The sequence below is a fragment of the Pseudoalteromonas sp. NC201 genome, from assembly GCF_002850255.1.
Classification (GTDB): Bacteria; Pseudomonadota; Gammaproteobacteria; order Enterobacterales; family Alteromonadaceae; genus Pseudoalteromonas.
Map to the genome: position 1 here is coordinate 689,215 of NZ_CP022522.1, position 57,671 is coordinate 746,885.

General features: G+C 44.2%; 52 protein-coding genes and 1 pseudogene (2 of these 53 only partly in view). 33 read left to right on the forward strand and 20 right to left on the reverse strand.

The features are described 5' to 3' along the window. Both panP and PNC201_RS02955 read left to right on the forward strand, forming a co-directional pair. Positions 1–958: the 3' portion of a pyridoxal-dependent aspartate 1-decarboxylase PanP gene (gene panP / locus PNC201_RS02950; RefSeq protein ID WP_102056122.1), read on the forward strand. The gene continues 671 nt to the left of window position 1, outside the view; 958 of the gene's 1,629 nt are visible here — the last part of the coding sequence; its start codon lies off the left edge, out of view; its stop codon occupies positions 956–958. Between the two features lie 210 nt (positions 959–1,168). Further along, positions 1,169–2,212 carry a sensor domain-containing diguanylate cyclase gene (locus PNC201_RS02955; RefSeq protein WP_102056123.1) on the forward strand — a complete coding sequence of 348 codons (1,044 nt, stop codon included), beginning with the start codon at positions 1,169–1,171 and terminating at the stop codon, positions 2,210–2,212. Positions 2,213–2,269: 57 nt separating this feature from the next. Here the strand turns inward: PNC201_RS02955 and PNC201_RS02960 are convergent, their stop codons facing one another. Further along, positions 2,270–2,971 (reverse strand): transglutaminase-like domain-containing protein, encoded by a 702-nt coding sequence (locus PNC201_RS02960; protein WP_102056124.1) that lies wholly within the window; start codon positions 2,969–2,971, stop codon positions 2,270–2,272. 237 nt (positions 2,972–3,208) lie between these two features. Between PNC201_RS02960 and PNC201_RS02965 the strand changes: the two genes are divergently transcribed. Next, positions 3,209–3,607 (forward strand): hypothetical protein, encoded by a 399-nt coding sequence (locus tag PNC201_RS02965; RefSeq protein ID WP_102056125.1) that lies wholly within the window; start codon positions 3,209–3,211, stop codon positions 3,605–3,607. Here the strand turns inward: PNC201_RS02965 and PNC201_RS02970 are convergent. Both PNC201_RS02970 and PNC201_RS02975 read right to left on the reverse strand, forming a co-directional pair. Further along, on the reverse strand, positions 3,604–4,293 hold the full coding sequence (locus PNC201_RS02970; RefSeq protein ID WP_102056126.1) for a helix-turn-helix transcriptional regulator: 690 nt from the start codon (positions 4,291–4,293) through the stop codon (positions 3,604–3,606). The two genes, PNC201_RS02965 and PNC201_RS02970, sit on opposite strands and share 4 nt — an antisense overlap. Before the next feature lie 35 nt (positions 4,294–4,328). Next, positions 4,329–5,252, reverse strand: a complete 924-nt coding sequence (locus PNC201_RS02975) for a manganese-dependent inorganic pyrophosphatase (RefSeq protein ID WP_010605724.1) — start codon at positions 5,250–5,252, stop codon at positions 4,329–4,331. A gap of 207 nt (positions 5,253–5,459) precedes the next feature. Here PNC201_RS02975 and PNC201_RS02980 point away from each other — a divergent pair, with 207 nt between their 5' ends. Both PNC201_RS02980 and mutM read left to right on the forward strand, forming a co-directional pair. Further along, positions 5,460–5,945: a hypothetical protein gene (locus PNC201_RS02980; RefSeq protein WP_102056127.1), complete on the forward strand. Its 486-nt coding sequence runs from the start codon at positions 5,460–5,462 to the stop codon at positions 5,943–5,945. Positions 5,946–5,969: 24 nt separating this feature from the next. Further along, on the forward strand, positions 5,970–6,779 hold the full coding sequence (mutM, locus tag PNC201_RS02985) for a bifunctional DNA-formamidopyrimidine glycosylase/DNA-(apurinic or apyrimidinic site) lyase (RefSeq protein ID WP_010605722.1): 810 nt from the start codon (positions 5,970–5,972) through the stop codon (positions 6,777–6,779). A 13-nt stretch (positions 6,780–6,792) separates the two neighbouring features. Here mutM and PNC201_RS02990 read toward each other — a convergent pair whose 3' ends face one another. Further along, entirely contained in the window at positions 6,793–8,412 is a 1,620-nt protein-coding gene (locus PNC201_RS02990; RefSeq protein ID WP_102056128.1) for a DUF342 domain-containing protein, read from the reverse strand. Between the two features lie 164 nt (positions 8,413–8,576). Continuing rightward, on the reverse strand, positions 8,577–9,470 hold the full coding sequence (locus PNC201_RS02995) for a LysR family transcriptional regulator (RefSeq protein ID WP_010605720.1): 894 nt from the start codon (positions 9,468–9,470) through the stop codon (positions 8,577–8,579). A 110-nt stretch (positions 9,471–9,580) separates the two neighbouring features. Between PNC201_RS02995 and PNC201_RS03000 the strand changes: the two genes are divergently transcribed. The 3 genes from PNC201_RS03000 (at position 9,581) to PNC201_RS03010 (ending at position 15,602) form a co-directional block, all read left to right on the forward strand. Further along, complete coding sequence (locus tag PNC201_RS03000) at positions 9,581–11,149, forward strand: NADH-quinone oxidoreductase subunit L (RefSeq protein ID WP_102056129.1); 1,569 nt, start codon at positions 9,581–9,583, stop codon at positions 11,147–11,149. Continuing rightward, positions 11,149–13,581, forward strand: coding sequence for a YbcC family protein (locus PNC201_RS03005; RefSeq protein WP_102056130.1), 2,433 nt, complete (start codon positions 11,149–11,151; stop codon positions 13,579–13,581). The genes PNC201_RS03000 and PNC201_RS03005 overlap by 1 nt, the downstream gene beginning before the upstream one ends. A 137-nt stretch (positions 13,582–13,718) precedes the next feature. After that, a complete protein-coding gene (locus PNC201_RS03010; protein WP_102056131.1) occupies positions 13,719–15,602 on the forward strand; it encodes a hypothetical protein in 1,884 nt (627 codons plus the stop codon). Between the two features lie 471 nt (positions 15,603–16,073). Here PNC201_RS03010 and PNC201_RS03015 read toward each other — a convergent pair whose 3' ends face one another. Continuing rightward, positions 16,074–17,387, reverse strand: coding sequence for an ATP-binding protein (locus PNC201_RS03015; RefSeq protein ID WP_102056132.1), 1,314 nt, complete (start codon positions 17,385–17,387; stop codon positions 16,074–16,076). A gap of 247 nt (positions 17,388–17,634) precedes the next feature. Here PNC201_RS03015 and PNC201_RS03020 point away from each other — a divergent pair. Beyond that, a pseudogene (locus tag PNC201_RS03020) lies at positions 17,635–18,096 on the forward strand (DUF3427 domain-containing protein); the annotation flags it as partial. Positions 18,097–18,114: 18 nt separating this feature from the next. Here the strand turns inward: PNC201_RS03020 and PNC201_RS03025 are convergent. Further along, on the reverse strand, positions 18,115–18,726 hold the full coding sequence (locus tag PNC201_RS03025) for a DUF6933 domain-containing protein (protein ID WP_102056133.1): 612 nt from the start codon (positions 18,724–18,726) through the stop codon (positions 18,115–18,117). A gap of 63 nt (positions 18,727–18,789) precedes the next feature. After that, the gene (locus PNC201_RS03030) at positions 18,790–19,650 is read right to left on the reverse strand and encodes a YicC/YloC family endoribonuclease (RefSeq protein ID WP_010605679.1); all 861 of its coding nucleotides are present in this window, start codon (positions 19,648–19,650) and stop codon (positions 18,790–18,792) included. 153 nt (positions 19,651–19,803) lie between these two features. Here PNC201_RS03030 and rph point away from each other — a divergent pair, with 153 nt between their 5' ends. Both rph and pyrE read left to right on the forward strand, forming a co-directional pair. Continuing rightward, a complete protein-coding gene (gene rph, locus PNC201_RS03035; RefSeq protein WP_010377321.1) occupies positions 19,804–20,517 on the forward strand; it encodes a ribonuclease PH in 714 nt (237 codons plus the stop codon). Positions 20,518–20,538: 21 nt separating this feature from the next. Further along, the gene (gene pyrE / locus PNC201_RS03040) at positions 20,539–21,183 is read left to right on the forward strand and encodes an orotate phosphoribosyltransferase (protein WP_102056134.1); all 645 of its coding nucleotides are present in this window, start codon (positions 20,539–20,541) and stop codon (positions 21,181–21,183) included. A 91-nt stretch (positions 21,184–21,274) separates the two neighbouring features. Here the strand turns inward: pyrE and PNC201_RS03045 are convergent, their stop codons facing one another. The 7 genes from PNC201_RS03045 to trhP form a co-directional block, all read right to left on the reverse strand. Continuing rightward, positions 21,275–21,988, reverse strand: a complete 714-nt coding sequence (locus PNC201_RS03045; protein WP_102056135.1) for a response regulator transcription factor — start codon at positions 21,986–21,988, stop codon at positions 21,275–21,277. Between the two features lie 126 nt (positions 21,989–22,114). Beyond that, a complete protein-coding gene (locus tag PNC201_RS03050; protein WP_102056136.1) occupies positions 22,115–23,275 on the reverse strand; it encodes a M23 family metallopeptidase in 1,161 nt (386 codons plus the stop codon). A 347-nt stretch (positions 23,276–23,622) separates the two neighbouring features. Further along, positions 23,623–24,561: a GGDEF domain-containing protein gene (locus PNC201_RS03055; protein WP_102056137.1), complete on the reverse strand. Its 939-nt coding sequence runs from the start codon at positions 24,559–24,561 to the stop codon at positions 23,623–23,625. Between the two features lie 2 nt (positions 24,562–24,563). After that, a complete protein-coding gene (locus tag PNC201_RS03060) occupies positions 24,564–24,968 on the reverse strand; it encodes a response regulator (protein WP_010605674.1) in 405 nt (134 codons plus the stop codon). 2 nt (positions 24,969–24,970) lie between these two features. After that, positions 24,971–27,658 (reverse strand): PAS domain-containing sensor histidine kinase, encoded by a 2,688-nt coding sequence (locus PNC201_RS03065; RefSeq protein ID WP_102056138.1) that lies wholly within the window; start codon positions 27,656–27,658, stop codon positions 24,971–24,973. A gap of 479 nt (positions 27,659–28,137) precedes the next feature. Beyond that, on the reverse strand, positions 28,138–28,383 hold the full coding sequence (locus PNC201_RS03070; protein ID WP_010377334.1) for a YfhL family 4Fe-4S dicluster ferredoxin: 246 nt from the start codon (positions 28,381–28,383) through the stop codon (positions 28,138–28,140). A gap of 2 nt (positions 28,384–28,385) precedes the next feature. Beyond that, positions 28,386–29,744 (reverse strand): prephenate-dependent tRNA uridine(34) hydroxylase TrhP, encoded by a 1,359-nt coding sequence (gene trhP, locus PNC201_RS03075; protein WP_102056139.1) that lies wholly within the window; start codon positions 29,742–29,744, stop codon positions 28,386–28,388. A 308-nt stretch (positions 29,745–30,052) separates the two neighbouring features. Between trhP and ndk the strand changes: the two genes are divergently transcribed. The 10 genes from ndk (at position 30,053) to PNC201_RS03125 (ending at position 40,847) form a co-directional block, all read left to right on the forward strand. Beyond that, positions 30,053–30,484, forward strand: a complete 432-nt coding sequence (gene ndk, locus PNC201_RS03080; RefSeq protein ID WP_010377338.1) for a nucleoside-diphosphate kinase — start codon at positions 30,053–30,055, stop codon at positions 30,482–30,484. Between the two features lie 195 nt (positions 30,485–30,679). Then, entirely contained in the window at positions 30,680–31,816 is a 1,137-nt protein-coding gene (locus PNC201_RS03085; RefSeq protein WP_102056140.1) for a bifunctional tRNA (adenosine(37)-C2)-methyltransferase TrmG/ribosomal RNA large subunit methyltransferase RlmN, read from the forward strand. Between the two features lie 144 nt (positions 31,817–31,960). Then, entirely contained in the window at positions 31,961–33,454 is a 1,494-nt protein-coding gene (gene pilW, locus PNC201_RS03090; protein WP_102056141.1) for a type IV pilus biogenesis/stability protein PilW, read from the forward strand. A gap of 8 nt (positions 33,455–33,462) precedes the next feature. Next, positions 33,463–34,314 carry a RodZ domain-containing protein gene (locus PNC201_RS03095; protein WP_233525205.1) on the forward strand — a complete coding sequence of 284 codons (852 nt, stop codon included), beginning with the start codon at positions 33,463–33,465 and terminating at the stop codon, positions 34,312–34,314. 5 nt (positions 34,315–34,319) lie between these two features. After that, positions 34,320–35,438, forward strand: a complete 1,119-nt coding sequence (gene ispG / locus PNC201_RS03100) for a flavodoxin-dependent (E)-4-hydroxy-3-methylbut-2-enyl-diphosphate synthase (RefSeq protein ID WP_102056143.1) — start codon at positions 34,320–34,322, stop codon at positions 35,436–35,438. A 178-nt stretch (positions 35,439–35,616) separates the two neighbouring features. Further along, the gene (gene hisS / locus PNC201_RS03105; protein ID WP_010605667.1) at positions 35,617–36,894 is read left to right on the forward strand and encodes a histidine--tRNA ligase; all 1,278 of its coding nucleotides are present in this window, start codon (positions 35,617–35,619) and stop codon (positions 36,892–36,894) included. Between the two features lie 9 nt (positions 36,895–36,903). Next, positions 36,904–37,521 (forward strand): YfgM family protein, encoded by a 618-nt coding sequence (locus PNC201_RS03110; protein WP_010605666.1) that lies wholly within the window; start codon positions 36,904–36,906, stop codon positions 37,519–37,521. Between the two features lie 9 nt (positions 37,522–37,530). Beyond that, positions 37,531–38,712: an outer membrane protein assembly factor BamB gene (gene bamB, locus PNC201_RS03115; protein WP_102056144.1), complete on the forward strand. Its 1,182-nt coding sequence runs from the start codon at positions 37,531–37,533 to the stop codon at positions 38,710–38,712. Between the two features lie 74 nt (positions 38,713–38,786). Continuing rightward, positions 38,787–40,256 (forward strand): ribosome biogenesis GTPase Der, encoded by a 1,470-nt coding sequence (gene der, locus PNC201_RS03120; protein WP_010605664.1) that lies wholly within the window; start codon positions 38,787–38,789, stop codon positions 40,254–40,256. Between the two features lie 204 nt (positions 40,257–40,460). Beyond that, the gene (locus tag PNC201_RS03125) at positions 40,461–40,847 is read left to right on the forward strand and encodes a VOC family protein (protein WP_010377356.1); all 387 of its coding nucleotides are present in this window, start codon (positions 40,461–40,463) and stop codon (positions 40,845–40,847) included. A gap of 43 nt (positions 40,848–40,890) precedes the next feature. Here the strand turns inward: PNC201_RS03125 and PNC201_RS03130 are convergent, their stop codons facing one another. The 4 genes from PNC201_RS03130 to PNC201_RS03145 all read right to left on the reverse strand — a co-directional run bounded on the left by PNC201_RS03130 (position 40,891) and on the right by PNC201_RS03145 (position 42,835). Further along, the gene (locus PNC201_RS03130) at positions 40,891–41,247 is read right to left on the reverse strand and encodes a DUF2750 domain-containing protein (RefSeq protein WP_010605663.1); all 357 of its coding nucleotides are present in this window, start codon (positions 41,245–41,247) and stop codon (positions 40,891–40,893) included. Between the two features lie 11 nt (positions 41,248–41,258). Further along, positions 41,259–41,837 (reverse strand): glutathione S-transferase family protein, encoded by a 579-nt coding sequence (locus PNC201_RS03135; RefSeq protein WP_019647242.1) that lies wholly within the window; start codon positions 41,835–41,837, stop codon positions 41,259–41,261. 100 nt (positions 41,838–41,937) lie between these two features. Next, positions 41,938–42,219, reverse strand: a complete 282-nt coding sequence (locus tag PNC201_RS03140; protein ID WP_010377362.1) for a peptidylprolyl isomerase — start codon at positions 42,217–42,219, stop codon at positions 41,938–41,940. A gap of 64 nt (positions 42,220–42,283) precedes the next feature. Then, positions 42,284–42,835 carry a glutathione peroxidase gene (locus tag PNC201_RS03145; RefSeq protein WP_199539679.1) on the reverse strand — a complete coding sequence of 184 codons (552 nt, stop codon included), beginning with the start codon at positions 42,833–42,835 and terminating at the stop codon, positions 42,284–42,286. A 67-nt stretch (positions 42,836–42,902) separates the two neighbouring features. On the opposite strand from PNC201_RS03145, the gene PNC201_RS03150 reads away from it, so the two are divergent. The 3 genes from PNC201_RS03150 to PNC201_RS03160 all read left to right on the forward strand — a co-directional run bounded on the left by PNC201_RS03150 (position 42,903) and on the right by PNC201_RS03160 (position 46,799). Further along, on the forward strand, positions 42,903–43,391 hold the full coding sequence (locus PNC201_RS03150; protein ID WP_102056146.1) for a GNAT family N-acetyltransferase: 489 nt from the start codon (positions 42,903–42,905) through the stop codon (positions 43,389–43,391). Between the two features lie 150 nt (positions 43,392–43,541). After that, complete coding sequence (locus PNC201_RS03155) at positions 43,542–45,509, forward strand: sensor histidine kinase (protein WP_010377369.1); 1,968 nt, start codon at positions 43,542–43,544, stop codon at positions 45,507–45,509. Positions 45,510–45,665: 156 nt separating this feature from the next. Continuing rightward, positions 45,666–46,799 carry a response regulator gene (locus PNC201_RS03160; protein ID WP_010605658.1) on the forward strand — a complete coding sequence of 378 codons (1,134 nt, stop codon included), beginning with the start codon at positions 45,666–45,668 and terminating at the stop codon, positions 46,797–46,799. Between the two features lie 49 nt (positions 46,800–46,848). Here the strand turns inward: PNC201_RS03160 and queG are convergent, their stop codons facing one another. Beyond that, positions 46,849–47,982 (reverse strand): tRNA epoxyqueuosine(34) reductase QueG, encoded by a 1,134-nt coding sequence (queG, locus tag PNC201_RS03165; protein ID WP_102056147.1) that lies wholly within the window; start codon positions 47,980–47,982, stop codon positions 46,849–46,851. A gap of 11 nt (positions 47,983–47,993) precedes the next feature. On the opposite strand from queG, the gene PNC201_RS03170 reads away from it, so the two are divergent. From PNC201_RS03170 to hflC, 9 genes are all read left to right on the forward strand, one after another. Beyond that, on the forward strand, positions 47,994–49,478 hold the full coding sequence (locus PNC201_RS03170) for an NAD(P)H-hydrate dehydratase (protein ID WP_102056148.1): 1,485 nt from the start codon (positions 47,994–47,996) through the stop codon (positions 49,476–49,478). Beyond that, the gene (gene tsaE / locus PNC201_RS03175) at positions 49,475–49,948 is read left to right on the forward strand and encodes a tRNA (adenosine(37)-N6)-threonylcarbamoyltransferase complex ATPase subunit type 1 TsaE (RefSeq protein WP_069020897.1); all 474 of its coding nucleotides are present in this window, start codon (positions 49,475–49,477) and stop codon (positions 49,946–49,948) included. Before PNC201_RS03170 ends, tsaE begins: the two co-directional genes overlap by 4 nt. Next, positions 49,941–51,284, forward strand: a complete 1,344-nt coding sequence (locus PNC201_RS03180; protein ID WP_102056149.1) for an N-acetylmuramoyl-L-alanine amidase — start codon at positions 49,941–49,943, stop codon at positions 51,282–51,284. Before tsaE ends, PNC201_RS03180 begins: the two co-directional genes overlap by 8 nt. Before the next feature lie 3 nt (positions 51,285–51,287). Beyond that, positions 51,288–53,153 (forward strand): DNA mismatch repair endonuclease MutL, encoded by a 1,866-nt coding sequence (gene mutL / locus PNC201_RS03185; RefSeq protein ID WP_233525241.1) that lies wholly within the window; start codon positions 51,288–51,290, stop codon positions 53,151–53,153. 106 nt (positions 53,154–53,259) lie between these two features. Continuing rightward, positions 53,260–54,150 (forward strand): tRNA (adenosine(37)-N6)-dimethylallyltransferase MiaA, encoded by an 891-nt coding sequence (gene miaA / locus PNC201_RS03190; RefSeq protein ID WP_233525242.1) that lies wholly within the window; start codon positions 53,260–53,262, stop codon positions 54,148–54,150. Positions 54,151–54,226: 76 nt separating this feature from the next. Beyond that, positions 54,227–54,490 (forward strand): RNA chaperone Hfq, encoded by a 264-nt coding sequence (gene hfq, locus PNC201_RS03195; RefSeq protein ID WP_010377383.1) that lies wholly within the window; start codon positions 54,227–54,229, stop codon positions 54,488–54,490. Positions 54,491–54,514: 24 nt separating this feature from the next. Further along, complete coding sequence (gene hflX / locus PNC201_RS03200) at positions 54,515–55,804, forward strand: ribosome rescue GTPase HflX (RefSeq protein WP_102056152.1); 1,290 nt, start codon at positions 54,515–54,517, stop codon at positions 55,802–55,804. Positions 55,805–55,896: 92 nt separating this feature from the next. Beyond that, positions 55,897–57,072, forward strand: coding sequence for an FtsH protease activity modulator HflK (gene hflK / locus PNC201_RS03205; RefSeq protein ID WP_102056153.1), 1,176 nt, complete (start codon positions 55,897–55,899; stop codon positions 57,070–57,072). Between the two features lie 5 nt (positions 57,073–57,077). After that, positions 57,078–57,671, forward strand: partial view of a protease modulator HflC gene (gene hflC, locus PNC201_RS03210; RefSeq protein WP_010377388.1) — the 5' portion only. The gene runs 285 nt beyond the window's last position; 594 of the gene's 879 nt are visible here — the first part of the coding sequence; the start codon lies at positions 57,078–57,080; its stop codon lies off the right edge, out of view.

Sequence of the window (57,671 nt, forward strand, 5' to 3'; positions counted from 1 at the left end):
TTCGTTGGGTAAGGCCGCAGATGTGCTAGGTATTGGCCGCGATAACTTCATTTCAATCAAAACGGCTGGCAACAATAAGGTTGATGTTGACGCCATGCGAGCCAAAGCTAATGAGCTTGAAGCGCAAGGGATAAAAGTACTGGCTTTGGTTGGTGTTGCTGGGACGACCGAAACGGGTAATATTGACCCTCTAGAAGAGATGGCTGATTTAGCTGAAGAACTCAATTGCCACTTTCATGTCGACGCCGCTTGGGGTGGGGCAACACTACTATCGAATAACAATCGCTACCTTCTGAAAGGGGTGGAGCGAGCAGATTCAATAACCATAGATGCGCACAAGCAAATGTACGTGCCTATGGGAGCGGGTATGGTGTTATTTAAAGACCCAGCGGCATCTGATGCAATTGAACATCACGCCGAATACATATTACGGAAAGGCTCTAAAGATCTGGGAAGTCATACTTTAGAGGGGAGTCGTCCTGGTATGGCGATGTTAGTGCACGCATGTCTGCGTGTCATTGGTCGTCAAGGCTATGAGATGCTTATTGATAAAGGGATTGAAAAGGCGCGGTATTTTGCTGAACTAATTAAACAAACCCCTGATTTTGAGCTGATCTCTGAACCTGAGCTATGTTTGCTGACTTACCGCTATGTGCCTGAGCAAATAAAAGCGGCAATCGCACAAGCGGATGAGCAAGAAAAGATAGAGATTTATGCTGCACTTAACCGTTTTACTGCGAGTATGCAAAAGCGTCAGCGTGAAGCGGGCCGCTCTTTTGTTTCTCGAACACGTTTAACACCAGAGCAATATGACCGCCAACCCACGGTGGTATTTCGAGTGGTTTTGGCCAACCCTCTGACATCAGAGTCTTTGCTTAAAGAAATCATGGATGAGCAACGCCAATTGGCAATGTCAGATCCGGTATTTAAAAAATACCTCGCAAAATATATTAAATAATCAACGAATAAAGTGGCCTCGCGCCACTTTAATAATCTCAGGCTTATTACCTTTTAGCATTACCTCCTTTACGGATTACTCTACTTATATTCTTATTTCTTACATAATCGTGTGAAAATATTCCAAAACATAGGTTAATTCTAGTATTTAAGACTATGCTTAAAAATTATGGCGCGTTATGCTAGCAGAAAAGAATAAAATCTTCGTATTATGTTGAAGAACTTTAGCAATGTCACTCAGAGGCTTAGGCGGCTCAGCTCGCAAGAGCTTGATGTATCGGGAACATTTCAAAGCTTCCTGATTGATTTACTAGATGAAGGTAAGCTTATCTTAGACGTCACTCGGGTTTCCGTTTGGTTGTTTGATGATCTTGACAAACCTTCTGAGCTTATCAATGTTGCTAATACAGATTGGCAGGGTGACGAGTTACCGGTGCAATTGCCAGCCTTAACATATGAAAACTTCCCCGCTTATTTTTCAGCAATCAACAGTGGTCAATCGATAGATGCGAATGACGCTGCCGCCGATCCCAGAACGTCTGAATTTCAAGAGTGTTATTTAACCCCAAACCACATAGTGACCATGTTAGATACGGTGATCTTTAAAAATGGTATTCCTCACGGAGTGGTGTGCTGTGAAGGGAATAATGGCGTACGTACGTGGCACAAAGATGAAATTGCTTTTGCGGAGATGATTGCGGACTGCTGCAGTCGCCGATTACTGGTTAAAGAGTTATGGCAGTTACAGCTGCAACTTACTGACATGGCGTTTAAAGATCCACTCACTGGATTGAGTAATCGACGTTTTTTAATGGATAACGCGAAACGTGAGATCAGTCGTCATGCACGCTTTGATCATCCATTTAGTATGATGATGCTAGACATAGATCACTTTAAAAAAATCAACGATAATCACGGCCATGAAACCGGTGATTTAGTGTTAAAAAGCTTTGCTGAGATCTGCGTAAATACCTTGAGGTTAGAAGATTGTATGTGTCGTTTAGGGGGGGAAGAGTTTATTGTGCTGTTACCTAACACGCCGGTAAATTCAGCGATGGTGATCGCCGAGCGCCTGCGACAAGAAATAGAGCAATCGGTTATCTCTACGCCATCAGGGGAGATCACCATTACATCAAGCTTTGGGGTCGCAGCAGTCAATACCAATTTGCCTTTTGGTCATTCATTAAAAGCCGTTGATCACGCGGTATATCAAGCCAAAGCTGCAGGCCGCAACTGCGTGATCCCCGCGCAATAGAGGTGGCGTTGAATACACTAACCACAATCGCAGCCAATTTGCTATTGCACGCTCAAGTTAGTTGAAGCGTCCGGCTCTGACGCGCTTTACCCTTTGGTTTATCCAGTGTCTAAAGCAGTGTGCATAGAGCCATTGCTTGATGCCAGTTAGATTTTTGTGTTGCTGATACAGCGCATCTGGACTTGTATAAAGCCCTAAATCGCGTGTGATACTTTGTTTTTGAATATATGCACCATTTAACGAAAAGCGATTATCGGGTTGCTGTAAACAGGGAGTAGAAATACCAAACCCAGTAAAGTTTTTTGCCATCGGGAACTGTTGCTGAACCTGCTTAAGGTAGCCGTCATCTATTATGTAACCTTCAAGCTCTACCCAGCGCTCCTCTAGATAAACTTCAACCCAACTATGGATAATACTTTTTGGAGCAAACCACGCCAGTAGGGTAGGAATTAACCCTTGTTTAAGACTGTTGGCTATCTCAAACCCATGAACTCGGGTGGGAATATCACAAGCCCTTAGCAATGCGACCAGTAATGTTCCTTTGGTATTACATTGTCCATAGCCTTGCTTAAGCACTTGGCTTGCAGTTAGTGTATCTGTCTCACTATAACCAAACTCTATGTCGTCTTTGATGAAGTTATAGATTTGCTCCGCTGCCGTGATTTCATCAAGTTGCCGCCAACCTTTTGCTTCTATTAAGCTTTGGATCTCTGAATGTTGATAATCAACTAAAGGGGTAGTTACTAAAAATTGCTTCATGGTTATGCTCCTATTTTGGTAGCAGTGTGATGCAACTTAGGTAACTAAGCTTGAATAAACTGGCTAAGTTCATGGTTAGTTAATGGGTGTACAATTAAGTTTTTTTATTTTGTATTTAGGGAAGGAGCCTATGAGAAAAACAACAAAGATTGTTGATAAGGTATGTACTGACAAAGTACTGAAGCAGCGACCAAGTAACCGCGATGACATATCTTACGGTTATGGAGGATCGCTTGCATGAAATGGAAAGTCTTATTTTATTTCTTACTACTGACGTTTATTACCTCAATCTATGATGCATTTACACTGCCGGACCATTTAGCAATAGAATCAAGCATGTTTACTGGGATTGTGTTATTGGTCGCAGATCTCTTAAATGTATTTGGTGCTTTTTGCGTTGCTTATGGCAAGCGTCCTGTTACAGATGTGTGGTTTTGGGGCGCATCATTAGCACTATTTGTTACCGCCAATGTTTACATTCAGATCCAGGCATTTATTCAGTTTCGTATTGGCTATACGGTCGATGAGATGATTGTTCATTCGATTATTTTTCTCGTCGTATTAACCATATCGTCGCTACCTATGGTCAAGCTGATTGATGAAGCTTATAAGCGAGGTAATAAACAAACGGCTTAGTTTATAGCGCTTTGTGTTTTTAATGCCTCAGTCGGTGTAATGCCAAACTGCCGTTTAAATGTTCGGCTCAAATGAGCGCTATCTGCAAACCCCGCGAGCATGGCTGCTTGTGTAAGGTTGTTGCCTTGTTGTATGGCGACAACTGAACAGATCAGCCTGCGCCACAGCACATAAGGTCGCCATGCTATCCCCACTTGCTCCGTAAACAGATGTAAAAAGCGACTTGGTGAGAGATAAAGTGACTCGGCAATCGTATTTGCGCTGAAGTGACTGGGTTTAAGGCAAGTTTGTGCGTTAAAACAAGCATCTAATTGCGCCAATACACGGTCAATTCGTGGATCTAAATCCGTCGTTGGTAGCTCGGTAAGTCCTACTGTGCGTATTAACTCGGCAAGCTTGGCATTGCTCTTTGGTGCGGTATTTATCTCGATTGCTGCGCAGCTGTTGCTCTGGAGTTGCCCGCCATACACGCTTTTTGGCTCGACTAATATCACCCAGCCTGAGGTCATTTTTAAGCTATGTTCTACGCCACTAGCAATTACGCTTGGGCCAAATAGCGTTTTGTCACCGATTTGCGCGATACAGTCGCTCACGGGCAGGTTGATTTGAATAAGGTGATGTGAATGGCGCGCGGCATTCAAGTTTTTGACAAATGAGGCGAATATACCCGGAGTGAGGTGCAGCATAAAAACAGCCGAGACTTTCGTCTCGGCGAGCAGTATTAACCAGCGAATGCGTCTTGCAATGGTGGTACAACTTGCTTTTTACGGCTCAGTACGCCGTCCAACCATACTTTGCTTGCTTCAGGCTCAACGTCGTATGCTTTTGCGATGATCGCTTCATCATCAGAAGCGATCAGCATTTGTGAGCCTTCTTTCATGATATCAGTAAGTAGCAGCATTACACTGTGGCGATTACCTTCTTCTTTTAATTTTGCGATATCGGCATGTAGCTCATCTTTGATCTTGTCAAATACAGCAAGATCAACCACTTCAAGCTGGCCAATACCAACAAGGTTGCCATTCATATTAAAGTCTTTGAAATCACGCATGACCAGGTCACGAATTGGTGTGCCTTCAACTGCTGATTTCACCTTGAACATTTCCATGCCAAGCTCTTTAGCATCATCAACACCCGCGATTTTTGCAAGTGCTTCAACACATTTGATATCCGCAGTGGTACAAGTTGGTGATTTGAAGATGACTGTGTCGCTTAGGATTGCACACATCATGATGCCAGCAATATTTGCTGGGATTTCTACATCGTAGAAGTCGTACATCATTTTAATAATCGTGTTACTACAGCCAACAGGGCGGATCCAACACTCAAGTGGTGTTGAAGTTGTAAGGTCGCCTAGTTTGTGGTGATCAACTACGCCAACCACAGTTGCTTTATCGATGTCGTCTGGTGCTTGCGTTTTTTCAGTGTGGTCAACGATATACACATCTTCGCCAGCATAGCTCATCTTAAGCTCTGGTGCTTCAAAACCAAAACGGTCAAGAATAAACTGAGTCTCCGGTGAGACTTCACCCAAACGCGTTGGGATTGCTTCTTCACCAATTTGGTTTTTTAAATAAGCAAGTGCGATTGCACCGCAGATTGAATCTGAATCAGGGATCTTATGACCCACTACATACATTGCCATTGACGGAACTCCTTAAAATTTTGCCCACATTCTAGCAAAATAACTTGTCATTTAAATAGTGTAAATGCGCAATTTGGCGTAGATAGGGGACGGTAACGACAGATTGTTGAATTAGGCGAAATAGCCTCGGTGAGCAAGGGCTAATTGAGCATGTATAAATGTAAATTAGTATTATACACTAACCGCTCAAACGCTTAGGAGATAGGTATGATTCAAATGAGCCGTAAGGGCTGGAATAACGTGGTGATCTTTTCCATGTTACTGATGATCTTTTTTCTCAACGGTCTCCACTATAAATTGAATCCCAGCGACGATAAAGCAAAGATTCAAGCTGTGCTACCAGAGCAAAGCTTTGTCTTAACCGTGGCATTTCCTGGCTATAAAATTGAACGCATTGGTACAAGCTGGCGTATAGAGTTACCGCAAGGCTCAAACCAGGCCTTTAGCGAAGATGCCTTAGGTGCGCTTGTCGCCAAGTGGCAAAGTTTACAGCTATTGGTTGTTGAGGCGCCAAAGCAGTTGGAGCCCGCGTTGAGCGCTGCGCAGTTTTGGCTAGCAACTCAAGAGCTTCCGCTTAGCTACCAGCTGTATCCTAGCGATAATGGCTTTGTATTATTTGATAAACAACAACAGCGTTGGTTTGAGCTTGATAGTGTGCAAGCCAAAGCATTATTTCTACCGATAGAATTGTAATACCACACAGTAATAGAGTGAATTATGCCTGAGTTACCAGAAGTCGAAGTGAGCCGTTTAGGCATTCAACCATATTTAGAGCAACATATTATCCAAAGCGTAAAAGTGCACAATGGTAAGCTGAGATGGCCTGTACCAGAGGAAGTACAATTGCTCGAAGGTGAGAGGGTGCTTGCGGTTAAGCGACGGGCAAAATATTTGCTTATCGAATCCAAGCATGGCACTGCGATTTTGCACTTGGGGATGTCAGGAAACTTACGTGTTGTCGATAGCAAAGAGCCACTAAAAAAGCATGATCATGTGGAGATCATTCTGGCCTCAGGTAAGTCGCTCAGATTGAACGACCCGCGTCGCTTTGGTGCCTTCTTATGGCAAGGTACAGGCGAAGATCATAGCGTTTTTGAAAAGCTGGGTCCTGAGCCGTTGACCGAGCTTTTTACTGCAGAGTACTTATTTGAAAAAAGCAGAGGCAAAAAACAGCCGATTAAACAATTTGTTATGGATAATCATGTGGTGGTTGGTGTGGGTAATATTTATGCCAATGAATCTTTGTTTAAAGCAGGGATCCATCCCAAAAAAGAAGCAGGCAAAATTTCACTTAAACGCTACCAATTACTGACACCGATCATCAAGGAAACCTTAAGTGCAGCTATCAAACAAGGGGGAACGACACTTAAAGACTTTGCTCAAAGTGATGGTAAGCCGGGTTACTTTGCTCAAGAGTTACTGGTGTATGGTCGCAAAGGTGAGCCTTGCGTAAGCTGCGAAACGCCATTAAAAGAAATACGTCTAGGGCAACGCAGCACAGTGTATTGCGCTAAATGTCAGCGCTAGAGCAAAGTGCAGGCTAGGAGCCTGCGGTTTTAAAGTCTATCTTGACTTGGTTTTCTTGTAGCATTGCTGAGCAAGGGGGATAACTGCGGGTTGTTTTATACACGCGATCAAAGATATGGATTTCAACCCCAGAATGAAGCGCTTTGTTTGCTGCAAGTTTCGTGTTGTCGAGCAAATCGTGTAAGTCGTGATCAAGCTGGCTGAGCTTTTGCTCAAGGTGCTCGGCTTGCTGGCAGTAGTGCATCTGTGTTGCGCCAATTTTAGTTTTGAGTTGTTGCTTTTTAGCTGCGTCTTTTACTAACTCTGCTTTTTCAATCGCTTGCTGTAGTTGATCTAAAGAATCATTGGTGGCGGCGACTTCTTTGAACAGGGTGTCGGTTTCTTGGGTGATTTTAAGACCTTTGCGTGCAAGATAAATCATCATCTTAGCGCCAGATTCACTGCCAATCTCTCCCGCTACCACCATTTGCGCATCTATGATTGAACCACCTATTAACTTGCCACTTGGATGATCGCCAGTGCCAACTTGTATCAGCTTTTGCGCTTTAATATCGCAGTGGTTACTTTGCTTATTGATAATAATGTTATCGCCTTCAAGGTAAGTATATTGTCCATGGGCAATCTCAATATTGCCTTTGGCGATAAGCTTGCAGGTTAAGCCTTGTTCATTATTTTGATGGTCGACATGGCCGATCACGCCACCTCGTACCTCAATATGACCACCTGCAATAAGTTCTCCAGATTCCACCGTGCCGAGCACTGTGATATCGCCTTGTGCAGTCACGTGCATACCCGGCTCCACATTATGGGTAACTACAACGCTGCCATTAAAGTCGACATGACCACTTTTTACTGTGACATCGGCAATCGTAAATACATCATCCACGCGCATACCGTTGGCGATATCAGAGGGGCAACCTGCAATGGTTGCGATAAGCTCTAGTGGGTTGTTGGGGTTGATCTCGGTGCCTTCACCCGCCATAAGCTGGAATGATTCGCCGGGCTTTGCTTCAATACTTTCACCACTAACCGTAAAGCCTTCTTTACCTGGTGTTGCGGGCTTTTGAGTGACCAGTAAATCGCCCGGTGCAACGCTTGCAAGCTTGCCAAAATCACGCATGTCAACGGTGCCATCTTCACGCATTCTAGGCTGCTTGAGTCTTTCTTTTAAAGTTTGTACGTGCGGCAGTAATTTTGCTGACTGGCCGTCTTGTGGTGGTCGGCCTTGGGCGATTAATCCAGATGCTTCTTCGCCAGGTGGAAGTTCAAACTGTTTGCGCAGGATATTTTCTAGGTAAGCTTGCTTATAACCACGGCTGACGCCCGCTTTAACAATGGCTTTTTTTGCCTCTTCTAATGATACGGCTTTACCACCACGAGCCGTTTTAAGTTGCCCAAAGGCCTGCATTTTATCGTCACTTAAGGTGACTTCAAATTCGGCATCATGTTGTTTAGCAACGACGATTTGGCTCTCTGGAAAGTCGCTCTGGAAAAAGGCATTAATCGAGTCGTGATCAATTTCACAGTCGGCAAATTGTGATTTTTCAAGGGCTTCAATCACAAACGCAGCACTTGGCGGTGAAGCAGACTTCACATCCATTAAGATATTGCCATTGTGCGCAAGCTTGAACACGATAACTGCCTCGTCGAATTTTTATCCTATAGTTTCAGCTTGCTAAATAAACATCAATTGGTCAAGTGCTTAGGCCAATTTTCTTACGTTAATATGGGTTAAGTTAAAAAACAGAAATAAATCGTGATTTTCTAATACTTTCAGGTGAATAAAAATCAGCGTGCTTAAAAATGTGCGGGCTTATCACGCGCTTCTTGCAGCAGGATTTTAATTGCTTCAGGAACAACCTTTTTCTGTGTTGAAATCGCATAAAAATACTCATAAATATTAGGCAGTTCCTGATACTGCTGTAGCACCCCTTGGGCTATTTCGTCTTTTACTACAACGGCTGGTAAAACAGCTACCGCGCCACTATCTCGTGCCAGTAGTCGCATCATCGCCATATCGTCGACCTCTGCCAAAATGTTGGGGAAATACTGATACTGAGCGCACAGCGCATTAAATGCGGTGCGTAAATCTGAGTTGGCAGGTGGCAAGATCCAGCGTGTTTTTTCAAAGCCTTGCGGAAATGGCGTGCTTGGCTTGAGGGCAGGCGGACCAATGATCGCCAGCGGTTGCTTGGCAACTAGTTGGCACTGCCAATAGGGATCTGAAGTATCTAGGTTTATTGTGCGGTTGGTGAGTACTAAATCCAGCTCATAATTGGTTAAGCCGTTGAGTAGCTCTGAAATACTGCCTGACTTTAATTTAAATTGCACATCGCTGCGCCGCATCAAAGGGCTAATAAAAGCTTCTACAAAGTTACGTGACAGAGTGGTCAACACCCCAATAGTTACGTGGGTGGTTGACTGCACGCCTTTGCTTAGCAAGGCTTCGAGCTCTTGCCCCGTGGTAAAAATATCATCGGCATAGCTCAACACCTTTTTACCCTGATCGGTAAGCATTAGGTTACGGCCTACGCGCTCAAATAGTGATACTCCGACATTGTGTTCCAACTGTTTGATTTGCGCAGAGAGCGCAGATTGCGAAACATGTAATTCTTTAGCGGCTTGAGTCAGGTTTCCGAGCTTAGCAACCTGCCAGAAGTAGTAAAGGTGGTGATAATTAAGTCGGCTCATCTATATATAAGTAAAACAGAACGAATAGTTAAATTATATCTATTTTTATTAAATTAAAAAGGTTGGAATAATGACCTGATTCAAGACTTAGGTGAGAACCATAGAAAGTGATGATTAATATCTTAGTGGTGCTGTTGCTATTACACTTTTTGATTGCTGCGTCTTTCATGAGCAAAGCGTCTCGTAGTAACGCTGGGTTATTTCGTATCGCGAACGGTTTTGCTATTGGTGTGGCAATTTGTATCGCTTTTGGCTGGGGGAGTTGGGCAACACAAGGTGATATTGCCAGTAGCCTGTTTGAAATAAACTTTTTACGGCTTAGCGTGGTGTCATTGATTGGCTTTATGAGCTTTATTTTACTGCGTTACTCTATTCACTATTTACATGGTGAAAAACACCGAGGCCGCTATTTTCGCTATCTACTCACGACATTACTGAGCGTGACTATTGTGGTGCTCAGTAATCACTTAATCCTATTTTGGTTGGCTTGGGTTGGCATTAGTTTGAGCCTACACCGTCTACTGCTGTTTTATCCTAACCGCCCGAGAGCGGCATTGGCCGCACACAAAAAGTTTATTTTGGCGCGCTTGGCAGAAAGTGCATTGCTGGGGGCTTTCATTTGTATCTACCTCAGCACTGGCATGCTCCGGCTTAATGACATCACCGACTATTACTTAACTCACTCAACGACACTGACTGCGCTAGAGCAATCTGCAGCTGGCTTACTTGCAATTGTGGCGCTGATAAAGTGCGCGCAACTGCCAGTGCATGGCTGGTTGATGCAAGTGGTTGAATCACCCACGCCGGTAAGTGCGCTGCTGCATGCAGGGATCATTAATTTGGGCGGTTTTTTGGTGATGGTGTTTGGCCCTTTGATTTTACGCGTAGAAGCTGCGAAATGGCTGATCTTGATCGTGGCAGGAATAACGACATTATTGGCCGCGCTTATCATGACAACGCGGATCAGTTTAAAAGTGCGCTTGGCTTGGTCAACCTGTGCACAAATGGGGTTGATGCTAGTGGAGTGTGCTTTGGGGCTATATGAATTAGCGCTACTACACTTATTGGCGCATTCAGCCTACAAAGCCCACGCATTTTTAAACTCAAGCCAGTGGATCCATGAAGATTTGACTCGTCGCTTGAGCGACCAGCTTGAACCGCCCTTGTGGCAATGGCTCATTGCACTTGCCGTGGCAACTGGCCTCACTACAGCAGCTGCAGTCGTTATTGAATATCAAGGTCCTATCAGTATTTGGGGATTAATGGTTGGCGCATTAACGGTGTGGTTAGCGCTGCGTTTTGAGGCGCAAGCCCCTAGCAGCTATTTTAGAATTATCACCGCAGCTGTTGTGTTGTTGGCAGCCTATAGTGCGCAAAAGTGGCTATTGCATTTGGTGGTCGCGCTACCAAATGATCTCAGGGCGCAAGCACTCGATGGAGCTGATATTTGGTTGCTCAGCTTAGTAGTGGTACTTATCGTAGTAAATTATCTGCTCTATTACCGCGCACATTTGGTAACAGTGCAAAAACTCTCTCGAGTGTTGTATGCCGGCCTGTACTTAGACGAGTGGATGACGCGATTAACCATATTACTTTGGCCCGTCCATTTGCCAAGTATTAAAAAGCAGAAACACCTAGCCATTCATCGCTATGCAGCGGGGCACGAGGAGCAGAAGTAATGATAGAGACACAAGACAACAAACAGACTCAGCTATCTAAGCCGCAACAGCAACAACTCCTGAGTGCTGAAACACGCATTGCGCCAACTTGGCCACTCGATCAATTGATCGCAGTGAATCCATTTTGGGGAATGCGCGATCTGCCCTTTGATGCGGTGGTCAATAAAATGAGTGCGTTGGCACAGGTTAGAATGCTGATGCCCGTGGCATTTTATCTTGAAAAATGGCAGCAAGAGGCGATTTCAGAGCAAGCATTGCAGCAATCTGCGGCACATTATGCGGTGGATCGCAGCACCAATGCGCTACTTAATTGGCTCAAAAAAAGTCACTGCGGCGAGTTGCCACATTGGCATACATTAGCGGACTTACTTGACCGTTATCGCTCAGAGCATAAGATGCCATGGCAAGAGGAAATCAGCCACCAAATTAGCCAATTTTGCGCCGCGCATTATCAGCAGGTGCAGCCTATTCTCAAACAAACCCAAGGTGAGGATAAACTCTGTTTGTATCGCCACTGGCATGAAACCGTATCGCGAGACTTGGGGATAAGCATCGTCATGGGGGAGTCGGGCTTAGTGGATTACTTTAAGGCTTTGCCAACGTCTCCTGAGTCTTTAATTGCACTCGCTGTCGACACCTTAGAGATTGGTTTTAATGAGCTGAGTGATTATGCACACATGCTACTGTTAGATATTAATGGTTGGGCATCTTGGGCGGCTTATGAACGCTGGCAAGCAGATCTTGCCCAGCATCCGGCTTCCGATATGCGTGCGCTACTGGCAATTCGAATGGCGTGGGAGCTGGTGATTTGGCGTTATGTGAGTGAGCGCCATCCAACGACCTTTACCCGTATTCAATACCATTGGAACAAGCAAAAGCAGCAACTTGCTGAGATTGTGATTGAACATAAAAAGGCATTGTTGCCGCGCCTGGTATTTCAGCGGGCACTCGAGCTCAGTTATCAAGTCACTTTAGTGGGGCAGCTAAAGACTCAGCAGGTAAAATCTGAGGGAGCTCGTGAGCAAGCTACACCAACCTTACAAGCGGCTTTTTGTATTGATGTACGCTCAGAGGTGATCCGCCGTGCGTTAGAAACTCAAAACGCAGGCATTCAAACCATAGGCTATGCTGGTTTCTTTGGCCTACCGATTGATTATCATGCGACTAACTGTCGTTTTAGTCGGCCACAGTTACCCGGATTATTAAAAGCACCAATCACCGCGATACAAACGCCAGCACCCCAGCATCTTGCCACAAAACGCCAGCAAGCTGGCCGTTGGCATAGCTGGTCTCACTCTGCGGCTGCTTCATTTTCGATGGTGGAGTCGATGGGGATGAGTTACTTTTATCAGCTATTTAGCAAAGTGTTTTCACTGCAAAAAACTCATCATCCCGTCGATAGTCATATTGATTCAAGAAAGTGGCAATTAAAACAGGGCGAACACGAAGTTACTGTTTTGGAGCAAGCTAAACTCGCAGCTGGCATATTAAAAGGGATGGGACTGACTGAATTTGCTGATACAGTCCTATTGGTTGGCCACGGAGCACATACCACCAATAATTTACATGAAGCCGGACTGCAATGTGGTGCATGTGGCGGCCAATCGGGAGAAGTGAATGTTAAAGTACTCGCGCAACTTCTTAATGACCAAGCGGTACGCGCAGAATTAATCGCGCTAGGCATCGCTATTCCGTCGCGAACCCGTTTTGTTGCAGCGCTACATAATACCACCACTGAAACAATTACCCCCTATGGCGAAATAGATACAGAGATGACCCGCTGGTTAAAGCAGGCATCGCGTCTGGCTAGAGTAGAGCGCGCTCATACGCTTGCGATAACTGGTAAAGAGTTATCCGAGCAGCAATTAGAGCAGCGATTTATAGCCCGTACTAAAGATTGGTCTCAAGTCAGGCCGGAATGGGGCCTTGCCAACAATGCAGCATTTGTGGTCGCGCCGAGACAAGTTACGCAGGGGATTGACCTGCAAGGTCGAGTCTTTTTGCATGAATACAGCGCGGAGCAAGACCAAGACTTTAGTCAGTTAACAGCTATTTTAACCGCCCCTATGCTCGTCACTAACTGGATCAATATGCAATATAACGCTTCGGTAACCGATATCCACAAATACGGCAGTGGTAACAAGGTGTTGCATAATGTAGTGGGGGGGAGAATAGGAGTGTTTGAAGGCAATGGCGGAGATTTGCGAATAGGCCTGCCAATGCAATCCGTTCATAACGGTGAAAAATGGATGCATACCCCACAACGTTTGAGCGTAATTGTACAAGCACCAACCGAAGCACTAGAGCAAATCATGGCAGCACACCCAGTTGTAAAACAATTGGTAGAAAACGAGTGGCTTTATCTTCTGTCTATTTCGCCTAATTGTAACGAAGTTAGACGATTTGATAATAGGAAGTGGGAACTTCTTTGAATTCAAACGAAACTCGTTGCAACTTAACAAGTTATTGTGCAGAGTATTGCAGAAATTAAAAGGTGTGGCTGGACGCTGCGTAAACTAGACGACCTCCTAGCCACCGACATTGGACTGTTTATACAAGGAGGCTGCTAGTGGCTTTTGATTATGGCTCTATTGATTTAGGGCTTAAAAACCCATTTAAAACGGAAGGTAAAATCACTGCTATTCGTGGTGCAATACAAACTATTGCTGGAATTGCATTACTGGTGATTGCCGCCAGCTCAGTTAAGAGCGATGCGGGTATGGGTTGGATCATCATGCTATTTGGCATGTTGATTTTAGGTCTTGGGATCACGTCTCTTGCAAAAGGAGTATATGCAACGCTGCGTTTTTTTGTGGGTCGTAACCATCCCACCTCTTTAGCTTATAACTTCAGTAAATCAGAAACTTCAACTGCCAAGCAAGAAAAGGCTGATGTAGCTTATGCGGCGAAAACGCTAGAAGAAATGTTGATTGGCCGAAAGAATAGCACTTTTGTAGAGCCTAAGGGATTCTTATCGCGTTTACTTCACAGCATTGCACCTAAATTACTCTTTCTCCCTTATCCTATCAGAAATATGAGCCAACGCTTATTTGGTGCATGGGTGAGTACATTAACCGCACTTGTGCTTTATGGCGTGGTGGCGTTTGTATCGCTGTCGGGCTTTGCCGGTGATGCTGGGGAGCTGACTTTTCCAATCTATAGTACCTTACTGATGATATATATTTTGTCATGCTGGTATAGCGCGGCTAAACCGATTTCACGCAAAGCGGAACATGCTATTGAATCTTTGGGGAGTGCGACCCTCACTAAAGTGATTTCGCTCTCTTTTGTGCTACCAATCTTGATAGGTCTAACTTTGTCTTACATCATGGATGAAGGAAAGTTAAGTAAAGCCGATATTGAGCTCTTTTTTGCGCCGTTACCTAGTCTTCATACTTGGGCTTATCTCACGGGCGTTATCGTGCTTGCACTTGGCTGTAGCGCCATTATTGCTGTTATGCTTAAAGCGCGTTTAGACAAAGTAAACCCAGTGGTTGAAGTGTCTGAGTTAAGAGAAAACTGGCAAGAATCAGTACATCCAAATGAGATATTTATTAACCTCGACAACTTGGTGATGGCTAATCGCCGCTATAAAGAAGTACCAAACCGAGTTTATCGTGAGCTAGATCCCAGCTTGCAAGAACAAGTTGATGGTAAAGGTGGCTTTAAAGGCGAAATGATCCAAGAAGTACAACCTAAAGTTCTGCCCCTAGATTTAGGTAAATCGTTTGAACGCTTTAGGTTTTTATCCTTGCTTGGTGGTAACTTACTGCTGCTAGTAACCCTTGGATTAAGCGTCTTTTTTGCTTATGCCGTAGTAGATATTTACCACTATGTAACGAGCGCCAATATCAGTAATTTTTCTAGTGCCTTCAGCGAAGAAAACATCGCGTCGTTCAGCGCCGTTGTGATGGTAGCCGTGCATTTACTGCTAAGTGGCTTATTGATTAAATCGTTTGCGTCAATGCTAATCAATGCTGCACACGTATTCTACGCCGAGATGCAGTTTGAATCTCTGCTGGTTTATTTTAAGTGTGAAGGGACATTTACTGAGTCTAAAATATCAACAGGAACTGGCATTCACGATTCCACACGCTCTGAAAATACGCTAGTACGCAGCAGTATTACCCCTTGGGTAGTGGTGTCGAGAATAGTTTCAACGACCTTCGCTGCCACGGGCATGAAAAACCTAGAGCATCCAAGACATATATTAGAAATGCATAAAGACGATGCACAGCTAAGCGACATCCGTAAAGATGTGATTAGCTTCTTAAAAGACCGAGAATCCATCGCCGCAATTACCAGCGAGCGTGATTTAGGCAATGCCTCACAAGTGTACCAACTCAATCAGCAAACGAGAGCGGTGGATCAAAACCACCACCTGCGTGCAAGTAGTGATGAAGCAGGCGCCTATCTGCGCCGAGAAGAAGCACTCGAAAATAAAGAAGAGTAAAATGAAAATGCCACCCTCGGGTGGCAATCTAAACATTTAAAAACTCAAAAACTTACTGAAAAGAAACCGCTCAAAAATGCCTATTTTCCCACCAAACTGCCCACTAATTGTCTATGGCTTTTACTAAATCTTAGTGGTGCTCCTTGGCTATGACTACGGAAAAACAGTGCCGTTTTTATGCTGCTGTTAGGACTTAAAAATAGAGGTTTTGAAGGGCTTTATCGAGCGGGATTTCCGTCAACATAATTTGGCCATTTTTTGCTGGTTCTACGTGATAGTGATAAGTCAGCAGAAACTCACCTAACCTGAAGTGGACATTATGGTGTCCATTTCAATAGAAATAAGCTCAATATGGATACTATGGTATCCAATAGAGGTAAGACTGAGTGTCCGAATATCAGGTATCAAGGTCTACAGATTGTTACCTTTGAAGTAACTTTATGTAGACCTCGGGGGCTAAGCAACGCGCTTTTACCATCTCTGAGGTAAATACTGCGTGAAATACAAAGGCATTACGATTTTGGTTTGTTCTAACGCTGATGAGCCTTGTGTACCAGTTAACTTAAAAGTTTTACTTGGTGCACATTTTTCAACATAAGATGCCAACGATTTTGCCCTTGTACGGTTACCACTTTTGACTTCAACAGGGATGATATCGCCTTCATCGGTTGCCAAAATAAATTCGATTTCGGCGCGGGCGTCATTCCATGAATAACTTGGGTCAACGCCGATGGCTGTGAGCTCTTGCTGCACGAAGTTTTCAGCCACGTAACCTTTGTATTCATAGCTTTGTTGCTTAATCTCTTTATAACTGCTGCCTAGCATATGATTAAGCAGCCCCACATCAAATAGAAACAATTTAACCATATTTTCTTTTTTATAGGCCGCTAGTGGCGATTTTGGCAATCCTTCAACAGGGTAGTTTGGCAAAGCTAAACGGCAGCAATGAAGCCAATGGATCGCGGTTTCAAAATCGCTATAACGAGATTTACGCTCATGCACATGTTTAAATTTAAAGCGTTTAACGGAATCATCGCTGACAAGTGATAGCTGCGCTGGAATGCTATTAAACACAGATTCAATCAGTGTAGCATCGACCTTGCCTGCGTACTTACCAAAATCGCGGCGATAACCTTCAACTAAATCGGCATGAATTTTTGTGACTTTTTCAACACGCTCTAGAATGCTTGAATCCTTATACTGATACCAAGCAGAAACGGCTTCCGGCATACCACCGGTAAAAAAGTAATCTGTTAGTTTATCCATCAATTTAGTGTGCACCGCAGGTGTGCTTGCTTGACTGTCAAACGCTTTGATCAGCGCTTGCTCGTTTGATGCATAAATAAATTCTTGGAAGGTCAGTGGTCGTAAATTGTATTGTTCTACCTTGCCCACAGGGAAGGTGTTGAGCAAACCAATATTTGAACCGCTGGCAGCGACAAAATAGGAGGGGGCTTTCTCGGCAAAGTACTTAAGTGAGGTAACGGCACGCTCACATTCGCCAATTTCATCTAATATCAGCAGATCGGTTTCTGGGTTGAACACCTGATTGGTCAAAAGCTCAATGTTCATTATTAGCTCGTCAGGTGAGAGTGAGCCATCGAACGCTTCTTTGTAGGCGGGATTTTCAAGAAAGTCGATACGAAGGATGTTGGCAAAGGTGTTACCAAACAACTCTTGCAGCAGATAGGTTTTACCTGTTTGTCTTGCGCCATCGATTAATAATGGCTTGCGTACAGATTGGTTTTTCCATGCCATTAAGGCGTTAAGTAAGTTACGCTGCACTGTTATTTCCCGCCAATTAAGATTGTTAACGACCTACACTATAACTCAAACCACACTTTTATGCGCATAAAAGTGTGGTTTTTTACATTTTTACGCGCATAAAAGTGTGGTGGTGTTCGTTCTAATTGAAAAAGACTTTCTCTTTTTGGCAAGGGGGCAGTATGGGCAAAGTCTTAATTCATGCCACTTAGTCACACACCAACCCTGCCCACACGGTATTTATCACTTGGGGCATTATGTAAATTCTGGGGCTCGTTATGCCAGAGAGCAAATATTGGTTGGCTTTGGTGTGTCTACTTTTGAAAAGCAGGCTAATTCTCGAGAAGGTGTTTTTAGCATTCGAGAGCAAAATATTGAGCTGCTATTCGTTACGTTGAATAAAAACGAAAAGCAGTTTTCGCCCACTACTATGTATCACGACTACGCGATAAATGAACAGCTTTTCCATTGGCAAAGCCAAAACTCAGCAAGGCCTGATTATGGTAGAGGTCTAGACTATATCACTCACAAAGCAAAGGGTAAGCGACTTTTTCTGTTTGTTAGAGAGCAAGCAAAAGACGAATTTGGCAAAACCATAGGATTTGTTAACTTTGGCGAAGTTGACTATGTATCGCACACTGGTAGGCAGCCCATGAACATCACTTGGCAGTTGCGAAATACCATGCCGAAGTTTATGTGGAAACACGCGGCTAAGTTAGCAATGGCTTAGCAGGTTGATATTGGAGCGTTAGCTTAATAAAGCGAGCATTTCCTTAATTGGCCAAATACAGTCTTTTTGTCCTTTAATCATGCAAGGGCGTTCAGCTAACCAGGCGGCAGTTCTATAAGGCGAACAATCCATGATGTTAATTTGGTCGAACCAAAGTTGATGTTCTATATCGCCTTTCATTTGATTCATCGTCCCTTGCACACTACGGTTATTAGCTTTGGCGATTGTTAGCGGGCCGAGTAATGAAGCTGCTTTTTGTAATTGCTGGTTACTTGCACCCACTTTTAGCAAGGTATTCATAAAGCTATCAGCAAATAGAAAATCTAACTTTGCAAAATCTGGTTTGGTGAGGCCAATAATAAATACCGGAAAGCGGGTTTGATTATGCATCAGGAGCATACAGTTTCTGCGTTGTATTGTGAGCAAATTAGCATGCCAATCTGACAAAGGGTGAGTGTCTGGCGTGCTTAAATCAGTCAGTTTTGCATCGGAACAAGCGGGTATAACTCCTTCATTGACAGGGAGCTTTGCAATGAGTTTTTGTGTACAGAACAGGTTAATCATGCGGTTGCCTTTTTGTTCTAATAACAGTTGAAGTTTAGCGAAACTATGAAGGTTAATATACTCCATAAAATGAACCCAATAAAAAACCGCCGAGAGGCGGTTTTTCAAAGCTGATAGAATATCGGCGTGTTATTCAATATTCTGGATCTGCTCGCGCATTTGCTCAATTAGAACTTTAAGTTCAACGGCGGCGTTGGTGATCTCGCTGTTGATTGACTTTGAGGCTAGGGTGTTAGATTCGCGGTTGAATTCTTGCATCATAAAGTCTAAACGACGGCCACAAGCGCCTCCTTTTTTGAGGATTTTGTGGGTTTCTTTGACGTGTGACTTGAGGCGGTCGAGCTCTTCTGCAACATCTTGCTTTTGTGCAAGGTAAATCAGTTCTTGCTCTAGGCGACCTTCGTCGATGTCGGTTTTTAGTTCTTCTAATTTTTGTGAAAGTTTTTCACGTTGCCACTTAGTGACTTCAGGCATGTAGCCTTCAACGATGGCAACTTGCTCTAGAATACCTTCAAGACGAGTGGTGAGCATGGTTTCTAGGTTTTCGCCTTCACTTGCTCGTGCAGCTTTAAAGTCTTCTATTAGCTCATCAAAGCCACCTAACAGTTCGCTGTTTACGGTGTCTAAATCGACTTCTTCGGCTTCCATTACGCCAGGCCAGCGTAGAATATCTACAGGATTGATATCACCGCCGCTTTGTGATTGTAGCCACTTGGCGCTTTCAACAAGTTGCTTTGCAAGCGATTCGTTGACGGTTAGTTGGCCAACGTGCGCAGGATTTGCGGTGAACTTTAGGAATACTTCAACTTTGCCGCGTTGTAAGTGTTTACGCAGGCGTTCACGTATTACTGGCTCTAAGCCTCTAAATTGTTCTGGTGCGCGGATAAAGGTTTCGAGGTAGCGTTGATTCACTGAACGAATTTCCCAAACCCCAGTGCCCCAGTCACCTTTCACTTCTTTGCGGGCGTAGGCGGTCATACTATGGATCATATAAAGTCCCTAAATTAGCTTGGTTTAACCGAGGCATTATAGCCGAATTTCCGCACAGCCCTAAAGTGAATTTTATTTTTAGTCGGATCGCGTGGCATAGTCTCTATGATCCCTTTATAATGTACGGCAAATTTTGATGATGGGGGAACGTGGATGCGTCCAAGCGAAAGAACTGCAAATCAGATCAGGCCGGTTACATTTACTCGTAACTATACAATGCACGCTGAAGGCTCAGTAATGGTAGAGTTTGGTAACACTAAAGTGTTATGTACGGCTTCTGTAGAAGCGGGTGTGCCACGCTTTATGAAAGGTCAAGGCAAGGGCTGGATCACCGCAGAATACGGTATGCTTCCGCGCTCTACACATACGCGTAACAACCGTGAAGCGGCACGTGGCAAACAAGGCGGCCGTACCATGGAAATTCAACGCTTAATCGCGCGCGCTCTCCGTGCCGCAGTTGATTTAAAAGCGTTAGGTGAGAATACCATTACTATCGACTGTGATGTTATTCAAGCGGACGGTGGTACACGCACGGCGTCAATTAGCGGTGCTTGTGTGGCATTGGTCGATGCATTAACACACATGCGTGCCAAAGGCATGATCAATGTAAACCCGTTAAAGTTTATGATCGCGGCAATCTCGGTTGGGGTTTATAAAGGTCAGCCAATTACCGATCTTGAGTATCTTGAAGATTCAGAAGCAGAGACAGACATGAACGTGATCATGACTGAAACTGGCAAACTGATTGAAGTACAAGGTACAGCTGAAGGCGAACCGTTCTCGTTCGACGAGCTAGATGAGTTACTTGGTCTTGCGAAACACTCAATTCGTGAAATCATTGATCTACAAAAGCAAGCGTTAGCGTAATCAACACTCAGTAGGAAAAACATGAAACCGTATCAAAAAGAGTTTATTGAATTTGCCTTAGAAAAGCAGGTGCTTAAGTTTGGTGAGTTTACGTTAAAGTCTGGTCGTACTAGCCCTTATTTTTTCAATGCAGGCTTGTTTAACACAGGTCGTGATCTGGCGCGTTTAGGTCGTTTCTATGCTTCGGCATTGGAAGATGCTGGCATTGAGTTTGATGTGTTGTTTGGCCCAGCGTACAAGGGTATTCCTATTGCGACAACGACAGCCGTTGCACTTGCCGATCATCACAACAAAGATGTGCCTTATTGCTTTAATCGTAAAGAAAAGAAAGAGCATGGTGAAGGCGGTAGCTTAGTTGGTTCGGCGCTTGAAGGTCGTATTATGCTTGTTGATGATGTGATCACAGCGGGTACTGCTATTCGTGAGTCGATGGAGATCATTGCCGCTAATAGTGCAGATCTTGCCGGTGTATTAATCGCATTAGATCGCCAAGAAAAAGGCAAAGCTGAGCTTTCTGCTATTCAGGAAGTTGAGCGTGACTTTAATACTCAAGTGGTGTCTATCGTGAAATTGGCTGATTTGATTACTTACCTTGAGCAACAAGGTGGTATGGATGCGCACTTAGATGCAGTTAAAGCATACCGTGATAGCTATGGTGTAGCGTAAGCTTACGATTTTCTGCAGATGGCTAGTACTATGCTAGCCATTCATTCACTTCTTTTTTATCTCGGTTTTATTGTGTGTCTTTACACAGCTCTTAATTCAAACTCACTATCGGTATATGGCGTAGTGCCCAATTAGCAAGTTCAACTCGGTTGCGTGAATTGGTTTTTTTAAATGCGCTATAGATATGCGTTTTAACTGTGTGACTACTGATGTTTAGTCTATCAGCGATATCTTCGTTTTTAGCACCAGCAGCAATAAGCTTGATCACAGATTTTTCTCTGCCGGTAAGCATATTTAATTCTTCATTACTTAAGATGATGTCACTGTTGGGCAATGCTTGTGGCATGGCGGCAATCAGTTCGCTAAACGCCTCTGAAATAGCACTACGACAAAACCAAAGCTCGCCTTTGAGCACACTGCTTAATCCTTGAAATAACGTCTCTGGCGGAGCGTTGCGATAGAGTATGCCTTTCACATTGCCAAGTAGCGCCGTTTTTTCATTAACGTTGTCTTCATTGGCATTAAATAGCAGTACCTTGTGCTTAGCCGCCAATAGCTTTACTTCAGCACTGATAAGTTCATTACAATCTCGGTGTTCTGTATCTACCAAAAATAACGCGATTTGTTCGCGTTGCGCAGACTCTGGTAGTCGAGTGTCGACTTTTACCGTATGTCCCAGTGTCTCAAGCACTTTGATAAGCACGGTATAATTTGTGGAACTGGTATTAGCTCGAGCATGAGTCAGAATAAAAAACGCTCGATCTTGCCATGCTAGCGAGTTATTGGAATATTCCTTTGCAAACATAGAAGTATTAAATCCTTTTTTATTCCTGATTAAATTTAATATACATTTGTTTTACAAAAATTTTAAGTTTTTTATTAGGCTCAAACTAAAAAGTTGAGCCTAATACCATGGTTGTGCAAGTTCACGTTACTTATATAACGCACGCCATGCACAAGTACGATACCCATTCTTCTCAAAAAAGAAGCGATTACAGTTATCGTCATAGTTGGAGTTACCCACATCTATACGATAGCCACTGATGTACCAATTATGCAGCGAAATATGCCCACCGTTGTACAGTAGCGAAAAGTGAACGTGAGGACCGGTTGATTGACCGCCTTGGCACAATGCTGTTGCTTTATCGTCCGCGTAACGGCCAAGCCAAGCGCCTGCAGAAATGACATCACCAGTGTTATATTGCAAACTTTCCATATGGTAATACTGAGTTGAATAACCGCTTGAGTGAGTCACGCGAATATTACAAGCTGAGTAGCGAGTCACTGTGCCGCCGTGCGCTGCTTGAACCCAAGGTGTATTACTTCCCCAGCCACCTGAACCGTTATTAAAATCAAGCGAAGAGTAAGGGTAACCAGAGCCTGTATTTGAGTGTGCACCACCGCTATACCAAGCGTAACCCGACGGCCATGGAAAGCTCATGCTAAAGCTAGCAGCCGATACTGCCTGTGTTGAAGCCCGCTCACTAAAAGCGATGTTGCTGTCCGCTTTTAGTGCTAATGACTCGCCGTTAAATAATGTTTGATAGGTGTCTAATAGCTTGTTTGCAGATGTATGGGTTAGATCTGCAAGTGCAACGGTTGCTTCGTTTACCGCAGGTAACTTTTTGGCTTTGCCTTCATCGCGAAGTTTTTGAAATGCGTAGTACCTCGCACTCAGATTAAGCGCTACATCTTTTACTTGCGCATCAAACCCCTGTTCATGAGAGAGTTTACCAAACGGTGCAGAGAGGGATTGTTTATCTGGGTTGCTTATCACACCTGATTCAAGTTCCATTAGTGCCAGCAACAATTTAGGGTTAATACTGGCATATCCAGCATAGTGCAAGAGCACTTCGAGCTTGTCACTTAAATGTGGTGCCGTGCTGTCAAGCACTTGCTGCCAATCTACTTGTTGTAAAGCATTGCTGAAAAGAAACAGTTCAGGGTTTACTGCCATTACACTAGAAATAGGTAAGGCACTGATGTGTTCCGCAGTAAATTCAGGTATAGCTACTGAGTCATGCTGACCAGCAGCTGTTGCCTGATGTGAGAGGAGCGCGACTAAACACGCTGATAGATAGTGGCGTTTCATGTTGTATCCTTTCTGTTTGTTTTTTGTTCAATTAAGTTATACCTAAATGTGATTATTTTGTAAAATAAAAGTTTACATTATGGTTTCTTTGATATGGATCATATGTTCCTGATCCGATAGCTTGGGTTTTAGGGTAAAAGCGACTATAGAAAATAAATTAATGTGATGTGGAGGTTGCTATGAGAAGGCAAATTACTCTGTCTCAGCTTGAAGAGTTGCTAGAGGAAAGACAAGGGGGAGAGCGCCGAAAACAGCGAAGTAATGTTTTGCCTCTCGTCGAAAGGCGCAACCATGTTAGGCGAAAGTCTGATAGGCAATACTTGCACAATAGAGTTGAATAGCTCTCTCTATTCCTGTTTTGTCGTGAGCCCTGCATCCGAGTATAACGCGTAAGGTAGTTTATTAGTTTTTGCGTGATACATGGCTTTGTCGGCTTTAGCAACTAACTCTTCAGCCGATGTTGCGTCAGTGGGATAAATCACAGCACCTATACTCAAGTCTAGCTTTACTTCGTGGATGTTGGCGCTTTCATCTTGGAGACAGTAATTATCACTGAGCAAGTCATACTTATGCTGAGCCAGTTTTCGTAACTGGTTTTTTTCGGTCAGGTGAGGGGCGATAACCACGAATTCATCACCACCGTAGCGTGCTACAAAGTCCGAAGCACGTTTATACATTTTAAGTTTTGCCGACAGTATTTTTAGCAATTGGTCGCCTGCTTGATGACCAAGTTGATCATTGACTGGTTTAAAGTTGTCGAGATCAATAAACAACACACCAAACCCATGACCATATCGCTCTGATTCACTAATCGCTCTTTCTAGTTCGCTATCAAATGCGCCGCGGTTATGTAACATAGTGAGTCTATCCATCACCACCAGGTTCTCTAGATTCCGCTGCATTTCGTAGCGTTCTTTTGAGAAGGTAATTGTACGTGCCAATAGTGGGCCGCTCACTTCATGTTTTGGGATATAATCTTGCGCACCAAGTTGAATTGCCTTTTCGCCAAACAGCGTTTCAGATACCCCAGTTAACACGATTATAGGGGCGCTGACGGGTAGCTGCTTTACTTTAATCAGCGTGGTAAGACCTTGACTCTCATCGATATTCAAATCGATTAGGATGGCTTCAGGCTTGACTGTATTTAAGGCGGTTTCAAGTTGTTCTAAATTTTTAAAATGTTTAACGTTAAACTTTTGTCTACCGTCAGTACTTGCAAGTGTGCGCTTCACCAAGTATGCGTCTTCATCGTTGTCTTCAAGAAGATAAATCAGCCATGTATTCATAGTTACCCTTGCACGACACAGTTATTGTCAAACCAATACTGCTTGATTAATTTGATCAACGACTCTAAATCACTCAAGCGTCCAGGCTTGGTAATATATGACTTAGCACCCAATTGATATGCTTTACGAATGTCACTGTGGTGAGTGGAGGTGGTATAGCATACCGTTATTAATTTATCGGCAACTTGTTCATTTTTTAAAGCTTCCATGACTTCAAAGCCACTCATTTTTGGCATGTTTAAATCCAGCAAGATAACTTGGTCGTAAGTTGCGATAGAATCGAGGTAATGTAGCAGCTCATGACCGTCAGAAAAAATTTTAAGCTCTGGCGCATTGGTAATACTGCTGTATGCTCTTTTAAAAAAGTAAACATCATCTGGATCATCTTCAACTAATAACAGTTCCATTATTACTCCTTAACTTCTTTTGGCAGTATGATTTCAAATAAAGCGCCATCATCACTTTGCAGGCATTTTATTGTGCCGCCATGTAGTTTTACGATTTGTCGGCACAGCGCAAGGCCAATACCACTGCCATACTCTTGTGTGGTGCCAAAACGCCTGAACGGTTCAAAGATTTGCTGGCGTCGAGATTTTGGGATCCCAAGTCCATTGTCTTTGTAATGGATCACCGTTTCATGGCCGGTTTGGCTGGCGTAAATTTGGACCACGGGCGTAAGCTCTGGTGACTTAAATTTAATGCTGTTACTGATTAAGTTTTGCAGCACTTGAAGAAAAAGCGAGGGATCAAGTTCGATGGGTAAATCACCATTCTCGAGTTTAATTTCTGCGCCGCTTTCCTCGATACTAAAGCTCATCACTTCACAGATATCTTCTAGCAATAAAGTTAGATTAGTTGTTTGTAGCTTCAACTCGTGGGAATGCAAGCGTGATAACTTGAGTAGGTCTTGGATCATTATCCGCATTCGTTGACTGGCATCTACCAAGCGCTCTATTTCAAACTTTGCATCGTCGTAGTCTTTCAACTCTGGCGTAATTCTTTGCGCCAAACTGTCCGAAAAAGCGGTGATCTTTCTGAGTGGCTCTTGCAAGTCATGAGACGCAATGTAGGCAAAATGCTCAAGGTGGGCGTTAGATTCTTGCAGCTGTAATAGTAATTCGGTGTGCTCGGTCATATCGACAAAAGTACCCAGCATCAACTCTGGCTCGCCATTGTGATCTCGAGTGATCACGGTATCGACAGAATAACACCAAACCCAATGCCCTTCTTTGTGTCTAAAGCGATATTTTATCGGGATAAGTTCACCGTCTTGGCTGGCTCTCACTTCATCAATATGCTCGTAAACGAGTGCGCGTTCACTTTCATGAAAACATAGCTCTAAATTTGAACTTTCTAACTCTTGAATTGTATAACCAAGGAGTTGAGTATAACGCTTGTTTATGCGCGTGTTTTTGTGGAGTTTTAAGTCGTAGAGATAAAGGCCACACACCGCTGAGTCAATCATTCGCTGTAAAAAGCGTTGGTTGTCTTCAAGCTCTTTTTCTGCGAATTTTCGCGCAGTAATATCGACGGCGATACCAACGATCCGCTCAACTTGGTTTTTACTGTCTTTAAGTGGATAAAGAGTCGTCTGATACCAATACTCTTTGTTTTTAAACGGTATCATTTCGGTGTAATCTACGGGTTTTGCGACCTCAACACAAAGTTGGTAGTTTTTTTCGATTCTATCTACTAGCTCCGCTTCTAACACTGTCCCCCTTAGTTCGCTGAGGGTTTTACCCAATATTTCATCAAGTTTGACGCCAGTGCGTTGACAAGCAAACTTATTGTACTCGAGCACTCGAAATGTTTGGTTTTCTTCTACCTTTAATAGCCAAATAGCCTGACTTGCACCTTCGTAGATGGCATTGAGAATTTTGTTTTTTTCCGCAATTTGCAGCTCAAGGGATTTTTTCTGATGGATATTTCTAAGTGCTCCAGACATCACCAATGCTTTACCGTGGTCGTCAAATTGGCTGTTGCCTACGGCGGAAAACCACGCGTATTCTCCTTTGTTGTCTCGCCCTAAGTACTCGACAAAATATTGATCTTTGGTGGCAAAGTGATGATCTATGGCATCTTGCACTTTGCCCTGATGGTCTGGGTGGATATGTGCAAACCAATCGTCATAGGTGACTTTTTCGTCGTCGCGCTTACCTATCATGGTTTTTAAACGAGATGAATAGCTGACGCTGTTGTCGACAACGTTCCACTCCCAAATGCCATCTTCGGTTGCCCCGATTGCACGCTTCATTTGTTCGGTGGATTCCGCAAGTGCTTGCTCTGTGCGTTTAAGTGACGATAGGTTATTAAACACCGCTAAAATGAGATTGGCACCGTCATGGGGTTCTTGTACTAAGCGCATCTCCATCGGGATTAGATTGCCAAATTTGTCTTTCACATGGCACAGTGCTTCTTTACTGTAATCGTTTTGGTTGAGTAGAGATTGGCTAATGGATTCTAAGCTGTCGAACGGATCATCCAAACTGACGATATCGTGTAGTCTCAGCCCAATTAATGCATCTGGCGTGTCGTACCCAAGCTCGCGATAAAAATAAGGATTGCACTTACTCACGGTGAGTAGCTGGTCAAGTAGCAAGGTACTAGTGGGTAAGGCATCGAGCATAAACTCGGTAACTCTGTGTTGGTCGAGTTGCGAATGAAGCGCCTGCTTTTCATCGGTAATACGTTTGAGCCTTGCGGTCACGCCATGGAATTGATTGGGAGTTGGGATTGCGACGGCGCTTGGGATAAGTCTAAAAAGATAAACCGCCGTTACCATTGAGATAAACGCTGTGACTGCTTTTGAAATGCCATGAATACCATAAGCGCCATGCCAAACGGTATAAACGCCAATTAAGTGCGTGAGTCCACATAAGGTGATGAAGCTACAGAACAACACAAAGACCCAATTTCTGCCAACGTCAGGGCGTTGTTTTGCATAAATCATAATCGCCATAGGAATAGAAAAGTAGGCGGCGGCTATCAAGATATCGGAGATGACATTGGTCCATAGCAGGTGAGGTTGCCACAAATAGCAATGACCATGCGGCATGTACGCGCTATTAAAAAATGACTCAAACGAGTTCAAATCCATGTTATTTCCTTACCTCAACGTAAAGTCGATTCATATAAAAACATCCGCCGTTAAGACGCTAAAAGCGCACTCAAGCTGCGATAGTAAAATACGCTTTAAAAGTCCTAATGCTCTGCTTTAACTGTAGTATATCTATTTGAAATTTCGACAAGAGGCGCAAGAAACCTGAACTTCGGATAATTAATGCCTTTCTAGCAGCCAGTTTTAGCGCTAACTGTGTTGAATTCACTTCCAATAGCCAGCTATTGGTGCGTAAATTCGCCTTGCCTACAGGACGTAGGTACCAGGGCGGTAGCAGGACGCGAGAGCGGAGTTATCCCCAAAACTCTCTGGCTAGATAAAAAGTAATTTAATGTAATTTTAAAAACAGAGGGTTAGATCATTCCTTATCCTAACCTCAGGTTTGGAAATCTTTATCGTGAGGTAGGGAAGAGGGGGAGTTGAGAGATTAACAAGATGAAGCGCGTGGCTTCACCTTGTTATTCAGTGAGCCGAAGGTATTTTTCGGCTAACTGATCAAGGCTTTCTTTGTGGTTTGGATCTGGTTTGATGCAATCAATGGGGCAGACACTCACACAGGTTGGTGTGTCGTAATGGCCGACACATTCAGTGCATTTGTCAGGGTCAATTTGATAAATTTTATCGCCCATGTAAATAGCTTGATTAGGACACTCAGGGTCGCACATATCACAGTTGATACATTTGTCATTAATAAGTAATGCCATCGTTATGCCTTTTTAAAAGGATTACGAGTGTCCTCACTTTGGCCTAAATTGCGCATTAAAATGGCGTGATTTAAGTCTATGTCTTCTGGCAGTGGAATTTTGACGATATGACCAGAGCCCTTGGCATCATTTATCGCCTCGCCTTTTTTATTTTCCATGTGCTCAAGATTAAAATGAATATTGCCCTTAGGCGTCATTAATTCTAGGCTGTGACCAGTACAGAACTTATTTTTAACCTCAATCTCAACTAGGCCATTATTAGTGCGACCTAGCACTTCACCAACAAACTGCTGTTGGTCAGACACCGAATGACCGTAGTCGTAATTTTGATAGTCTTGATGTACATGACGTTTCAAGAAGCCCTCGGTATATCCTCGGTGGGCTAGGTTTTCTAGGGTCTTCATTAAGCTTGGGTCAAATGGTTTACCCGCAACAGCATCATCAATGGCTTTACGATAGACTTGTGCGGTGCGAGCAACGTAATAGAATGACTTGGTTCGGCCTTCGATTTTAAGGCTATGCACGCCCATGCGAGTCAGTTGATCAACATACTGGACAGCACGTAAATCTTTGGAATTCATGATGTAAGTACCATGCTCATCCTCAAATGCAGGCATGTATTCACCTGGACGACCTTGCTCTTCGAGCATAAACACTTCGTCGCTTGGTTGACCTTCCCCTAAGGTTGGAATAATCGCTTTTGGATCGACTTTATGGACAACATCCCCGGTTTCGTTTTCTTGACCAGGTTTGACATCGTAGCTCCAGCGGCAGGCATTGGTACAAGTACCTTGGTTTGGATCGCGCTTGTTGATATAACCCGACAATAAACAGCGACCAGAATAGGCCATACATAAGGCGCCGTGAACGAACACTTCAAGCTCAGTGTCTGGGCACAATGTACGAATTTCTTCTATTTCTTGTAGCGACAACTCGCGAGAAAGAATAACGCGCTCAACCCCTTGTTTGGCCCAAAATTGCACCGCCGCATAGTTAACAGCATTCGCTTGTACGGATAAGTGAATTGGCATGTCTGGCCACTTATCGCGCACCAGCATAATTAGCCCGGGATCGGACATGATAAGCGCGTCTGGCTTCATCGCGATAACGGGCTCAATATCACGTAAGTAAGTTTTCACTTTGCCGTTGTGCGGCGCAATATTTGATACGACATAGAGCTTTTTGTTTTGCTGGTGGGCTTCGTTAATACCGATTTCGAGGTTGTTTAGGTCAAATTCGTTATTACGTACGCGTAGACTGTATCTTGGTTGTCCGGCGTACACAGCGTCGGCACCGTACGCAAAAGCGTAACGCATATTCTTTAAACTGCCGGCAGGAGAGAGAAGTTCTGGTACAAACATGGTTTACCTCTGATTACGGGTCAGCTGTTGAGTGATTTCGCGTGCTGATTCTAAAAAGCGGCGCAGTATAGAAGAAAGCTAAGTAAGTAATTTTGATGTAGATCAGGTTTTTTGACATTGTGCAAGGAAGGGCAAGAGACCTTACTGTTAAGGCTTCTACTAGCAACTCTGCGCATTTAATCGACAAATAATTCGCCAAATTTTCGTTTCTTCGCAAAGAAAGCGGCGTGAGATAGTAGGTTTTTTCTACCAAAACACGTATAATTCGCGCCCGTTAATATTCACAATAATATTTTGGAGCAAAAAAGATGGCTTTAGAGCGCACTTTTTCAATCATCAAGCCTGATGCTGTAGCTAAAAACCACATCGGTGCTATCTACAACCGTTTTGAGTCTGCTGGTCTTAAAATCGTTGCATCAAAAATGGTTCACCTTTCTCAAGAGAAAGCTGAAGGTTTCTACGCAGAGCACAAAGAGCGTCCTTTCTTTGGTGCACTAGTTTCTTTCATGACTTCTGGTCCAGTAATGGTTCAGGTGCTTGAAGGTGAAGATGCAGTTCGTAAAAACCGTGAAATCATGGGTGCTACTAACCCTGCTGAAGCGCTAGCTGGTACGCTACGTGCTGACTACGCAGACAGCATCGACGAGAACGCAGTACACGGTTCTGACGCGCCAGAGTCTGCTGCTCGCGAAATCGCTTACTTCTTCGCTGAAGAAGAGATCTGCCCACGTACTCGTTAATTCGGGACTTGGTGCCAAAGAAGGGCTTTCGAGCCCTTTTTTTGTCCCGTAGCTAAGTTGAGGGATAAGCGTGCTTTGTAAAGTAATCACACTACTTCACAAAACACGTTACATTATTTGTGATGCTTGCTGCTTTTTTGTACAATGCGTTGTTGGCAATTTAGCTGTTCTTACCGTCTTTAACCGAGGTTGTTCATGACCACTATTGAGAAAAAAATTAACTTACTTGATTTAAATCGCGAGGGGATGCGCGAGTTGTTTGCATCATATGGCGAAAAGCCGTTTCGCGCGGATCAGGTGATGAAATGGATTTATCATTTTGGCATCGACAACTTTGATGATATGAGCAATCTGAACAAAAAGTTGCGTGCGCGTTTGCAAGCTGAGTGTGAGATTAAGGCGCCTGAAATTTCAGTAAAGCAAGAGGCTTCTGACGGTACCATTAAATATGCTCTATTACTCGAGGGTGGCCAAGAAGTTGAAACCGTGTGGATCCCTGAAAAAGACCGAGCGACACTGTGTGTGTCTTCTCAAGTTGGCTGTGCGCTAGAGTGTACTTTTTGCTCAACAGCGCAGCAGGGCTTTAACCGTAACTTAAAAGTGTCTGAGATCATTGGTCAGGTTTGGCGCGTGGCAACCGACATTGGTCTGCATAAAGGCGATAGCACTAAACGTCCAATTACTAACATCGTTATGATGGGTATGGGTGAGCCTCTGTTAAACCTAAATAACGTTGTACCGGCGATGGAACTGATGATGGACGATTGGGCATTTGGTTTATCCAAGCGTCGCGTTACGCTAAGTACATCGGGTGTGGTACCTGCGCTTGATATCTTGAAAGAAAAGATTGATGTGGCACTGGCGATTTCGCTACATGCGCCAAACAATCCACTACGTGATGTACTTGTACCAATCAACAAAAAGTATCCGATTGAAGAGTTCCTAGCAGCATGTCGTCGCTATATTGATGGCTCTAAAGCAAATAAAGACGTCACCATTGAGTACGTGATGCTACAAGACGTGAATGACAGTACAGATCATGCCCATGAGTTGGTGCAAGTTCTCAAAGGCACACCGTCAAAAATTAACTTGATCCCATTTAACCCGTTCCCAGGGAATGAATATGGTCGCTCTAGCAACAGCCGTATCGATAGATTTTCTAAGGTGTTACAAGCTGCAGGACTTACCTGTATCGTTCGTCGTACTCGTGGCGATGACATTGACGCTGCATGTGGACAGCTAGTAGGTGATGTCGTAGATAGAACCAAACGTTTAGCCAAGAAAAAGCAGCGTGACGACAATGCTATTACTGTCAATGTAAGCGCACAATAATATTAAAAATGAGCTGGGTTTACTCAGCTCATTTCATCTTAACCTCAGATAAGTTCTGACTATCTGGTAAAAAAGAGATGAATCTCTTAGCCTTTTGGGTAATATAGGGCACACATAGAACCCAGTGGCATTCAAAGGTGAGTGATGCAATCGCGAAATTATCGCAAAACAGGATTGGCTGCATCCATTCTCGCAGGCGCGAGTTTAGTTCTGTCAGGTTGTGTGACGGAGAGTAGTTATCGCTCCGATGGGCGTCCTGTGGCCGAACAACAAGTCAATAACACCAATGCCGCAAGAACTCGCATTGCGCTTGCACTTCAATATCTCAATTCTGGTAACACCACCTCAGCTAAATTTAACTTAGAGCGTGCATTACAGTTAGCGCCAAAACTGGCCGAAGCTCATTATACATTAGCGTATTATTACGAACAGGTGGGCGAGCAACAACGTGCTGATAATGCCTATCAGGCGGCTTTGGATATTGAGCCAGATAATCCCGACACACTAAACAACTATGGCACTTTTCTTTGTCGCGTTGGACAGTATGACAAAGCGAGCAAATACTTTTTCAAAGCGATAGAGGTGCCAAGTTATTTGCGGGTATCGGCAAGCTATGAAAACTTAGCCCTGTGTGCGTTGAAGCAAAACGAGTATTCCCTTGCTGAGGAATATCTGTTAAATGCGATTAAGCATAACGCTCAGCAAATGTCGTCGCAACTTGCACTCGCGGGCCTGTACTATGCTCGCAGTGATTTCTTAAGAGCAGAAGATGTGCTTGATAACGTTGCCAAGCGTGGATTTATTTCACCAAGAAGCTTAATGCTTGGGCACCTAGTGCATATGCAAATGGGCCACTTACAAAAAGCGCAAGACATCGCCACGACCTTGGTGCAAAGCTACCCTAAATCTGCACAAGCAGGCCTTATCTTAACGAATAATATCGCTGCAAGTGAATTTGAACGGTTGCGCAATCGCTATCGAGAAGCGCAGTTAAATCAGCTTGCCGAGGCGTCGCCTAATCATATAGTTGCGAATCCAAAAATTAAAATTAAACGTAAGAAAACGCAACCGAATTCAACCCAATCATTCACCGTTGATTCACCCATTGAGGCCAATAATTCTGCGCCTTCGGCAAAACCTGAAGTGGCAAAAAGCACATCTTTAGTGAACGTTAGCTCGGACTCTGAAGCTCGGGTTGAGTTTTATCAACCGGACCCATCGGAAGTCACATTTAGTCCTCGCTCACGTGAGCCTCAAGTGTTAGCGACTACACCATCAAGCAGTTCAAGTGTACCGTTATTAAATCGTGACGTTGCGCCTCCTCAGGTACCTTTTCATACTGTTATTGCAGGTGAAAACCTGTTTAGTATTTCAGTCAAATACGACATTAAAATGGTTGAATTGATGGAATATAATCAAGTGCGGGAATCTGCAAGATTGTACGCAGGTCAAAAGGTGTATCTTAACAATCCCAATGTCGTGCATGAAATTGCGGCGGGAGATACTTTGCTCAGTATTGCCGATCGATATGGTGTGTTGATCGATGAAATTATGCGATGGAATAAACTCACTCCTGATGTGGCGCTGCAAGCAGGCCACGGATTATTAATTGTAGACCCAACAAATTACGTTTTATGAACCAAACAATGAAAGAGCAGGAAGCACCTGAACAAGAGCAGCCTTCACTCGGGCAAACTTTAGCAACTGCGAGACAAAATGCCGGGATCAGCTTTGCTGAAATTGAATCGCGTTTAAAGATGACCCATGCCCAACTTACCAAGCTCGAGCAGGATGACTATCAAGACCTAGGGCCTGAAACCTTTGTGCGTGGCTATATTAAAAATTACGCTGCACTATTGGGTTTGAATCCGACGGAAGTACTGGCTAGATATCAATCTCCGGAGCTGCCGCCACAGAAAAAGCGGATGCAAAGCTTTTCTCGCCGTACTCATAAAGAAGCCCACGATAACCGCCTAATGATGGTGAGCTACATTGTGCTGGCTATCGTACTGGGGTCGTCGGCATTTTGGTTTTGGCAGACCAATAGCTCAGAGCAAGAAGTGGTGCCTGAAACGTCGGTTACTCAGCTTGAAACGCCAGTTGAAAATGTCACAACACCAGCGAGGGATGAGCTAGCATTGCCTATTGAGAAAAACAATGACACAACCCCGCAAAGCGAGCCACAGGAGAGTGAAGCGGAGGTTTCGGTGCCAGTTGAAACGAAACCGCAAGCGACAAAACGAAACTCGGCATTGAGCACGGTGGTCATGCATTTCAACGAAGAAAGTTGGGTTGAAATGTTTGACGCAACACAAGAGCGTGTTGCATTTGGTGTTAAAAAAGCGGGATATACTATGACAGTTGAAGGTAAGGCCCCTTTTTCTGTTATACTCGGCAAGCATCAGGCCGTAGAGGTCACGCTTGACGGTAAACCAGTGTCTTTGCCTGCGTTTACTAAAAACCGTCTAGCTAAATTCAATTTACCGTTAACAGAGTAGTCAGCATGTTTTCAGAACCACCTATAAAGCGTAGAAAATCAACAAGGATCTATGTCGGTAATGTGCCTATTGGTGATGGCGCACCGATAGCAGTACAGTCTATGACGAACACCAATACTCTAGATGTTGATGCGACGGTGGCACAAATTAAAGCTATCCAAGACGCCGGAGCGGATATTGTCCGTGTTTCTGTGCCGACAATGGATGCAGCTGAAGCATTCAAAAGCATTAAAGAGCAAGTAGATATTCCACTCGTTACGGATATTCACTTCGATTATCGTATTGCATTACAAGTGGCTAAGTACGGTGCCGATTGTTTGCGGATAAACCCTGGGAATATTGGCAGTGAAGACCGTATTCGTGCAGTGATTGACGCGGCGGGTGAGCACAATATCCCAATTCGTATTGGTGTGAATGGCGGCTCACTAGAGCGCGATTTGCAAGAAAAGTATGGTGAACCAACACCTGAAGCTTTGCTTGAGTCTGCGATGCGACATGTCGAAATTCTTCAGCGTCATAACTTTGATCAGTTTAAAGTCTCGGTAAAAGCTTCCGACGTGTTCTTAGCCGTTGGCGCTTATCGTTTATTGGCAAAAGAAATCGACCAACCTCTGCATCTTGGGATCACCGAAGCGGGTGGTTTTAGAGCCGGTTCGGTTAAATCGGCAGTTGGTCTAGGGATGTTACTTGCTGAAGGGATTGGTGATACATTACGTGTTTCACTTGCGGCTGATCCGGTGCAAGAAATCAAAGTGGGTTTTGATATTCTAAAGTCACTGCGAATTCGCTCGCGCGGCATTAATTTTATTGCTTGCCCCAGTTGTTCACGCCAAGAGTTTGATGTAGTGAATACGATGAATCAGCTGGAAGAGCGATTAGAAGATATCGTCACGCCAATTTCGGTGTCTGTGATTGGCTGCGTGGTCAATGGTCCTGGTGAAGCACTCGTCAGTGACTTAGGTCTTGCTGGCGCAAATCGCCGTTCAGGTCTTTATATCAATGGCGAGCGCCAAAAAACACGGATTGATAATGATGATATCGTTGCTCAATTAGAATCTCAGATCCGAGAATATGTAGATAAAAAAGAAAGCGAAGAAAAAATCGATGTAAAAATCATCGACTGATACCGGCGTAATCGTTAAGATAAGCGAATTTTCGCGCTTTCTCACGGCGTGCTAAACTGCACGACGATAAATGGCATTAAAGAAATAAAACCAATGCGATGAGACTGTTTGAGCGTATTTAGTTAAAGGCTCAAGTAGTAGTAAATCGATTGGTGACAAATTTAAGTTAGGGTTTTCAGTGACTAAACAACTTCAGGCAATCCGTGGAATGAATGATTGTCTGCCAGGTGACACGCAGGTCTGGCAGAAAGTAGAATCGGTGTTAAGAGACACAGTAGCGGCATTTGGCTATCAAGAGATCCGTTTTCCAATCGTTGAGTCGACCGATCTATTTAAGCGCTCTATCGGTGAAGTGACCGATATCGTCGAAAAAGAGATGTATACCTTTGATGACCGTAATGGCGATAGCTTAACGCTACGTCCGGAAGGCACAGCTGTGTGCGTCCGTGCGGGTAATCAAAATGGTTTGCTATACAACCAAGAACAGCGCCTTTGGTACATGGGACCTATGTTCCGCCATGAAAGACCGCAAAAAGGCCGTTACCGTCAATTCCATCAATTTGGTGTTGAAACCTTTGGTATGGCAACACCAGATATTGATGCCGAAGTGATCTTATTGACGGCGCGTCTATGGCAGCAATTTGGTATTCAAGACCATGTTAAGCTTGAGCTCAATTCTTTGGGGTCAAATGAAGCGCGTGCTGAATATCGTGATGCTCTGATTGCATATCTGGAGCAACACAAAGAAGCGCTTGATGAAGACAGTCTGCGCCGTATGTATAGCAATCCACTGCGCGTGTTAGATAGCAAAAACCCAGAGGTGCAAGCTGTACTGGTTGATGCACCTAAGCTTTCTGAACACTTAGATGAAGAATCACGCGAACATTTTGCTAATTTGTGTGAACGTTTAGACGCAGCTGGCGTCGAATACCAAGTTAATGAAAAACTGGTACGTGGCTTAGATTACTACAACCGCACTGTATTTGAGTGGGTGACAACAAGCTTAGGTTCTCAAGGCACTGTATGTGCTGGCGGCCGCTACGATGGCTTGGTTGAGCAGCTTGGCGGCAAAGCAACGCCAGCCGTTGGTTTTGCTATGGGTATCGAACGTTTAGTGTTGATGCTACAAACGCTGGAATGTGTGGGTGATATTCGTCGGAATGCTGACGTATACGTCGTTGCGATGGGTGACAAAGCGGCGATTCAAGCTCCTGTGGTTGCACAGCAATTACGAGATGATATTGCTGGCCTTCGCGTGATGGTTCATTGTGGCGGTGGCAACTTCAAGAAACAATTTAAGCGTGCAGATAAAAGCGATGCTGTTATTGCGCTAGTGCTAGGCGAAGATGAACTCGCTGAAGGCAAAGTGACAGTGAAGTATCTGCGTGAAGAGAAAGAACAAATCACCTTACCACTTGCAGAAGTAAAAACGCTGTTAGCAGAGCTGGTAGGCTAAGAGGTTAGAATGGAAATTTATTCAACAGAAGAACAACAAGCAGAAGCAATAAAACGATTTTTCCGTGAAAATGGTACAACGATTGTGGTTGGTGCTGTGCTTGGTTTAGGTGGTCTGTATGGCTGGAAAGCGTATAACCAAAGCCAGATCGATAGCGCAGAAGCAGCATCAGAAGCATACACTCAGGTTGTTGAAAGTGATGATGTACTAGCTAAAAGCGACGCTTTTGTTGCTGCAAATGCTGATTCTAACTACGCCGTGTTAGCGGCTTTCGTTGCTGCTAAAGAGGCAATCGACAAAGACGATCTTAAGCTAGCTGCAGAGAAGCTAACTTGGGCGGCTGATAATGTTGCTAACGCTGAGCTAAAAGCAACGGCTTTATTAAGACTTGCACGTGTACAAGCGTCACAGTCTCAATACGAACAAGCACTGGCAACACTCGCTAAGCCTATGCCTGAAGCGTTTAAGGCTCAGCTTGCTGAGATCCAAGGTGATATTTACCTTGCTCAAGGAGATAAAGATAAAGCTCGAAGTGCTTATCAATCGGCACTAGAAGCAGCGGAAGGCAATAGCAACCCTATGCTGCAAATTAAACTGGATGATCTTGCACAAAAGACAACGGTTTAAGGAGTTGCCATGAAGAAGTTAACGATGGCCTCATTGGCTTTATGTGTTGCAGCACTCACCGCTGGTTGTTCTTCTAGTGATGATGAAGAAGAGTTAAAGCTCCCTGAGATCAACAATCAATTCGACGCCTCTGTGGTTTGGCAAGAAGGGATTGGTGACGGGGTTGAGCACTACTTTTCGCGTTTATCTCCAACAAGCTACCAAAGCACTGTTTTTGCAGCTGCCCGTGAAGGTATAGTGACAGCATTTGATGCACAAACAGGTAAAGAAAAGTGGCAAGTTGATGTTCGTGAGAATACCAACTTTTGGCCATGGGAAGACAGCGACAGTGCGAAGCTGTCAGGTGGGATCACACAAGCTTATGGTAAACTCTATGTTGGCTCTGAACACGGGCAGGTTTTTGCGCTTGACCGTGAAACCGGCGAAATAGTTTGGCGTAAGTCGGTACCAGGTGAAGCGCTGTCAGCGCCAGCTGCAGGCGATGGTCTTCTTTACGTTAACTTAGGTTCAGGCAAGCTGGTTGCGCTACACCCAGATACAGGTGAAGAGCGTTGGCACTATGAGCAAGAAGTCCCTGCGCTGACATTACGTGGTTTAAGCTCACCAACCAGCGCGAATGGTGGCGTATTGGTTGGCGAAGAAAGTGGTAAGTTAACAGCACTTATCGCTGAAAACGGTTTTACCGCATGGAGCTCGGATGTTGCAATTGCAAAAGGGGCTTCTGAGTTTGAACGTTTGGTGGATGTTGATACTAAACCTGTTGTAAGCGGCGCATATGTGTATTCTATCGCCTATAATGGTAAACTAGTTGCTATTGATGTGCGCAGCGGCAATGTCGTGTGGGATCGTGAGTACAGTAGTTACCGAGACCTTACACTCGATCTTGACGTAATTTATTTGGTTGATAGCGATGGTGTACTGTACGCACTAGACAAAAACTCAGGTATTGAACGTTGGACACAACCAGCTCTACGCGGTTGGTATTTAACCGCTCCAACGGTTGCTGGCAACTACGTAGTGGTTGGCGATCAGGAAGGTAACTTACATTGGCTAGATAAGAGCTCTGGTGAGTTGGTATCGCGTACCGAGTTTGATAGTTCAGGTTTTTTCGTCGAACCGATTGTGGCCGATGGCAAAGTATTTGTTTACACGCGTGATGGTGAACTTAGCGCAGTTCAAATTCCGCAGTAACTTTCTGAATTTTTAGATTTTTTATGGGGCTTCGCTTTTGCGAAGCCTTTTGTTGTTTATAAAAGAGGTAGTCTATGCTTCCTGTGATCGCTCTGGTTGGGCGACCTAATGTGGGTAAATCCACACTGTTTAATCGTTTAACACGTACTCGTGACGCGTTAGTTGCTGACTTTCCGGGTCTGACTCGCGACCGTAAATACGGCCAAGCAAACTATGAAGGCTACGAGTTTATTGTGGTAGACACGGGTGGTATCGATGGCTCTGAAGAAGGCATTGAAACTGAAATGGCCGAGCAGTCGCTGCTTGCAATTGAAGAAGCGGATATTGTGCTATTTTTGGTGGATGCGCGCGCAGGTATGACGGTTGCTGATCAAGCTATCGCGCAGCACCTTCGTAAACAACAGAAGAATTGCTTTGTTGTCGCCAATAAAACGGATGGTATTGATGCTGACTCCAACTGTGCTGAGTTTTACCAGCTGGCGCTTGGTGACGTTCAACAGATCGCCGCTGCGCATGGTCGTGGTGTTACTCAATTATTAGAGTTGACGCTACAACCGATTATCGCTGAACTTACGGCTCAAGATGAAGAGCTTGAGCATGATGATGAAGATATCGCCGAGCTTTACCTTGAAGGTGAAGAAGCCGAAGACGGCAAAACGGGTTTTGAAGACAAGCCTGTTAAACTCGCGATTATCGGTCGTCCAAATGTAGGTAAGTCAACACTAACTAACCGTATTTTAGGTGAAGACCGCGTTATCGTTTACGATATGCCGGGTACAACACGCGATTCAATTTACATTCCAATGACGCGCAATGATAAAGAATACGTGTTAATCGACACCGCCGGTGTACGTAAGCGTAAGAAAGTCAGCGATGTCGTAGAGAAATTCTCGGTTATCAAAACCCTGCAAGCGATTGAAGATGCCAACGTGGTATTGCTCGTTGTAGACGCGCGCGAGGGGATCTCAGATCAAGACTTGAGTCTACTTGGTTTTGCACTAAATGCGGGTCGCTCGTTGGTTATTGCGGTAAACAAATGGGATGGTCTTGATGACTATGTCAAAGAGCGTATCAAAACTGAGCTAGACAGACGCTTGGGCTTTGTTGATTTTGCTCGTCTGCACTTTATTAGCGCATTACATGGTACAGGTGTTGGTCACTTGTTTGAGTCGATTGACGAAGCTTATGAATCAGCGACTAAGCGAGTAAGTACGGCAATGTTACGTCGTATTATGGATATGGCTCAGGCGGATCACCAGCCACCATTGGTTCGTGGACGCCGTGTGAAGCTTAAGTACGCACACGCAGGTGGTTATAACCCGCCGCGTATTGTTATCCACGGCAATATGGTGCATGAACTGCCAGATAGCTATAAGCGCTATTTGATGAACTACTATCGTAAAGCGCTTAACGTAATGGGTACGCCGATTAAGATTGAATTCCGCGAAGGGGATAACCCTTACGCTGGTCGTTCAAACAAAATGACGCTATCGCAAAAGCGTAAGCTTCGTGCATTTGCAAAAGAAAACCGCAATAAGTCGTAAGGCTTTTTGCGGGAATTATAGCTCGACACTATCTGGTGGGTGTGTCGAGCTGAACATAAGTTCCATATCTATCCAATCAACTCCTTTTCCACATTCGACTATATTTAACTTTAACCCTGAACTCTCTCGCTTTGTTTTACCTTGCCCAACATTTGTGCTTAAGTTATAAATAGTTACATTAGGTTTATTGATAGTGAGGCTTAGGTGTTTGCTAAAACGGTGATTTATGTAGAAAGTGTTGAGGAAGTGCTGGATTTTTACTATCAAGCATTTGGCTTGAGCACTTTTGATATGACCGATGAAGGGGATTATGGTGAGTTAGACACAGGAGAAGTGAAACTCGCCTTTGCCAGTCACCCATTAGCCCAATCACAGTTTAGGCAAGACTATATTCGTTGCCATCCTAAACAGCCTGCACTTGGGTTTGAAATTACCATAAGCTGTGAAAATGTCCCTGAATGCTATGATAAGGCGGTAGCCGCAGGGGCTGAGCCATTAAGCTCACCAAACCAAAAGGGCAGAGTAACACAAGCTTATGTAAGAGCCATTGAAGGGACTTTAATTGCTTTGGTGTCAAAGCCGGGTGAATAGCGGCACTCACGAAGGATGAGCGCCACTTTGATGCGGTGTGCTTTTATTCGATATCGACAAGTAGTCTAGCAAGACCAACGGGCTCGATTTCAACACAAACGTTGTCATCATTCCAGTTTAGACCAACGAGTGCATCATCTTCTTTTAGGTCGAGTACCCATTCGTCAAGAAAACTTTCAACATCAATACTCATCGGTGAAAACTCACTCCACTCGTCGCGACATTGAGCTTGCGCTTTTTCTTCACTATCCCACAGCAATAACACATCTGTCTCGTCAAACTGGTTAGAGTCAACCACAACCATGCCACCGTCATCAGAGCTAAGTGCCCAAACGCTTTCAGTATTTTTTACTTGCTCAATAAACTCACTGACTTCTGAGCCAATTTCTTCTTCATTCATCATAGGTGTTCTCAATTTCGTGGATCAGTTTGCTGGGCGATTGCTTGGCTTTGCCAACGGCCATGAAATGCCATTAGGTTGGTGTAATCGCTCAGGTCGACGAGTTCTCTAAATAGAACCCAATCAATAAGGCAGTATAAACTGATTTGGAGATAATCACAGTGTAAAAACTCTTCTGTCACACACTCTTCATTGAGATAGTGCAGGGTATGACCAATTCGTTCCCGCTGTAGATTAAAAAATAGTTTATCTTGTTCAATATCAAAACCTGAGCGCTTGCTAAGTAACAGTTCTACCAAAGAATCATTACAGGCATTGATAAGGATCAGCCAATTTTCTTGATCCCAACTGGGAAATGGAAGTTGATGTTTTTCACGGAGATAGCGAACAATCAGATTGGAATCACAAATAAGTTGTGCATCGTCAATTAAAAATGGGATCTTACGGGCAGGATTATGGCGAATAAGTTCGTCATGGCCTGCTTCGGAAAATATATCTATATGCTGGTAGCTCATTGGGAGCTGTTTAGCCGCGGCCCACATTCTAATTCGACGGGCGTATGGACTGGTGTTCGAACCGATAAGTTTCATGCCATCATTCCTTCAACTAAGTATCTTTTCGCTCATTTAGTAAATGTAGCGAGTTGGTATTAAGGAATGATGGCGAAGTGATTAACTTTTCGCAAGCGAATTAATCGCTACGACTGGTTACCTCAAGCAAGTGAAAACCAAACTGCGTTTGCACTGGCCCTTGTACTTGATTGATTGGGGCTGAAAAAACCACTTTATCGAATTCAGGCACCATCATGCCTGGTCCGAACTCACCTAGCGCACCACCATCTTGGCCCGACGGGCAATTGGAGTACTGCTTTGCGATTTCTGCGAAATCTTCCCCTGCTGCAATGCGTTCTTTGAGCTCCATGCATTGCGCTTCACTATCTACTAGGATGTGTCTTGCACTAGCGATTGCCATAATTTCTCCGATGATTATTTATTATTCATACTTTATTCTAATCTAGGTACGTTAAAAAATCAGCTTATCTAGGCAAGAGTTTTTCAATTTCGCTAGTGAGCTCGTCAGACATAGGTTTAGTGCGACTGTTAAAGCGCTTGATTGTTTTCCGATCAGCTGACACTAAGTATTTGTAAAAATTCCAATTTGGAGAGCTTGTTACTTCATTCAAATGTTGGAAAATGGGGTTAGCATCCGAGCCTCGAACTTCCGATGTAGCAAACATATTGAAGGTTACACCGTAGTTGATAAAGCATACTTTTGCAGTTTCCTTTTCGTCGTCTTCTTCTTGGAAAAAGTCATCTGAGGGAAAACCAAGTACAACAAGGCCTTTATCTTGATATTTTTGATGTAGTTGCTCAAGCCCTTCAAACTGACCTGTAAATCCACAGTTACTGGCTGTATTTACGATGAGAAGCGGTTTGTCTTTAAATTCACATAGATTAAGTGAGTCATCAGAACGCAGTTTTCGCAGCTCAACATTGGTAAAATCATTACAGCTGGATGTCTTTGCATACGCGTTACTCGAGATTAGGAAACCGAGCGCTAAGCTCAGAATCGAAAGACTTTTTATCATCAGTGCTTTCCTTTTATTTATGTTATCTCTTATGATACGAAAATATTCGTTACCTTGATCAGCTTTCATGAATATTAGACTCGCTAAACCGCATGACCTTTGCGCCATAGTTGCCATTTACAACGAAACGATACCGAGCCGCCAAGTCACCGCGGATACGGAGCCCGTAAGCGTAGCACAAAAGCAAAGTTGGTTCGCCGCACATACGCAAAATCGCCCAATTTATGTGGTAGAGCTGGCGGAAAAGGTGATAGCGTGGATAAGCTTTAGCAGCTTTTATGGACGTCCTGCCTACGATGGCACGGCTGAGGTGAGTATCTATCTTGCAAAAACGGCACAAGGCCAAGGATTAGGTAGCAAACTTATGGACTTTGCAGAGCAGCAAGCGCCAAGCTTGTTTATTACAACGCTACTAGGCTTTATTTTTTCTCATAATCTCCCCAGTATCCGCTTGTTTGAAAAACACGGTTATAAAAAGTGGGGAGAATTACCCAACGTCGCGGTCATGGATGGTAATCACTATAGCTTGACGATTTTGGGCAAATCTCTCGCATAGCTTTATACGCCGTTGCTCTTTGCTGTTTGAATTTTTTTCGCTGCGTGAATTAGACCGTGGCGTCAAACATATCAAAATAGTGCTATTTTTTAGCGTCTTGTGATTCTTCTACTAAACTGGATCTCAGAATTATCGGTAAAGGATCTGGTTATGACGAATCGAGTGCTGATTATTGACAGCAGCAGTGTGCAAGCGATGCGAGTAAAGGTATTATTTGAGTTACTCGGTGGCGAGGTAGAGCATGTGCATTACCGGAGTCTGGAAGCAAATCTCGATTTTGATAAATTCGATGTTGTTGTTATTGCTCATGGGGTGCCCGCCAGTAAGCTCCAAGCGTTATATCAACTGAGGAATCATGATAAGTTAGTATTGCTGGCACCTAAACCCGATAATGCCGAGCACTTAAAATCTTTCAGTGAAATCAACCGCGCCTTGCCAAATGGCATTGTTATCTACCCCTTCTTTGCCAATAAAGATATTACTGGCCTACTGGAGCGCCTACTGGAAATTGGTTCTACTAATACTTTAGTGCTGCCCAAAGTGTTGCTGGTTGACCATCATACGCCTCGCCTAGAGACCTTAGCTAACGGTCTACGCGGAGCACAGCTTGCGGTGACGACCGCGACGACGCTTGATGAAGCGATGCAAGTTGCCGAGCGACATCCTGTTGACCTCCTTATTTGTGACTTTAATCTAGAAAAAGACACTGGCTTAGATGTGTTTAATAAAGTTCGTCAAGTGCACCACAATTGCCGCTGCTTATTGATGACTTCTCGGGTTAATCAAGTGGATATGTTAGAAGCCGTGCGTCAAGGGGTTGAAGACATTCTGATTAAACCGTTTGATGAGAGCGATTTATTACAAAGCCTACATAAATTATGGCAAACAGAGCTCTTAAGACGCCATAACCAAGAGTTAGTTGAGCGCCTACAGGATACAGTCGATGCCTTGATTGAACGCGACAGTCTGCTGCGCGTGATTTATAAACATACCCCGGATCCGATTATGCTGTTCAACCGCCAGGGCCATATTATTGAAGCAAATGACGCGTGTTGCGAATTGTTTGAGCTGACGGAAGAAGAATTACAGCCACTCTCTATTTTTGAGCTATTTGATGAAATATCCGTGTCGCAATTACGTGATTTGATGAAGCATGTTGGTATGTTAAAGCATTTTAACTGTGAGCTGAGTCTGCCAAAAGCGGGTGAGCGCAGCATTCCTTTGATGGGAACGTTTAACGAAATCGATCATCACGGCGATATGGCATTTGCGGTCATTTTTAAAAATGTCTCAAAGCTTAAAGAGCAACAAGAAGTGCTAGAAGAAACCAAAGAGTTACTAGAGTTTGAAGTGCAAGCTCGAACGGCACAGTTACAAAAAGCCAAAGAAGCGGCGGAAGCGGCCAACCTATCTAAATCTGAATTTCTAGCCAATATGTCTCATGAGCTTCGCACACCAATGCACTCTATATTAAGTTTTGCTCGTTTCGGTTTAGATAAGCTAACGGCTCCTGAAGTGCCGGCGGACAAGCTCAAAAAGTATTTATCCCGTATCGAAACCAGTGGTGAGCGTCTATTGGTACTGCTTAACAATCTGCTTGATTTATCAAAGTTAGACGCAGGTCGCTTTCCATTTAATCCAAGCTTTCACAATCTAGTTAATGTGATCCAAAGCGGTATTGAAGATGTATCAGGCACTGCGCTTGAGAAAAAGATAAAAATCCGCTTTGAAAAGCCCGCTCAAGGCGTGATGACCTTTTGCGATCCGGAGCAAATGAATCAAGTGATCAGAAACTTATTGGGCAATGCGCTCAAGTTTAGCCCTGAAGGTAGTGAGGTGAGTGTACTGTTAAGCTGTAAAGATCAAGATATTCATATCAAGATTGCCGATCAAGGGGTTGGTATTCCGGATGACGAATTGGAACAGATTTTTGCCAAGTTTGTGCAAAGCAGTAAAACAGACAGTGGTGCCGGCGGCACGGGTTTAGGTCTTGCTATTTGTAAGGAGTTTATTTTACTGCATAAAGGGCAGATTTACGCCGAAAATAATCCCGAGGGCGGTGCATGTATCAATGTGAGTCTGCCGTTAACAGAGCATCTTGAGAGTAATGCGGTGTAATGGTTGTAATTGGAAAGGCGTTGAGTAAGCGTCTATAAATAATAATAGAGCTTGTACTAATACAATCTGATTGGGAGCTATTGAGGCACTGGCCTTGAATTACCTTATTTTCCCGTAGTGCCTTTCTCATTGTGAACCGACGAAGGATATTCATTTATGGCTTTACGCAGAATCTTAGCAGTTGACGACGAACCATTTAATCTAGAAATCATTGAAGAGATTTTAGAAGACTTAGACTTTGAGTTAAAAACCGTTGGAAGCGGTCATGAATGTCTAGCAGTAGTCGAAGACTTTGATCCTCAAGTAATTTTACTTGATGTGAGCATGCCAAAAATGAGCGGTTATGAGGTATGTAAGGCGATTAAAGCCAATCCAAACACACAGCATATTATCGTTATGTTTGTGTCGGCAAGGGGCTCTGTTGAAGAGCGCATGGAAGGCTACTCAGTGGGGGCGGAAGATTATATTGTTAAGCCGTTTGGCCAAGGTGAGTTAAAAGCCAAGCTCACGCACTTGAACCAAATGCTACTAGAAAAAGATATTCTGGCTCAGCAAATTGAAGATGCAACCTCCACAGCATTTAGCGCCATGGCTAATAGCAGTGAAATGGGGCAAATCGTTACCTACATTGAGCAAATCGGTGAGATAGAAACAATCCCGCGACTGGCGGAAGCTTTATGTCAATGTTTAAAGGGACTGGGACTTAATTGTAATGTCGAGGTTCGGCTTGAGGGACAAAAGCATCACTTTGCAACTACGGGAATTTGCTCACCTATCGTCATTGAATTATTTGAGATCTTACACACCAAAGGGCGATTACATGAATTTACTAACCGCATATTGGTTAACTATCCATTTTTGAGTATTTTGATCCTCAATATGCCGGGAGACGATCCAGATAAACACGGTAGATTGCGGGATCATATCTGTTTTATTGCCAGTGTAACGGAGCAACAGTTAATTGCCATTTCCACTAAACGCAAGCTGGTACAGCAACACGAGGACCTGGAAGAAGCGATAAAAATGGTGCAAGGTAAGTTTAACAGCATGGTGTCGCTGCTTGATAAAAACCGTCAAGAAAACGAAAAAGTGTTCCGCTCATTACAAGAGTTATTTGAAGAGCGCATTCCTACTATGGGTCTAGACGAAGATCAGGAGATGTTTATCTATCAAAACGTCGATAAAGCGATTCAAAGCTCAGTCGCACGGGAAGAAAGTGTGCGAGAAGTGAAAACCGCTTTCCATGATATTGAAGAAGACTTAAAACTACTCTCGCGACGCTCAGAATAAACCCTACTTCCAATACTGCCGTAGGTCGCGCTTTAGCGCGACAAACCTGCTAAGCGTCTCGTGGCAAGCCCTTTTCAATAATGCGGATCAGCCTTGCTTTTTTGCGTTCATGTTGGTCTGACTTTTGTCTTTGTTGCTCCAGCGCCCAGTCGATATGCTCAATAACAAGGGGAGTGGCACTTTGACGCTTATCTTCCAGTGCTATAACGATAGCTTCATCGTATTGTGCATTGCCAAGGCCAACGGCTATGTTTCGTAGCCAACGTTCATGTCCAATCCGGCGAATGGGGCTGCCTTCGGTGTTTTTCAAAAATGTTGCTTCATCCCAAGCAAATAAGCTCAACAATTGCTGATCTTTAAGTTGAGTTCGCGGCAAAAAGTCGGCTTCTTCCGTTATTTGACCATAGCGATTCCATGGACAAACTAACTGGCAATCATCACAACCGTATATCCGATTGCCCATTTTTGCTCTAAATTCCTCTGGAATAGCGCCTTGAAGCTCTATGGTGAGATAAGAAATGCAGCGTCTCGCATCAACGACATAAGGTTCTACGATGGCGCCAGTAGGGCATAAAGTTAGGCAGGCGGTACAACGGCCGCAACCTTCTTCTTGGTTTGGTTTATCAATAGGAAGAGGAATATCAACAAACAGCTCACCCAAGAAAAACCAAGAGCCCGCCTGCTTATTAATCACTAAACTGTTCTTTCCACGCCAGCCAAGGCCTGCTTTTTCTGCAATTTGTCGCTCTAGTACTGGGGCTGAGTCGACAAAAGGGCGAAACCCTAACGTACCGACTTCTTGCTCAATCTTTTGTCCGAGCTGCTTTAGCTTGTTGCGCATTACCTTATGATAGTCTCGACCTAATGCATAACGAGAGATATAGGCGGTGGTTTTATTACCAAGTGCTCTGGCAAAGCTGGCATCGGGTGGCAGGTAATTCATTTTCACCGAAATAATACGTTGAGTGCCAGGAACCAGTTCTGCGGGGCGGGCACGCTTCATTCCATGCGCCGCCATATACGCCATTTCACCATGATAGCCTGCGTCTAACCAGCGCTGAAGTTGCGCTTCATGCTCGCGTAAATCAATGTCGGTTATACCGACTTCTGCAAAGCCAAGTTCTTGGCCCCATTGCTTAATTTGTGTTGCAAGTTCACTATAATTGATATTATCGGTCGTCACGGGAAGAAATAATGGCTAATGAATACACGGACAATTTACCACAATTTGCTTATTCAGCCCAACAAGTGCAGCAATATGAAGCAAAAGCCGCAAAGTTATCAGGCACAGATCTAAGTACCTTAATGCAACGAGCTGGGGCCGCTGCATTTCGCTTTATTGAAAACAGCCAGCCCAAATCCAGCCATATCTTAATTATCACAGGTAAAGGCAATAACGCGGGAGACGGTTTTGTCGTCGCTCAATTATGTCAGCAGGCCGGATTTTCCGTCACCGTACTCGCGTTATTTGCACCCGAAAGCTTAACGGGCGATGCGCTGCAGGCATTTTCTCAATATCAAGGCGCATTGGTTTTTTCGTTGAACGAAGTAGAGTTAAGTCAGTTTACGGTTGTGGTTGATGGTGTGTTCGGCACAGGTTTTAGAGGTGAGCTGCCTGACCATGTTTGCCTTTGTTTTGACAAAATAAATAAACTGCCGGTTACTAGGTTGGCACTTGATGTACCGAGCGGTATAAATGCCACAACAGGAGAAGTTGCGGCCAGTGCATTTTTAGCTACCGAAACCATCACCTTTATCGCGTTAAAACAGGGCTTACTTAGCGGCTCGGCAAAGCGTTTTGTGGGGGCGCTATTGTTAGCCGACTTGGATGTTGGTGAAGCATTCAAAACCCTAGTAACGCCAACATCTAATTACTTAAATCATGAAACGTTCATGGCAGCAAGGCCGCAGCGAGCACCAGATAGCTATAAAAATGCACATGGTCATGTGTTACTTATTGGTGGTAATCGTGGTATGGCTGGAGCAATTCGATTGGCGGCAGAAGCCACTCTGCGTGCAGGAGCTGGCCTTGTATCGGTCGCTACTCATCCTGATAATATTGCAAGCGTCTTACAGGGGCGTTTTGAATTAATGGTGCACGGTGTTGAGAGTGCGAATGAGTTATTGCCACTGATAAAAAAAGCCAGTGTGATAGTGCTTGGTCCCGGGCTTGGTCAAGACGCTTGGGCCAAAACACTTTTTAACCATGCGATGGCAACTGAATTACCGATGGTTGTGGATGCTGATGGGCTCAATTGTTTAGCGCATGCACCGAGGCAAAAATCAAACTGGGTATTAACGCCTCACCTAGGTGAAGCAAGGCGGTTATTGAACCACTTAGAGACACCGCTAAATGAACATGACCGTTTCGCGGTGGCTAAAAAAATTAGCCATGAATATGGCGCCGTTACGGTACTAAAAGGGCCGGGCAGTTTGATATCTGAAGGTGAGCGGATAAATATTAATCGTTCAGGCTGTGCAGGAATGGCGAGTGCTGGGATGGGCGATGTTTTATCTGGTATCATAGGCGGTTTAATTGCCCAAGGGATGGAAGCATTTGCCGCAACAAACCTAGCCGTGTATATTCATGGTTTAGCTGCCGAGCAGGCCGCCCATGATGGCGAAAAAGGTATGTTGGCCGGGGATTTATTCGAACATATTCGAGGTATTTTAGGGTGACGACAGGTCATATGAGATTCGATTTGGCTGATGAGCCAGCAACAGTTGCCATGGGTAATAAAATTGCCAATGTTATTCGTCAAGGTGCGGTACTATTTTTACACGGTGATTTAGGCGCAGGTAAAACCACGCTCACTCGCGGGATCGTGCAAAGTCTTGGTCATTCAGGTAAGGTAAAAAGTCCAACTTATACCTTAGTTGAACCTTATGAACTGGATGATGTCTCAATATATCATTTTGATTTATATCGATTAGGTTCGCCTGAAGAGCTCGAATACATGGGGATCCGGGATTACTTTGCAAGTAATGCTATCTGTGTTGTTGAGTGGCCTGAAAAAGGTGAAGGCTTTATTCCAAACCCAGATATAGACGTCACAATGCAGTATGCTGGTGATGGCCGTCAAATTACACTTGAGGCCAAGTCTAGCCGCGGCGAGGCACTATTAAAACAATTACAAGATTATGCGTAATCAGCCGACTATTAGTTATATTTTCATTTTTATCTGCATGCTCTTAACGAGCATGCAGAGCATCGCCCAAAACGCCATCGAAAGTGTGCGTGTTTGGCCCTCCCCAGAAAGCACTCGTATTGTTTTTGATATGAGCGATAAGCCGGATTACAGCTATTTTGTGCTGAAAAATCCACTGCGCTTGGTGATCGACCTTGAAAACACCAAGCAACAAAAAGACTTTCCGAGTGTTCCTGACGAACATCGAGTTGTAAACAAGGTGCGCCACAGCAAACCGAAAAACAGCAATTCTGCACGGATTGTTGTGGAGCTAAGTCGCAGCGCTACGCCAAAAATCTTTGCGTTAGCACCAACCGGTCCGTATAAAAACCGCTTAGTCGTTGATTTGTATGGTAAGCAGATGAGTGCTTATGACGATACAAAAACTGCCACACCACGAAAAACACTCGCGCAAGACAGAGATATTGTGATCGCCATCGATGCCGGTCATGGCGGTGAAGATCCAGGTTCTATTGGACCTTCAGGTACTTATGAAAAGCTTGTAACCATTCAAATTGCGAAGCGTTTAGCACGCTTAGTAGATAGCCAGCCGGGGATGAGCGCAAAGCTTATTCGTACTGGCGATTATTACCTCAAGTTGAATACGAGAACTGCAAGAGCGCGCGAAAGAAAAGCGGATTTCTTTGTATCTATTCACGCAGATGCCTTCACCAGCCCTCAACCACGCGGCGCGTCGGTCTGGGTGTTATCACTACGCAGAGCGAATTCTGAAATAGGTAAGTGGCTAGAAGACAAAGAAAAACACTCACAATTATTGGGTGGTGCAGCCGACTTAATTAAAGATACGGCCAACGAAAAATATTTAGCCAAAGCGTTACTTGATATGTCGATGGAACATTCGATGAAAACCGGGTTTCAGGTCGCAGAAGAAGTCGTCAAAGAGCTGAAAAAAGTGGCAAAAATGCACAAAAGCAGACCGCAAGCTGCAAACTTTGGGGTACTAAAATCACCAGATATACCTTCGATTCTGGTGGAAACCGGGTTTATTTCAAACCCCAAAGAAGAAAAGCTATTAATGTCTCCGCATTATCAAGAACGTTTAGCTCGGGCTATTTTTAGTTCGATAAAAGGCTATTATGAGAAAAATCCACCGGATAATTCGCTCTTTGCGCGTATGCAATCCAACAAGCCGGTGACGCATAAAGTAAAAAGTGGCGAATCATTGAGTGTGCTGGCTAGTCGTTATGGCATTACGGTCAGTGAATTGAAAAAAGCAAATAACCTGAAAAACAATACCTTGTTTATTGGGCAAGTCTTAACTATTCCAAAAGCGTAAATGATGACGATAGAAATACTTCCAGCTCGGTTAGCCAACCAAATCGCTGCCGGTGAGGTGGTGGAGCGGCCAGCATCCGTCGTGAAAGAGCTGGTGGAAAACAGTATTGATGCAGGTGCGACGCGCATTCAAATAGACATTGAGCGTGGAGGACACAAGCTTATTCGGATCCGTGATAACGGTATCGGTATTGTTAAAGACGAGCTGATGTTGGCATTGTCTCGCCACGCGACAAGTAAACTGAGAAGTTTAGATGATCTGGAGTGTATTGCTTCGCTTGGCTTTCGAGGTGAGGCGCTGGCATCCATCAGTTCAGTATCGCGACTGACTCTGAGCTCTAAACCTCAAGCGCAAGAAACTGCTTGGCAGGCTTTCGCCGAAGGGCGAGATATGGCTGTGCAGGTTCAACCTACCGCGCACCCAGACGGCACCACGATTGAAGTCAAAGATCTGTTTTTCAACACGCCTGCACGAAGAAAGTTTTTACGCACCGAAAAAACCGAGTTTAGCCATATCGATGAGCTGGTTAAGCGTATTGCATTGAGTCGTTTTGATGTTGCCATCACGCTCACTCATAACCAAAAGGTGGTTCGCCAATATCGCCCTCGCACTATTGAAAAAGGTGTTGAGCGAGTTGCGCAAGTTGGTGGTAAAGCATTCTTACAGCAAGCAAGCTTTATCGACTCAGGGCATGAGGGACTAAGATTATTCGGTTGGGTGTTACCTGCGGGGGTCAACAACGGCACACAATATACCTACGTAAACGGTCGTATGATGCGAGATAAGCTCATCTTGCATGCGATTCGCCAAGCATTTGATGAATCAATCGGGCATGAAGAGCTTCCCGGTTTTGTCATATATCTTGAATTAGACCCGAGACAAGTTGACGTTAATGTCCATCCAGCGAAACACGAAGTTCGCTTTCATCAAGCGCGCTTGGTTCACGACTTTATTGTACAAGCAATAAAGCAGGTCGCGACGGAGCAAATTGATTTATCTTGTGCAAGCGAGACCGAGACTCAAGCACCTGATATCGCATCGCCATTATTTGCGCCTCAAGAACAGGTAGATGAAACCTATCATCAAAGTTACCGTTCAACCTTACAGCCCGAAACGCAAGCACAGACCTATTCGGCTCCAAGTGCCTTCGGCGAGTGCTCTGAGGCATCAAGAGCAGCTTCAAGTAGTGGCCGAAGTAATTATGGCGGTGCAACAGGTGGTGGCAAAAAACAGGTGAATGTAAACCAGCTCTATCAAGGGCTATCACATCAACAGATGCAGCACTTCGATCAAATTGAAGAAGCTGCATTACCGTCAAGTGAAGTAAGTAGCGCCCCGATATCCGCTAGTAAATCTAGCTGGATGCTGTTACCACAAGGTAAAGTCATACTTGAGCAAGACAATCATTTGTTGTTTGGTGATTGTAGGCAGGGGTTGTTGCCATATTGGCAAATGCAAATTGAGCAAGATGGCACATTGCAAGGCAAAGCGTTGTTGTTACCCGTGCGCATCAAGTTAGATAAAGCCGCACTGGAAGCATTGCAGCAGCGTGAAACTTGGTTGGCAATTTTAGGGTTTGCGATTGAAATTTTTGATGGTCATATTTTAGTTAAAAAGTTGCCAGTGTCGCTCTATAGCATAGATGTTGGTGAAATTTCTAAGCAGATGATGGAACCAAGCTCAGATGCTGAACTCCAAGATTGGTTACAGTGGCTAGAAGTCTCAACACCCAGTAGCTATTTCGATAGCCAGCATTTTGATTTAGTTAAAGAAAAATTACTTTCAAAAGCCTCATGTTTGGCTCGTATTCATAAAAGTGCGGTTACAATTGATGCCCAGAAGTTGGTTAGTTTTTTAAGTTCGCAGTAATTCGTGCCTAAGTAGGTATTAATTACCATGTACTATCAGCTATAATACGAGATTAGTGCAGTTTATTAGTAGGTTAGATGTGAACAAGTTACCTGTCATTACCCTAATGGGACCGACAGCAGCGGGCAAAACCGCATTGGCCATAGAGTTATGCCAAGCATTAAATACCGAAATCATCAGTGTAGACTCGGCGTTAGTATACAAAGGGATGGATATCGGTACGGCAAAGCCGAGCGCACAAGAGCAAGCACAGGCACTACATCACCTAATTGATATTATTGATCCAGCACAAAGCTATTCGGTTGCTGAGTTTCGTGCTGATGCTATTAAACTAATTGACGATTTTCATCAGCGTGGCAAGGTGCCAATTTTAGTGGGTGGCACGATGATGTACTTTAAAGGCTTGATTGAAGGCCTGTCGCCATTACCAGAGGCTGATGCTGAAATCAGAGCGGTATTGGAGCGCGAAGCCGAACAAAAGGGTTGGCCTGCGCTGCATCAACAGTTAAAAGAGATTGACTCAGAAGCCGCGGCTAAAATCAGCGAAAACGATTCGCAACGTATCAACCGTGCTTTGGAAGTTTATCGCATTAGTGGTAAAACGATGACTCAATTGCAGCAAAGCAAACAGGATGCATTGCCGTATCAATTTCATCAATTTGCGATTGCACCAAGTGACCGAAAAGTCTTACATGAACGTATAGAGAAAAGATTTGAAATAATGTTGGATGAAGGCTTTAAAAATGAAGTTTTGGCCTTATATCAACGTAAAGATTTACACCCTGATTTGCCTTCTATTCGCTGTGTCGGATATCGGCAAATGTGGGAGTATTTAGCTGGCGAGTGCGATTATAACGAAATGGTTTTCAAAGGCGTCGCAGCGACCAGACAACTGGCGAAGCGGCAATTAACTTGGCTGAGGGGGTGGCAAGATGTGACTTGGCTTGACACCGATAGTCAAGAAAACTTGCAACGTGTTCTAACTTCGCTAAGCTAATAGTAGTTGTTAAATCAGCGTGTTCTGATTAAATCAACGACCTGACATAATAACACCTAAAACGAAGGATAAGAAAATGGCAAAAGGCCAATCTTTACAAGACCCATTTTTGAATGTCTTGCGTCGTGAGCGCATTCCTGTCTCAATTTTTTTAGTGAATGGCATTAAATTACAGGGCAAGATCCAGTCATTTGACCAATTTGTGATTTTGCTTGAAAACACAGTAAACCAAATGGTTTACAAACACGCCATCTCCACTGTGGTTCCAGCTCGTGCGGTTAACTTCCAAAATGCAACCGGAAGTGAAGCGGGCGACCAAGGTGAAGAAGGTAATTATTAATTCTTATTAGTAGGAGCTTAATGCTTGTTTGACCGTTATGAAGCCGGCGAACAGGCAGTCTTGGTTCATATAGAATTTCCTCACGAAGGAGATCGCGAAGATCTACGTGAATTGGAAATGCTAGTTTCTTCTGCTGGTGTTAGTAGTGTGGCGGTTGTGCAAGGCAGCCGTCAAGCACCACATGCAAAGTTGTTTGTCGGAACGGGTAAAGCTGAAGAAATTGCCGAGATTGTCAACATCCACAACGCAGATGTCATCATATTTAACCACCAACTCAGTCCCTCACAAGAGCGCAATTTAGAACGCGTTTGTAAGTGCCGAGTGTTAGATAGGACAACGCTGATCTTAGATATTTTCGCGCAAAGAGCCCGTACCCACGAAGGTAAATTGCAGGTTGAGCTTGCTCAGCTAAGGCATATCTCTACGCGCTTAATTCGAGGATGGACGCACTTAGAAAGGCAAAAAGGGGGGATCGGCTTACGTGGTCCTGGTGAAACCCAATTAGAAACCGATAGACGGTTACTAAGAGAGCGAATTAAGAGTATTCGTAAACGATTAGACAAGGTAGCCGTTGTGCGTGAGCAAGGGCGTCGAGCGCGTAGTCGTAACGAGATCCCAACTGTTTCTCTGGTAGGCTACACCAATGCGGGTAAATCGACGCTGTTTAACAAAATTACGGATGCGGATGTATATGCTGCGGACCAATTGTTCGCAACGCTTGATCCTACGCTGAGAAAGATCGAAATCGATGATGTTGGCCCCGTTATCTTAGCAGATACAGTAGGTTTTATTCGTCATTTACCTCATGACTTGGTAGCAGCATTTAAGGCGACTTTAACAGAGACTCGAGAGGCGGATTTACAGCTTCATGTCATCGATGTTGCAGATCCGAGAAGAAAAGAAAATATAGAACAGGTACAATTGGTTCTAGAGGAAATTGAAGCCAATGACATTCCTCAACTTTTAGTCTACAACAAAATTGATCTAATGGACGAAGTTGCGCCTAGAATAGATAGGGACGATGAAGGAAAACCGATCAGAGTGTGGTTAAGTGCCCACTCTGGAGAAGGGGTTTCGTTGTTATTCGACGCCGTTAAAGAGTTGTTGGCAAAAACCGTTTTCACAGCTGAGCTTGCCGTACCTCCTGCGCTTGGGCGCTTACGAGGTGCACTATTTGAGCTTAATGCCGTGGATGAAAAAGGCTACGACGAGCAAGGCAACTGGCTTGTTTCGGTAAGAATGCCAAAAATCGAATGGGAAAAGCTCAATAAGGAATTCGGGCGAAATCTCAATGATTTGGTTGTTGGTAGTTAAAAATCGTCAATTTCGAGCGTATTTTTATATGAGAGTCGCTCGAATTTTGTTAGATTTAACCTAATTCATTTAAATAACAATGGAGTATAGCTATGGCCTGGAACGAACCGGGTAATAATGGCAATGATAACGATCCGTGGAAAAACCGCGGGGGGCGGGATCAAGGCCCACCTGATCTAGATGAAGTATTCCGTAAATTTGGTAATAAATTCGGCGGTATTTTCGGCGGTAAGCCGGGGAAAGGTGGTAATGGCGGATTAGGCGGTGCTGGTTTCGTCTTTATACTTATTATCGCAGCCATCGTATGGGCACTAAGTGGTATTTACACGGTAAAAGAGGCTGAACGTGGCATCGTGTTGCAATTTGGTAAGTTTGACCGTATTGCTGAGCCGGGTCTGCGTTGGAAAGCCACGTTCATCGAACGTGTTATTCCTATAGATATTGAAGCGGTGCGTTCATTGTCGGCTTCAGGCTTTATGCTTACGGAAGACGAAAACGTCGTGAGTGTTGAGTTTGAAGTGCAATATCGTGTTGTAGATCCAACGCTTTATCGTTTCAGTGTGACCGATGCTGATCACAGCTTACAACAAGCGCTAGACAGTGCTCTACGTTACGTTGTGGGCCATTCTCGCATGGACCAAGTGTTAACTACGGGTCGTGAAGTGGTTCGTCAGCGCACTTGGGAAGAGCTAAACAGTATTATCGAACCATACAATCTTGGTTTGATTGTTACAGACGTTAACTTTAAGGACTCGCGTCCTCCTTCAGAAGTAAAAGACGCATTTGATGATGCGATTGCTGCACAAGAAGATGAAGAGCGTTTCATTCGTGAAGCAGAAGCTTATGCGAAAGAAATTGAACCGCGTGCGCGTGGTCAAGTGACTCGTATGACGCAAGAAGCAGAAGCTTATCGCGAGCGTATAATCCTTGAATCTCGAGGTGAAGTGGAGCGCTTTGAAAAGTTACTACCAGAATACCAAGCTGCGAAAGAAGTAACGCGTAAACGCTTATATATTGATACAATGGAGCAAGTTTTGGGCCGTAGCTCAAAGGTATTGGTTGATGTTGAAGGTGGTAATAACATGCTGTATCTACCACTTGATAAGATTATGCAATCCCATAACAACACTTCGTCACCAGTACGTTTGCCAAATCAGAGCGATATTGAGCAGCTTCGTAGAACGATTGAAGGTACTCAACAGCAAAATAGCTCTGTCAATTCAGGCGGTGATAGATTTAATCGCGACAGATTTGGTAACGGGAGATAATCAATATGAAGAATTTTAGTCTACTTCTATTAGTCACTGCCGTGATCATGTCGTTCTCTGGTATCTTTGTAGTAAACGAAGGTCAAAGAGCAATTGTACTGCTATTTAGCAAGGTACAAAAAGACGCGAATGGCGATGCTCTGGTGTATGAACCCGGCCTTCACCTGAAGGTGCCTTTCTTTAGCCAAGTACGTAAATTAGATGCACGGATCCAAACACTTGATGGTCAACCTGATCGCTTTGTGACGAGCGAGAAGAAAGACTTGATCGTGGATTCTTACGTTAAGTGGCGCGTGAATGACTTTAGTGCTTATTACCTACGTGCGCGTGGTGATAAACAGTATGCTGAAACGCTACTTAAGCAAAAGGTGAACAACGGTCTAAGAACAAACTTCGGTTCGCGTACTATTAAAGAAATAGTATCTGGTGAACGTAGCGAGCTAATGGAAGAAGCGTTAGTTCAAGCGTCTGAAAGTGCAACTGAGCTTGGGATTGAAGTACTTGATGTCCGTGTTAAGCAAATTAACCTACCTAACGAAGTAAGTAACTCGATCTACCAGCGTATGCGTGCGGAGCGTCAAGCTGTGGCGAAAGAGCAC

What these genes read in the sequence shown, in the direction of transcription:
- PNC201_RS03070 (WP_010377334.1), bottom strand. Translation starts at nt 28,383, where the DNA reads ATGGCATTACTTATTAATGACAAATGTATCAACTGTGATATGTGCGAC.
- PNC201_RS02955 (WP_102056123.1), top strand. Translation starts at nt 1,169, where the DNA reads ATGTTGAAGAACTTTAGCAATGTCACTCAGAGGCTTAGGCGGCTCAGC.
- PNC201_RS03135 (WP_019647242.1), bottom strand. Translation starts at nt 41,837, where the DNA reads ATGAAACTTATCGGTTCGAACACCAGTCCATACGCCCGTCGAATTAGA.
- PNC201_RS03025 (WP_102056133.1), bottom strand. Translation starts at nt 18,726, where the DNA reads ATGGAGTATATTAACCTTCATAGTTTCGCTAAACTTCAACTGTTATTA.
- ispG (WP_102056143.1), top strand. Translation starts at nt 34,320, where the DNA reads ATGTTTTCAGAACCACCTATAAAGCGTAGAAAATCAACAAGGATCTAT.
- PNC201_RS03150 (WP_102056146.1), top strand. Translation starts at nt 42,903, where the DNA reads ATGAATATTAGACTCGCTAAACCGCATGACCTTTGCGCCATAGTTGCC.
- hflK (WP_102056153.1), top strand. Translation starts at nt 55,897, where the DNA reads ATGGCCTGGAACGAACCGGGTAATAATGGCAATGATAACGATCCGTGG.
- PNC201_RS02970 (WP_102056126.1), bottom strand. Translation starts at nt 4,293, where the DNA reads ATGCTGCACCTCACTCCGGGTATATTCGCCTCATTTGTCAAAAACTTG.
- PNC201_RS03055 (WP_102056137.1), bottom strand. Translation starts at nt 24,561, where the DNA reads ATGAATACATGGCTGATTTATCTTCTTGAAGACAACGATGAAGACGCA.
- PNC201_RS03180 (WP_102056149.1), top strand. Translation starts at nt 49,941, where the DNA reads ATGCGTAATCAGCCGACTATTAGTTATATTTTCATTTTTATCTGCATG.
- ndk (WP_010377338.1), top strand. Translation starts at nt 30,053, where the DNA reads ATGGCTTTAGAGCGCACTTTTTCAATCATCAAGCCTGATGCTGTAGCT.
- mutM (WP_010605722.1), top strand. Translation starts at nt 5,970, where the DNA reads ATGCCTGAGTTACCAGAAGTCGAAGTGAGCCGTTTAGGCATTCAACCA.
- PNC201_RS03160 (WP_010605658.1), top strand. Translation starts at nt 45,666, where the DNA reads ATGGCTTTACGCAGAATCTTAGCAGTTGACGACGAACCATTTAATCTA.
- PNC201_RS02980 (WP_102056127.1), top strand. Translation starts at nt 5,460, where the DNA reads ATGATTCAAATGAGCCGTAAGGGCTGGAATAACGTGGTGATCTTTTCC.
- pilW (WP_102056141.1), top strand. Translation starts at nt 31,961, where the DNA reads ATGCAATCGCGAAATTATCGCAAAACAGGATTGGCTGCATCCATTCTC.
- trhP (WP_102056139.1), bottom strand. Translation starts at nt 29,744, where the DNA reads ATGTTTGTACCAGAACTTCTCTCTCCTGCCGGCAGTTTAAAGAATATG.
- PNC201_RS02965 (WP_102056125.1), top strand. Translation starts at nt 3,209, where the DNA reads ATGAAATGGAAAGTCTTATTTTATTTCTTACTACTGACGTTTATTACC.
- hfq (WP_010377383.1), top strand. Translation starts at nt 54,227, where the DNA reads ATGGCAAAAGGCCAATCTTTACAAGACCCATTTTTGAATGTCTTGCGT.
- PNC201_RS03085 (WP_102056140.1), top strand. Translation starts at nt 30,680, where the DNA reads ATGACCACTATTGAGAAAAAAATTAACTTACTTGATTTAAATCGCGAG.
- PNC201_RS03110 (WP_010605666.1), top strand. Translation starts at nt 36,904, where the DNA reads ATGGAAATTTATTCAACAGAAGAACAACAAGCAGAAGCAATAAAACGA.
- PNC201_RS03060 (WP_010605674.1), bottom strand. Translation starts at nt 24,968, where the DNA reads ATGGAACTGTTATTAGTTGAAGATGATCCAGATGATGTTTACTTTTTT.
- PNC201_RS03065 (WP_102056138.1), bottom strand. Translation starts at nt 27,658, where the DNA reads ATGGATTTGAACTCGTTTGAGTCATTTTTTAATAGCGCGTACATGCCG.
- PNC201_RS02995 (WP_010605720.1), bottom strand. Translation starts at nt 9,470, where the DNA reads ATGAGCCGACTTAATTATCACCACCTTTACTACTTCTGGCAGGTTGCT.
- PNC201_RS03030 (WP_010605679.1), bottom strand. Translation starts at nt 19,650, where the DNA reads ATGATCCATAGTATGACCGCCTACGCCCGCAAAGAAGTGAAAGGTGAC.
- PNC201_RS03145 (WP_199539679.1), bottom strand. Translation starts at nt 42,835, where the DNA reads ATGATAAAAAGTCTTTCGATTCTGAGCTTAGCGCTCGGTTTCCTAATC.
- PNC201_RS03130 (WP_010605663.1), bottom strand. Translation starts at nt 41,247, where the DNA reads ATGAATGAAGAAGAAATTGGCTCAGAAGTCAGTGAGTTTATTGAGCAA.
- PNC201_RS03050 (WP_102056136.1), bottom strand. Translation starts at nt 23,275, where the DNA reads ATGAAACGCCACTATCTATCAGCGTGTTTAGTCGCGCTCCTCTCACAT.
- rph (WP_010377321.1), top strand. Translation starts at nt 19,804, where the DNA reads ATGCGTCCAAGCGAAAGAACTGCAAATCAGATCAGGCCGGTTACATTT.
- PNC201_RS03005 (WP_102056130.1), top strand. Translation starts at nt 11,149, where the DNA reads ATGATAGAGACACAAGACAACAAACAGACTCAGCTATCTAAGCCGCAA.
- pyrE (WP_102056134.1), top strand. Translation starts at nt 20,539, where the DNA reads ATGAAACCGTATCAAAAAGAGTTTATTGAATTTGCCTTAGAAAAGCAG.
- PNC201_RS03000 (WP_102056129.1), top strand. Translation starts at nt 9,581, where the DNA reads ATGATTAATATCTTAGTGGTGCTGTTGCTATTACACTTTTTGATTGCT.
- PNC201_RS03140 (WP_010377362.1), bottom strand. Translation starts at nt 42,219, where the DNA reads ATGGCAATCGCTAGTGCAAGACACATCCTAGTAGATAGTGAAGCGCAA.
- PNC201_RS03095 (WP_233525205.1), top strand. Translation starts at nt 33,463, where the DNA reads ATGAAAGAGCAGGAAGCACCTGAACAAGAGCAGCCTTCACTCGGGCAA.
- PNC201_RS03155 (WP_010377369.1), top strand. Translation starts at nt 43,542, where the DNA reads ATGACGAATCGAGTGCTGATTATTGACAGCAGCAGTGTGCAAGCGATG.
- miaA (WP_233525242.1), top strand. Translation starts at nt 53,260, where the DNA reads ATGGGACCGACAGCAGCGGGCAAAACCGCATTGGCCATAGAGTTATGC.
- PNC201_RS02975 (WP_010605724.1), bottom strand. Translation starts at nt 5,252, where the DNA reads ATGGCAATGTATGTAGTGGGTCATAAGATCCCTGATTCAGATTCAATC.
- mutL (WP_233525241.1), top strand. Translation starts at nt 51,288, where the DNA reads ATGACGATAGAAATACTTCCAGCTCGGTTAGCCAACCAAATCGCTGCC.
- PNC201_RS03170 (WP_102056148.1), top strand. Translation starts at nt 47,994, where the DNA reads ATGGCTAATGAATACACGGACAATTTACCACAATTTGCTTATTCAGCC.
- PNC201_RS02960 (WP_102056124.1), bottom strand. Translation starts at nt 2,971, where the DNA reads ATGAAGCAATTTTTAGTAACTACCCCTTTAGTTGATTATCAACATTCA.
- PNC201_RS03045 (WP_102056135.1), bottom strand. Translation starts at nt 21,988, where the DNA reads ATGTTTGCAAAGGAATATTCCAATAACTCGCTAGCATGGCAAGATCGA.
- der (WP_010605664.1), top strand. Translation starts at nt 38,787, where the DNA reads ATGCTTCCTGTGATCGCTCTGGTTGGGCGACCTAATGTGGGTAAATCC.
- bamB (WP_102056144.1), top strand. Translation starts at nt 37,531, where the DNA reads ATGAAGAAGTTAACGATGGCCTCATTGGCTTTATGTGTTGCAGCACTC.